This window comes from Holdemania sp. Marseille-P2844, from assembly GCF_900120005.1.
Lineage (GTDB): Bacteria > Bacillota_I > Bacilli_A > Erysipelotrichales > Erysipelotrichaceae > Holdemania.
Genome location: NZ_LT635451.1, coordinates 597519 through 655189, shown reverse-complemented (window position 1 = coordinate 655189; position 57671 = coordinate 597519). Strand labels below are relative to the sequence as shown.

Sequence of the window (57671 nt, the reverse complement as noted above, 5' to 3'; positions counted from 1 at the left end):
GGACGCCGGACGGAGGCGCTGCCGTTTGACGGCGCGATCTTCGGTTTTGATCTGCAGGGAGATACGGCCTATTTGATCGCGATGAAAGACATGAAGCTGCAGGAAATTTACGAAGCAAACTTAAAGACGGGGGAATGCGTGCAGCGCTCGCATTTTAACGACGCGGCGCTGGCTGAATGTTATGTAGCGATGCCGAAACGGCTCGACTATGCGCAGACGCCGAATCCGCTTTGGGGCTGGGTGCTGGAGCCGAAGGACTATGATCCCTCGAAAAAATATCCGGCGATTCTGGATATTCACGGCGGGCCGCGCGGCTCCTATGGACCGGTCTTCTATCATGAAATGCAGCTGTGGGCCAACGAGGGCTACTTCGTCTTCTTCTGCAACGTCCATGGCTCTGATGGCCGCGGCGACGCGTTCGCCGATCTGCGCGGAAAATTCGGAACGATCGATTTCGACGATTTTATGCAGTTTACCGATGCCGTGCTGAAAGCCTATCCGCAGATCGATCCGAAACGTTTAGGCGTGACCGGCGGAAGCTACGGCGGCTACATGACCAACTGGATCATCGGTCATACGAACCGATTTGCGTGCGCAGCTTCGCAGCGTTCGATTTCCAACTGGGTCTCGGAAAACATGGTGTCCGACATCGGCTTCTCCTTCGGCAACGATCAGATGGATGCCACGCCGTGGAGCGATGTGAATAAGATCTGGGACCAGTCGCCGTTGAAGGCCGCGGATCAATGCGTTACCCCGACGCTGTTTATCCATTCGTTTGAAGACTACCGCTGTCCGATTCAGGAGGGCATGCAGATGTACAACGCGATTGTCCATCATGGAGTGGAAGCCCGGATGTGCCTGTTCAAAGGCGAAAGCCATGGTCTCAGCCGCGGCGGCAAGCCGCTGCACCGGATCCGCCGGCTGCAGGAAATTACCGACTGGATGAACCGCTTCTGTAAGCAGGAGGAGAAATAATCCTATGAATAAAGTAACGATTGATTTTTTTGATCAGGCGCATTTCTTATCGAACCTGAAAGCAGCTCCTGATGGATGCCGCGCTGCCTTTCTTGAATGTCAGTGCCGCGATGAGGGCTATGCGAAAAGTCTGTATCTCTGCGATGGCCATCACACCGCACGGTTAACCAGCGAAGGCGTCTTGGATTATGTTTGGGAGGATGATCAGACGATTCTGTTTTCCGCCCGGCGCCGGATGGGGCAGAAGGACAGCTCGCCGTATGGCGAACAGACCGATCTGTACCGGATTGATATCCGGGGTGGGGAAGCCCGTCCGCTGATCAGTCTGCCGCTGGCGATTGAACAGATGGAGAAGCTGAACGAACAGGAGCTATTAGTGACGGCGGAGGTGCGCAAGGACTGCCCAGATTTTGCGTTATTGACAGAAAAAGAACGTCAGGACGTTATGGACCGGCGCAAGGCGGAGAAAGACTATCAGGTTGTCACGGAGTCACCGTTTGTGCTGGATGGCAGCGGCTTTATCGAGGGCACCCGCAGCCGCCTGTTTCGCGTTAATTTGTGTGATGGGAAAATAGAAGCTCTGAGCGAACCGCTCGAATCCGTCAGCCAGTTCACCGTTGCAGACGGCCGGGTTTTAATGAGCGTGAAAAAATTTGAGGTTGTGCGTGGGGAACAGGATGGCTTAGTCTGCCTGGATCTGGCCGCAAATCAGCGCCGATGCCTGATCGAGCAGGGGCGGATGCGGATTCGCCAGATCGGCTGGCGTCAGGGGCAAGCGGTTTTCTTCGCGTCCGAAAATAAAACGTTTGGAACGACGGAAAACCCGAAGCTCTATCAGCTGGATATTGAGACAGGTGAAATCCGTTGTCTGCTGGATACGGAAAACCACATCGGCTCCAGCGCGGTCATGACGGACGTCATTTATGGTTCCGGCCGGCAGGTACTGTTTTCCGACGAGAGCGTGCTGGCCGTGCACACGGACCGTTATGCGGACGAGGTTTTACGGATTGATAAACACGGCAGCGAAGCGGTACTAAGCTGGCCGGGAGCGATTCAGGCGATTGAAACGGTCAAGGGTCAGCTGTGGCTGATCGGCTTACAGGATCAGAAGCTGCAGGAGCTTTACAGCTGGGATCCGGAAACGAAAACGGCCCGGCAGCTCACGCATTTTCATGACGAACTGTTGACAGAAACCGAGATCGCCAAGCCGGAGCATTTTATGGTCAGCCGCGGCAGTTATGAGCTGGACGGCTGGATTCTGAAGCCGGCAGACTTTGATGAGAAACGCACCTACCCCGCGATTCTGGATATTCATGGCGGACCGAAAACGGCGTATGGCGAGGTGTTCTTCCATGAAATGCAGTTTTGGGTGGCACAGGGCTATATCGTCTTTTTCTGCAATCCCACTGGGTCTGATGGTAAGGGTGACCGGTTTGCCGATCTGCGCGGCCGCTATGGGCAGATCGACTATGAAGATCTGATGGCCTTTACCGACGCCGTGTTAGACCGTGTGCCGCAGATCGATACGCGGCGCTTGGGCGTGACCGGCGGCAGCTACGGCGGCTACATGACCAACTGGATCATCGGCCATACCGACCGCTTCGCGGCGGCGGCCAGTCAGCGCAGCATCGCCAACTGGGTGTCGATGATCGGCACGGACGACTGCGGCTTCACCTTCGATACCGATCAGATGGACGCCGATCCATGGAAGGGCATGTTAAAAATCTGGGATCAGTCGCCGCTGCAGTTTGCGGATAAAGTGAAAACGCCGACGGTCTTTATCCATTCCTTTGAAGATTACAGTTGTCCGATTCAGGAGGGCATGCAGATGTACAACGCGATCGTCCATCATGGGGTGGAAGCGCGGATGTGCCTGTTTAAAGGCGAAAGCCACGGCCTGAGCCGGATCGGCAAGCGCCATCACCGCGTGCGCCGGCTGCGCGAGATGACCGATTGGTTCGATCATTATTTAAAGGAGAACGCGCATGAATAAAATTACGATTGACCATTTTCAGCGCGTGCAGTTTCTTTCCGCACTGGCGCTGTCGCCGGCCGGTCAGCCGGCCTGGGTGCGGACGCGGATTGAAAATGATGCGTATACCGGCCAGCTGTTTGTGCTCGATCATGACCAGCCGAAACAGCTGACCTCCGGCAATGAGAGCCTGTTTGTCTGGGACGATGAAAAGACGCTTCTGTTTATTTCCAGCCGCGGTGAAAAGCCGCAGCCGGAAGCGGAGTCCACGTCGTTTTATCGGATCCGTATCGACGGCGGGGAGGCGGTCAAAGCCTTCACGCTGCCTCTGAAAGTCCGGCAGATCGTTCCGGTCAAAAAGGGACTTTATGTTTTGACTGCCCAGATTGATCTGACGGCGGCGGATTATTGGAAAATGAGCGAGGCGGATCGCGAAGCCGTGCATCAGCGGCGCAAAGCGGAAGCAGACTATCAGATCGTCAGCGAACAGCCGTACTATCAGGACGGCGCCGGTTATACCAACGGTCTGCGCAGCCGGCTGTTTCTCTATGACGAAGCTCAGGATGAATTAAAACCGCTGTGTGAGCCGCAGTTTCATGTTTCCCGCGCGGTTATCAGCCCGGATCATGGCCATTTAGTGATTTCCGGCGCGCCGTTTGTTAAAGTCCGGCAGCCGAAGGAAGGGCTGTACCGGATGGATTTGGACACGCTGGAATCTCATTGCCTGTTGGAGCCGGGACAGTTCAGCATTGCCGAGATTCAATGGCTGTCCGGTACGCAGATTCTGGCGGCGATGAGCGATCAGAAACGCTATGGGGCAGTTGAAAATCCGTTCTTCTACACGCTTGACGCCCACACCGGAAAACGGGAACTGTTGGCGGAAAATGAAGAAAGCTTGGGCAGCGCGCTGGGCAGTGATTGTCAATACGGTTCGGGAAAACAGACGCAGATGCGCCCGGACGGACTGTTCATGGTGCATACGCTTGGAGCCTTCGATGAAGTCCGCTGTCTGAAAGCGGATGGTACCTGGCGCACAATCATGCAGCTGGACGGCTCCATTCAGGCGCTGGCCGTGACTGACGAAAAGCTGTGGCTGATCGCGATGCTGGGGCAGAAGCTGCCGGAGCTGGTTTGTTTCGATCTGAAAACAAATGAGCTGCGTCTAATGAGCGCTTTTAACGAAGCGGTGCTGAAGGATTGTTACGTCGCAGAACCGGAGCCGCTGAGCATTCCGGCGGGTGAGTTCCAGGTTGACGGCTGGGTGCTGAAGCCGAAGGACTATGATCCCAATCAAAAATATCCGGCAATCCTCAATATCCACGGCGGACCAAAGGCTGCCTATGGCCCGGTATTTTTCCATGAGATGCAGTTCTGGGCCAGCGAGGGATATTTCGTGATGTTCTGCAATCCCCGCGGCTCCAACGGCAAGGGCAATGCGTTTGCCGAGCTGCGTGGGCTGTATGGAACGATCGATTACAACGATCTGATGAACTTTACCGACGCCGTTCTGGCGGCGTATCCGGCGATTGACGCTGAACGAATCGGCGTAACCGGCGGCAGCTACGGCGGCTACATGACCAACTGGATGATCGGCCATACGGACCGCTTTGCGGCCGCGGCCAGTCAGCGCAGTATCGCCAACTGGGTTTCCTTAATCTGTTATGCTGACATCGGTTTTACCTTTGACAATGATCAGATGGGGGCCGACCCGTGGAGCGACGTGCAGAAGGTCTGGGATCAGTCGCCGCTGCAGTTTGCGGATAAGGCCAAAACGCCGACGCTGTTCATCCATTCGTTTGAAGACTACCGCTGTCTGCTTCAGGAGGGCATGCAGATGTACAACGCGCTGGTGCATCACGGCGTTGAAGCCCGGATGTGCCTGTTTAAGGGAGAAAGCCACGGCCTGAGCCGGATCGGCAAGCCGTCCCACCGCGTACGTCGACTTTATGAGATTACCGCTTGGATGGATCGCTGGTGCAAGCCGGCAACAGAAAACAAATCATAGAAATCAGGCAGAAAACAAGCTGCCTTTTTTCATATTTTGGGCGCTTCTCCATACACTGTTAATGAGGTGTCGATATGAAAAAACTTGCCAGTATCGTAATTGCGCTGTCCTTATTTCTCGTTTCCGTCCATGCGACGACCTCGCAGGGCGTCGATTTAACGCCGTCGGCAAAAGCGGCGATCTTGATTGACTATGAAACTGGGCAGATTTTGTATGAAAAAAATTCGTCTGCGAAGCTGTATCCGGCGTCGATGACCAAAATGATGAGCTTGCTTCTGGTGGTGGAGGCGATCCATAACGGCAAGCTGAGCTGGGATACCGAAGTGACGGCTTCCGCGCATGCTTCCTCGATGGGTGGCTCGCAGATTTTCCTGGAAACCGGCGAGGTCATGACGGTGGAAGACCTGTATAAGGCTTCGACGGTCGCCAGCGCCAACGACGCGATCGTCGCGCTGGCGGAAAAGGTCGGCGGCAGCGAGGAGAACTTTGCCGCAATGATGAATGAAAAAGCGGAACAGCTGGGCTTGGAACAAACCCATTTCGTCAATGCCACCGGCCTGCACGACGATAACCATTACTCCTGCGCCAAGGATATGGCGGCGATCGGCCGGGCGCTGATTCAGGAAGGTCAGGACGATATCCTGCGCTTTACCTCGACGTATGACGACTATATCCGGGCCGATACGGAAAACAAATTCTGGCTGGTCAACACGAACAAGCTGATTCGCACCTATCAGGGGATGGACGGCCTGAAGACCGGCTACACGACTCAGTCGATGTACTGTATCACGGTGACGGCCAAACGCGACGGTCTGCGTCTGATCGGCGTCGCGATGGGCGAGCCGACGCGCGATGTCCGCAACAGCGAAGCTTCCGCGCTTTTGGATTATGGATTCAGCACCTACGGCTATCAGATCGAAATGGAAAAAGGCACGCCGGTAACAACGATCAAGGTCGATAACGGCAAGCCGGACGAGGTCCGTCTGGTCACCAAAGAGGCGATCGGCCACATCGTCGCCAAAGGCGCTCAGTCTGCCTTGATCAATACCGAGATTGTGCTGGACAAGAAAAAAGCACCGATTCAGGCTGGCGAAACCGTCGGCCGGGTAATCCTGCATTTTGAGGATGGGACGCAGATCGGTCAGGATCTGGTGGCGGAAGAGGCGATCATGCCGCTGGATTTCATTGATATTCTTTTGAAAACCTGGAAAAAACTGTTGTTCTGACAATTCGCGACACGACCCGTAGTCCGGGATAAACGCGCAAAAATGATGAACTATCCCGATGAAGCCGCTGCTTTCTCAGCGGCTTTTTTACGTTGGAAAACATTTACCTGTACCCCGGCGCACTATGAAAAGAATGTCGTAAAAACACTTGTTTTAGCGGATATTTCCACAACAAAAAGGGCTTCCATTACAATGAAGAGGAAAGGAGGATGCAGTATGAAGTGCATTCAACAGGACGATGCTTTGATCTTCGCCTTCTGCGGGGATCTGGACAATTTGTCGATTCTCAAGATCAAGGCCGACGTAATCCGTGAAATAGATCGGGTCCAGGCACCCGTGGTGAAATTTGATTTCAAGGACGTGACCTTTATCGACAGCACCGGTATCGGTTTTTTATTAGCCCGCTACAATCAGGTTCAAAGCTACCAGGGCGAGCTGATTTTAAAGAACATCTCACCCGCTATCCGCCGGCTGTTCGCTTTGTCGGGGATCTTTCAGATCATGCGGGTGGAAAAGGAGAACGATAGAAAAGAGGTACATGTATGAACCGGATGACATTGAGCTTTGACGCCAAGCTGGAAAACGAGGCGTTTGCCCGCACCAGCGCCGTGGCTTTTCTGATGCCGCTCAATCCGACTGTGGATGAGATCATGGAGATCAAAACCATCCTGGCCGAAGCGGTCGTCAACTGTATGATTCATGGTTATCAGGGTCGGGAGGAAGGTCAGGTCCAGGTCAGCGTATCGTATGATGAAACCCATCGGGTTACGATCGAAGTCCAGGATTCAGGCATCGGGATCGAAGACATTACGCTGGCCCGTCAGCCATTATACACGACGCGGGCGGATCTGGAACGATCCGGAATGGGGATGACAATTATGGAGAGCTTCTCCGACGAATTTGAAATCTGTTCTCATCCTGGCGAAGGCACAACCGTCCGGCTTGTCAAGCAGCTCCAATTTCATGAATGATCAGCAGGAATTCTTCGATCTTCTGCATCAGGCCCAGCAGGGCGACGAACAGGCCCGGGAACAGTGTGTGCTGCGCAACGTCGGACTGGTCTGGTCGATCGTCAACCGCTTCAAGACGCACTCCTCGGCCCAGGACTTGTTTCAAATCGGATGCCTGGGCTTAATGAAGGCGATCAACAACTTCGATACCAGCTATAATGTGATGTTCTCAACCTATGCCGTGCCGATTATTCTCGGCGAGATCAAGCGCTATTTCCGCGACGAAGGCCAGATGAAAATTTCCCGATCGCTGAAAGAACGTTACCTGCAGGTTCAGAAAAGCCGCGAACGGCTGGCGCAGAAGCTGCAGCGGGAACCGACATACCGGGAGATCGGCGAGGATTTAGACGTGGAGGAAAACGACGTCATGTTAGCGATGGAAGCGAATCAGTTTCTGGCTTCAATGGACGAGGCGTTTTATCAAAAAGACGGTTCGACGATTAAGCTGGAAGACAAGGTCGAAGACCGGCATGGCGAAGATGTGCCGATGAAGCTGGCGCTGAAAAAGGAGATCGGGCATCTGGAACAGCGCGAACAGTATCTGATATACCTGCGCTATGAATTGGAATATAATCAGGAAGCGATCGCTAAAAAAATGGGAATCTCGCAGGTTCAGGTGTCGCGGCTGGAAAAGAAAATTCTGAACAAGCTGAAATGTAAACTGACAGAGGACGCATGAGGAGCAGACGCTCCTTTTTTATTGGAGAAACTGCGGGCTTAATTGTGATGAAATGATGAAAAATGAAGAAATAGCGGGGCTTTTCGCAAAAAAGCGCAATAGGTATAAGGGAGGGATAAAACCTATGACTTTAATAAAAGCGAAAAAGCAACGTTCCAAGCCTCAGGCTCCATCCAACTACAAGCTGCGCTGTACGAATGACTTTGTGTTCAAATCCCTGATGACTTATGATCCGAAGATTGGGAAACGGCTGGTGAAGGATCTGACCGAAAGTATCCGGGATTATGTCGTGGACAAGGTCGATCTGACTTCCACAGAGCTGTTGACCGAAGGCTTCCAGGCCAAGGATATCCGTCTGGATATCTGCGCCCGCTTAACGCCGGATCGGCTGATCGATTTTGAGATGCAGTGCGGCTCCAATAAGATGGAGATTCCCAACCGCAGCGCTTATTACGCCGCGACGCTTGTCAACCGGCCGGACAACAAAGGCGTGGCGTATACTGCGCTGACGCCGGTGGATCAGCTGTTTCTGCTGGACTTCGACTTTCCGGCGAAGGCAGATCAGCCGGAGAAAGCGATACATGTCTATCAGTTAGCGGAGATCCTGGATCATGACATCTTGACAAATCTGATCTCGGTGGTTATCATAGAGATGAAGAAGATAATTCAGATGAATCACAGTTATGAAGAGCTGAGCCGGGCGGAAAAGTGGTGCTGGTTTCTTGAACGGTATGACGAGGAACACAGCGATTCGGTGGCAGCCCGGTTAGTGGAAGAAGATGAAATCTTTAAGGAGGCGGACAGCGTAATGAAGAGAATGAGCAGTGATCCGGCAATGCGGGATGCGGCGTTTGAGCATAACCGGCGGATGATGGACATGGCGCAGCTGCGCTATGAGGGTAAACGGGAAGGCTTGGCAGAAGGCATTGAGAAAGGCATCAAACAAGGTGTTGAGCAAGGCATCGAAAAGCAACGATTAGAAACCGCAAAGGAAATGCTAAGAAATCATTGTAATGATCAGCTCATCCAGCTCTGCACCAAGATCAGTCTTCAACAACTGGAACAGTTAAAAAAGGAAATCGTTTCCGGTTTCAGCCAGACTGAGGACTACTCAGAGCAATCGCACCTTGCAAGCGACTGATATCATCGAAAAGAAAATATGGCGGCGTTTGCCGCCTTTTCTATCTTTTCCTCGTTTTTAGCTGAATAAAGAAGTCTGTCGGGTTTTTGCGGTCTTGATGTTTGTTCGGGAAAATCCTGTCCATACTAGCGGATAGACAGGAGGAATCGTGATGAGTACACAAGGCTATAAAGAAGCGTCCAAGCGGACCGCGCCCAAAAAGGGAACGTTAGGCAAGGCGTTGTGGGCGTTTGTCAGCGGCGGGGTGATGGGAATCATCGGTCAGGGTCTTTTGACGATGTATCAACAGCTGCTGGGCTTAGACGCTAAGGCCGCAGCGGGTCCGATGGTCATCACCGTCGTGTTTGTCACGGCGCTGCTGACAGGACTGGGCATTTATGATAAGCTTGCGCAGAAATGCGGAGCCGGGCTGTTCATTCCAATTTCCGGCTTCGCCAACTCGCTGACAGCCTGCGCAATGGAAGGCCGCAGCGAAGGACCAATTTACGGAATCGGCAGCACAATGTTCAAGCTGGCGGGATCTGTTTTAACCTATGGCATCGCCGCGGCGTATACGCTGGGCCTGCTGCGATGGGTGGTGTCGCTGCTATGAAGACGCTGCATTTTCAATCCGTCTTTGTCGGCGGCTGCGGGACGGCGGCGGGTCCGATGGAAGCTCAGGGTCCGTTAAAGGATAAAATTGACAAGCTGTTCGACGACATTTATTGCGAAGAGAAAACCTATGAACAGGCAGAGCGGCGGCTGATGTCCGAAGCCTGCGATCATGCGCTGCGCGCGCAGGGATGCAAAACCAGCGATCTCGATCTGATCCTGGGCGGTGATCTGCTCAACCAGCTGGGGACCAGCCACTATTTCGCGCGCGATCTTGATATTCCGTTTATCGGTTTGTATGGCGCCTGTTCCAATTCCACGCTGATCGCCGCCAATGCTGCGATGTGGATCGACAGCGGTCACGCCGAACGGGTGCTGGGTCTAACCAGCTCGCACAACGCGACGGCGGAACGGCAGTTCCGCTATCCGAATGAATATGGCGTACAGAAGCCGGAAACAACGACCTACACGGTTACGGGGGCGGGCGCGATGATCTTCCAACATGAAAAGACGCCGATCCGTTTGACACAGGCCACGCTGGGCCGGATTCTCGACTGGCAGTTCACCAATCCCAATGACATGGGCAGCGCGATGGCTCCGGCGGCTTTCGATACGATTTGCCGGCATTTTGAGAACACCGGGACGAGTTTTGACGACTACGATCTGATCGTCACCGGGGATTTATCCAAAATCGGCCGAAGCATGCTGATCGATCTGTTCAAGCAAAAGGGCATGGATCCGCACGACAAGCTGATCGACTGCGGACTTCTGATCTATGACCGCGAACATCAGGAAGTGTTCGCCGGCGGCAGCGGCTGCGCCTGCAGCGCGGTGGTGACGATCGCGTATTTGTTCGATCTGTTAAGAACCAAAGCGCTGCATAAGATCATGGTCGTCGCGACCGGCGCGCTGCTTTCGACGGTGATCGTGCAGCAGAAGGAATCGATCCCGTGCATTGCGCATGCGGTTGTATATGAAGGGACGGTCGGTGAATGATGGAATATTTTGGCGCGTTTGTTGTGTGCGGCTTAATTTGTCTGGCCGGACAGCTGATTTATGATAATACCAATCTGACGCCCGGGCACATTACAAGCTTGTTCGTTGTGCTCGGTGCGTTCCTTGACTTTTTCAATCTCTATGACAAGCTGGTCGAATTCGGCCATGCCGGCGCGCTGCTGCCGATCACCAGCTTTGGCCATTCGCTGATGCATTCCGTTATGGACGGAGTGGCGCAGCAAGGCTTATTAGGGATTCCGCTGGGGATGCTGGATCTGACGGCAGCCGGGATTACCAGCGCGATCTACTTTGCGTTTTTAGCGGCGCTGATCTTTAAGCCGAAGCTATGACCGAGAAGACCCCGTTTTCAGCGGAAGCCTGGAAGAACGTTGACTGGCTGCGGCAGGCGACCGACTGCTTCGACCTGACGATCCGTTCAGTCAACGTCAACGACCGGCAATGCCTGCTGGTGTTTGTCGGCGGGGTTACCGGTACGACTTCAATCGAACCGATCGTTGAAAGTCTGGTCTTCGACAAAGGCAATCTGGCATTCTTTCCAGCCACGGTGACGCAGGCGGGCAGTCTGGAGGATGCGCTCGACAAGATCCTGCAAGGCCAGACTTTGGTCATTCTGGAAGGCAGTGCCTATGCGTTTATCGTCGATACCCGCTCCTACCCAACCCGCGGGCCGAGCGAGCCGACGGTCGAGAAAAGTATCCGCGGCGCGCGCGATGGCTTCATTGAACATATCATGCTGGATTTGGGCATGGTGCGCCGGCGGATCCGCGATCCCAAGCTGGTGACAAAGGCTTATCAGAAGGGCAGCCGGACGAAGACCGATATCTTTGTCTTATACATCAGCGATCTGATTCATCCCTCGATCCTGCACGATTTCCAGAATCGGATCGACCATCTGCCGACCAACGCGGAGGTGACCAGCGAACGCCAGCTGTGCGAGCTGATGTATGGCCAGACGTGGAATCCTTATCCGCACGTGCGCTATACCGAGCGTCCGGATATCGCGGCGATCCATCTGCTTCAGGGTTCGTTGATCGTGCTGGTCGATAACTGTCCTTCGGCGGTTATCATGCCGACGACCTTTTTTGAACAGACCAAGCAGATCGAGGAATACACCCAGACACCTGTGATCTCGCTGGTCATGCGGGCGATCCGGCTGGCCGGGGTGTTCTGTTCGATCTATCTGCTGCCGTTGTGGATGGTGCTGGTCATGCAGCACAATCCGACGCGCCTGAACCTGCCGCTGCCGGAAATCCCCGGACCGATTACGTTTGGCGTGCAGGTCTTGATCGCGGATCTTTTGATCGAGTGGATCCGGCTCTCCCTGATTCATTCGCCGTTGATGCTTTCCAGTCTTCTGGGCATCGTCGCGGTGTTTGTGCTGGGCGACGCGCCGATTGCGTATGGCGCCTATACGCAGGAGATCCTGATTATGACGGCAATCGTCAACATCGGTAATTTTGTGACCGCCGGCTATGAGCTGTCGATGGCGAATAAGATCGTGCGCCTGGCGCTGATCGTGCTGGTTGTGATCGGCGGTTATCCGGGTTTTCTAATCGGGATCCTGATTCATCTGATTCTGCTTTTACAAACCCAGGTCGGCCCGTTTCCTTATCTCTATCCGCTCATTCCGTTTAACGCCAGGGAATTCAAACGGCTGTTCTTCGGCAACTTCACGATGGATAAGAAATAAAATCTAGTGCTGAAAGCCACTTTTTGTTATAATGAGAAACAAGAGGTGGTTTTTTGTGTCGTTTACAGTCGCTGTGAATCAGTTTGAGGGACCGCTCGATCTGATGCTGCATCTGATCAAGGAGAAGGAGCTGGATCTGTTTGATCTGGATATCCATGTCCTGACGGAACAGTATCTTTTGTATCTGAATAAGATGGAAGAAATGCATTTGGAAGTGTGCAGCGAATATCTTGTCGAACTGGCGACGCTGATCGAATACAAAAGCAAGAAGCTTTTGCCGAAGCAGGAAGCGGAACTTAACGACGCCTATGAGGAAGATCCGAAGGACCGTCTGGTCCGCCGGTTATTGGAATATCAACAGTTTAAGGAAATCAGCGAGCAGCTGAAGCAGCTGTATCTGGACCGTCAGTGTCAGCTAAGCAAGCCGGTCTCGATCGAATCGGAGGAATGGATCAAAGCCAACGACAATCAACCGGTTCAAGGCAGTCCGTATGAGCTGGCAAAAGCGATGACGCGATGTCTACGGCGGATGCAGCTGTTAAGGCCGATTGAAACGAAATATACGGCGAAGGAAATTTCCGTTGAGGACCGGATCCTGCAGATCACGGCGCGGCTGGCGGATTTGCCGGAAACGTTCAGCTTTGAACGCTTGCTGGAAGACTGTCATGAAATTCATGAAACGATCGTCACATTTCTGGCGATTCTGGATATGGCGCATTCGCATCAGTTGTATTTTACAGTGGATGATGCGGATACGATCTGGTTTAGGAGGGGGGCTTAATCATGGAAAATCAGGCGATGACAATCGTCGAGGGCTTGTTGTTTATCGTTGGCGACGAAGGGCTGACGCTGCCGCAGTGCGCGGCGGTGCTGGATGTCAGCGAAAGCGAGGCGCGGCTGGTGCTGGAGGATTTGCAGCGGATGTATGCGGATGATCAGCGGGGGATTGAGGTTGTCGATTATGGCGGAGTGTTCAAATTTGTCTCCAAAGCTTCGATTCATCCCTATGCGCAGAAGCTGTTTGCGAATGCCAAGAGTACGGCCCTTTCTCAATCAGCGCTGGAAACCCTGGCAATCGTTGCCTACAAGCAGCCGATCACCCGCGTGGAAATTGAAGAAATCCGCGGCGTGGGCTGCGATATGATGCTGCGCAAGCTGCAGGCGCGGGGGCTGATTCGGGAAGCGGGACGTTCGGAAGCTCCGGGACGGCCGATTTTGTTTGAGGTAACGGAGGAATTTATGGACAGCTTCAAGCTGGTCAGTCTGAACGAGCTGCCGGAACTGCCGGATTATACGGAAAGCGAAAGCGAGGATCTGTTTGAATAGATCCTTTTTTCATCTTTAAACCTTTTTAGTTTAAACCGTGCCGTTTTCGCAGCTTGAAATTAAACTGCCGGAAAATCACCTCGGAAAATCTTTCCTTTTGGGAAAATCAGGCGAATTCAACATTCTTTCATGAAAGAGGAATTGCACTTCGGTCAAAAGGTTGTAAAATAAAGAAGGCAGGTGAATGCGATGAAAAAAAGCTTAGGTTTGCTCCTGTCGTTGTGTTTGGCCGGCTGCGCTGGGCAGCCGGTGGATTCTTCCGCCCTTATGAAGGAAAACACGACGCCGAAAGGGTGTCTTTGTTATAGAACCATCACGGATTTTGATTACAGCCAGCCACTGGCTGAAACCGCGCCGGTCTCGGACGACTTCTTTTCCGACACTGCGTTTTTAGGCGATTCGCGGGCTGTCGGCGTTTTTGACTACGAGGTTTTTCCGCAGTCGGACGTGCTGGCGTCGATCGGCTTGTCGATCAATCAGTGGCAGATCAAAAAGGTGATCGGGGAAGGAAAAGAGAAACAGACCGTATGGGAGGCTCTGGAGAATAAAACTTACCGGCGGTTGGTTCTGATCGTCGGCTACAATGAACTGGGGTGGGAATACAGCTCGGTTTTTAAACAGAAACTGGGCAGTTTGATCGACGGATTGCGCGAAGTCCAGCCGGACGCTACGCTGCTGCTTCAGAAAATTTATCCCTGCAGCGCCAAGGGCTATGCCCGGGAAAAAGACGTCGCGCCCGAAAGAATCGCCGAATATAACGCGATCTTCACTGAGCTGGCACAGGAAAAGCAGATCTATCTGCTTGATCCGGCCCCGCTGCTGATGGATGAAAACGGCGAGCTGCGGGAAGAACTGACGGCCGACGGCGTGCATTTGAACACCGAAGGGTTCGCCATCTATAAGGACTATATGAAAACGCATGTGGAGGAAGGAAAGAACAATGAAAAAATGGAGTGTATTGATCTTGACGGCGCTGATGATCACAGGCTGTCAAAGCCCGGCCAAGCCGAACGCGAAGAGCGTGGCGGAAGTGATGGAACAGCTGAGCCGGAAAGCGGATCCTGAACAAACGCTGGTCGACGTCGACGCCGATCAGATCGACGCGTTTTATTTCTTCGCTCCGGACGAAGTGCTCGATCAAAAGATGAAAATGGCGGCGGATACCCGCGCTGATCAGATCGCGGTGTTTGCGGTCGTCGTCGGCGAACAGGCTGATGCGGTGTGCAGCGCAGGTCTGGAATAAAGAAGGGAGGCGGAGCGATTGATTTGTTCGGCAGACAATCTGGTTAAAAATTACGGCGCGGATCCGGTTCTGGATCATGTCAGCCTGGTTATCAATGAAAAAGAAAAATGGGGCATCGTTGGTGTTAACGGGGCTGGGAAATCAACGCTGCTGCGTTTGATCGCCGGGCTGGAAGCGCCGGATGACGGAACGGTCACGCTGGTGCCGGGCAAAAGGATTTCCTGTCTGGTACAGCAGCCGCAGCTGGATCCGGAGAAAACCGTCTTGGAAACCGTGCTGGAGAGCGCGGAGAAAAAAGATGAGGTTCAGGAATATGAAGCCAAGTCGATCCTGACCCAGTTAAAAATGAACGACATGAGTCAGAAGGTGGGCACGTGTTCCGGCGGTCAGCGCCGCCGTGTGGCGCTGGCCTGCGCCTTGATCCGGCCGTGCGACCTGTTGATCCTGGACGAGCCGACCAACCATCTTGATCAACAGATGATTCTGTGGCTGGAAAAGCGGCTGATCAAGTCGAATAAAGCGATGCTGATGGTCACGCATGACCGTTATTTCCTCGACCGTGTCACCAATGCGATCTTGGAGGTGGAGGCTGGACATGTTTATGCCTATCAGACAAATTATTCCGGCTTTCTGCAGCTGAAAGCGCAGCGTGAGGAAATGGCCCGGGCCAGCGAGCGCAAGCGGCTGGCGTATCTGCGCAAAGAAGCCCAGTGGATTCAGCGCGGGGCGATGGCCCGTTCAACCAAAAGCCGGGAGCGTATCGAACGTTTTGAAAAGCTTAGCGCGATTGAACGGATTCAGGATCCTGATCAGCTCAAGCTCGGCTCGCTGAGTTCCCGATTGGGCAATACGACGATCGAGATCTGCAATCTGTCCAAGGCGATCAATGGTCAGCCGCTGATCACGGATTTCAGCTACATTGTCCGCCGGCATGAGCGCTTAGGCATTATCGGCCCTAACGGCTGCGGAAAAAGCACGCTGATGAAGCTGCTTGCAGGTCAGCTGCAGCCCGACGCCGGGAAAATCATCGTCGGCGAAACAGTGCGGATCGGCTATTTTTCCCAGGAGCTGGAGGAAATGGATCCCGATCAGCGGATCATTGATTATGTCCGTTCGATCGGCGAGGTGATCGACACGCCGGACGGGCAGGTGAGCGCTTCGCAGATGCTGCAGCGATTCTTATTTGATCCGAAGCAGCAATGGCAGCCGATCGGCAAATGCTCCGGCGGTCAGAAACGCCGGCTGGGCTTATTGGGGATTCTGATGAAAGCGCCGAACGTTCTGCTTTTGGACGAACCGACTAACGATCTGGATATTCCGACACTGATGCTTCTGGAAGAATATCTCGACGATTTCGGCGGGGCGGTGCTTTCCGTCAGTCATGATCGCTATTTCCTCGACCGCACCTGCGACCGGTTGTTGATCTACGAAGGCCAGGGACGGCTGAGCTTCAGCAACCTGAGCTATACCGATTATCTGGAGCAGCAGACGGAAGCGGAACAGGCTAAGCCGCGGGAAACGACGGTCCGCGTCAAGCCGAAAGTCAACCGGCTGACCTATATGGAAAAGAAAGAGCTGGAGGAAATTGAAGCCCGGCTGCCGGTGCTGGAACAGGAAATTCAGGCGCTGGACGTCAAGCTGGGGCAGACGGCAGACTATGCTCAGCTCAAGACGTTGGGCGAGCAGCGGGAGGCGGCGGAAAGCGAGCTGGAAAGCAAAACTGAGCGGTGGATGGAGCTGAGTGAAAAACTATCCTGAAATCCTTAAAAAAAAGCTTAAAAAATCATTGTCAAGCAAGGGGAAGAAGTGTATTATATACCTGTAAATCTGATAGCAGTCAGGTTTGCATTACTTGTATAGGTGTCAAATTTCGGCTGACACGTATCTACCCACTGGCCTATGTGTGGACTACAAGTAACCTTTTCCCCCATTTTTATAAATGAGCAGTCAAGGTGAATGCCGAGGTTGACCCTAAAGGAGGAACTCTTTATGAAGAAAGGACCGAATCAGGCGCAGACTTCATTTTAGGAGTTTTTCAGTGCATATTGTGGATACAATATGTTTTTTATTTTGGCGAGGGTAATTGAGAGAAAAGGAAGGATATTGCATGGAAAAGCAGGAAATGATGTACGAAGGCAAGGCCAAGCAGGTCTATGCTACCGATGATCCAGAGCGGGTGATCATCCATTACAAGGATGACGCGACAGCGTTTAACGGATTGAAGAAGGACAGCATCAGCAACAAAGGCGTGCTCAACAACAAAATCACGACGATCTTGTTTCGCGAACTGAATCACCGTGGAATTGCGACGCATTGGGTAGAAACGCTGAACGATCGGGATCAGCTGTGTAAGAAAGTCAGTATCGTTCCGCTGGAAGTCATCGTCCGCAACGTCGTTGCCGGAAGTATGGCAAAGAAATTTGGAATTGAAGAGGGGACTGTGCTGAAAACGCCGGTCTATGAAATCTGTTATAAAAACGACGAGCTGGGTGATCCGATGATCAACGATACCCATGCCGTCGGTCTGGGTTTTGCGACGCGCGGGGAGCTGGACCAGATCTATGCGATCACCGCGCAGGTCAACGAAGTTCTGAAAGAAATTTTCGATCAGATCAACGTCCGCTTGATCGACTTCAAACTGGAATTCGGCAAGGACAGCGAAGGACGGATATTGCTGGCGGATGAAATTTCGCCGGATACCTGCCGGTTCTGGGAAAAAGGCACGGACAGAAAACTGGATAAGGATCGTTTCAGAAGAGATATGGGCGACGTCATCGGCGCTTATGAGGAGATATACGGCCGTTTGAGCCAGTGGGTGAAGACAAAATGAAAATGGAAAACGAATATTTTTTAAACGGTAAGATCCATGAGGAATGCGGCGTGTTCGGCGTATATCATGTCAGCTCGGCCGCCTCGCTGTCCTACTTTGGCCTGCACGCGCTGCAGCATCGCGGTCAGGAAGCGGCCGGGATTGCGACCAGCGACGGACAGAACATCAAGTGCATCAAGGGCAAGGGCCTGATCACGGAAGTGTTCAACACTGAAACGATCAACAAGATGGACGGCATCCATGCGATCGGCCATGTCCGGTATTCGACCGACGGCGGCAATGAGATCGAAAACGTGCAGCCGATCATGGTCCGCGCACATACCGGGCATTTCGGGGCCGTGCATAACGGGCAGATTGTCAACGCCAGCGAATTGAAAGAAGAACTGGAAAATCTGGGCAGCATCTTCCAGGGCAGCAGCGACAGCGAGATCATGCTGCATCTGATCCAGCGGGAAGCGGGAACGTTCGTTGAGAAGATCATGGGCGCCTGCCGCAAGATGGAAGGGGCGTTCGCGTTCATCATCATGACCAAGGACTGCATGTATGCGGTCCGCGACAAGAACGGTCTGCGGCCGCTGTCGCTGGCATTCCTTGAGGATGGCTACTGCATCAGCTCGGAAACCTGCGCATTTGATATCGTCGGCGCGAAATTCATCCGCGATATCGAACCGGGCGAAGTCGTAAGAATCGCCAGCGACGGCGTTAAGAGCTTTCATTATACAGATCAAGTTCAGCACAAAATGTGCGCGATGGAATACATTTATTTCGCCCGTCCGGACAGCAGCATCGAGGGCATCAACGTCCATACCAGCCGCCGTCACGCGGGGATGCTTCTGGCCAAGAGCGATGACGTCGAAGCGGATATCGTCATCGGTGTGCCGGATTCCAGCCTCTCGGCCGCGATCGGCTACAGCGAAGCCAGCGGTCTGCCGTATGAAATCGGTTTGATCAAAAACCGGTATGTTGGCCGGACCTTCATTCAGCCGACCCAGAAACAGCGTGAACGCGGCGTGCGCATGAAGCTGAGTGCGATCAGCAGCATCGTCAGCGGCAAGCGTGTCGTCATGGTCGACGATTCGATCGTGCGCGGTACGACATCCCGCCGGATTGTCCAGCTGTTAAAGGATGCCGGGGCAACGGAAGTGCATGTGCGGATCGCCTCCGCGCCTTTCAGCAGTCCATGCTTCTACGGCGTCGACACTTCGACGTATGAAGAATTGATCAGCGCGCGGATGAATGTGGACGAGCTGTGTACTTACATCAATGCCGATTCGCTGAAATTCATGACGATTGAACAGATGCGCGAGGCCATCCCGACGCGGGATCTGTGCGTCTCATGCTTCAGCGGCCAGTATCCGACCGCGCTGTTCAGTTTCCAAAAAGTGATTAAGCAGAAATAAAAGGAGGAGTGTTATGTTAGACCGTTATTCCCGTCCTGAAATGCGGGCGATCTGGAATGAGGAGAGCAAGTTCGGCGCGTGGCTGAAAGTCGAGCTGCTGGCATGCGAGGCCTGGAGTCAGCTGGGTGAAATCCCGGCGGAGGACGTGGCGAAGCTGTGGCAGAACGCCTCGTTTGACATCGACCGGATCTATGAAATTGAAAGTGAAACCAAACATGACGTCGTGGCGTTTACTCGGGCGGTTTCCGAATCGCTGGGTGAGGAACGGAAGTGGGTACATTACGGGCTGACCTCCACCGACGTCGTCGACACCGCTTATGGCTATCTGTATAAACAGGCCAATGAAATTCTGCGGAAAGATCTGCATCGGTTTCAGGATGTTCTGAAGGAAAAAGCGCTGCGATATAAGGATACGATCATGATGGGCCGAACCCATGGCGTCCATGCGGAAATTACGACTTTCGGCTTGAAATTCGCGCTCTGGTTTGAAGAAATGAACCGCAACCTGCAGCGGTTTGAGGAAGCGGCGGCAATGGTGGAAACCGGGAAGATTTCCGGCGCCGTCGGTACGTTTGCCAACACCCCGCCGTTTGTTCAGGATTATGTCTGTGAAAAGCTGGGGATTCATTCGGCGAAAATTTCGACACAGGTGCTGCAGCGCGATCGGCATGCGCAGTATTTTGCGACGCTGGCTCTGATCGCAACCTCGATCGAGAAAATGGCGACGGAGATCCGGCATTTGCAGCGCACGGAAGTCCGTGAAGTGGAGGAATACTTCAACAAGGGACAGAAGGGCTCCAGTGCGATGCCGCATAAGCACAATCCGATCGGTTCGGAAAACATGTGCGGCTGTGCCCGGATTTTACGCGGTTACATGATCAGCAGCTACGAGGATGTCGCATTGTGGCATGAGCGGGATATCTCGCATTCCAGCGCCGAGCGGATCATCGCGCCGGATGCAACGGAACTGCTCGACTACATGCTCAACCGGTTTACGCGGATCATTGACACGCTGACGGTGTTTGAAGACAACATGCGCGAGAACATTTATAAGACCTACGGCGTGATCTTCTCACAGCGGTTTATGCTGACGTTGATTGAAAAGGGAATGTCGCGGGAGGAGGCTTATGACCTGGTCCAGCCGAACGCGAATAAATCCTGGAATGAGAAAATTGATTTTCGTTCGTTAATGGAAGCGGAACCGCGGGTAACGGCGTTGTTAAGCAAGGCTGAAATTGACGACTGCTTCAATCCGGCCTATCATCTGAAACATGTCGATGATATTTTCAAACGTGTCGGTCTGCTTTAAGCTTGTAGTGAAAATGAATTGAATTTGAAACCTGGATCTTGAAAACAGAGAATCCAGGTTTTTTTATACTCTGTCCCCTGCGCGCAGCTGCAGAGTTTAAAGTGTTGGTAAATCCTCTCCAATATAGAAAGGAGGCCCGACAGCCAGCGGCAATATAGAGAAAAAATTGTCAGATCAATGACGGAAGCCGTTTATTGTAGACAACATGGAAAAAGTAAATTCCATCCTTATCGTTTTAAAATATCAAGCAGATTTACCCGCAACAAACTGAAGGTGGATGCAGGAAAGCTTATAAGCATGTGGTTATGTCTGCGAAATAAACTGAATATTTTTCATAGGGAATGAACCTGCGTTTTTAGCCTAAATCGGCACACTGTTAGAAAAAAGATATCGAATTTCCAGCTTCGGCTGGGCCGGCGTCAAAGGAACGGGAAAGAATTGCCATAGTATGGGTTGAATGAGAACTCTCATTCTGAAAGCAGGTGAAGATGATGAACGATGATCGAAGACATTATGCCTCAAGCCCAATCGACTGGCAGGAGGAAGAAGATGCTCGTTCCTGCCGTCCGCCGCGTCCGGGGTGCTGCTGCACCGGCCCAACCGGTCCGCAAGGTCCGCGAGGCTGTCGTGGCGAACAGGGCCCGATGGGTCCGCGGGGCTGTCCGGGTCCCCAGGGTCCGCAGGGCCCTCGTGGCTGCCGGGGACCAGAAGGTCCGCAAGGTGAACCTGGGCCAATCGGTCCTCAAGGGGTAACCGGAGCCCGAGGTCCGATCGGTCCGCGGGGATATCCGGGTCCTCAGGGTCCGCAGGGAGAGCCGGGACCGATGGGACGCCCTGGCAATACAGGAGCAACCGGTCCTCAGGGTCCACGGGGATTCCAGGGAATTCCAGGCCCGACAGGATCGCGGGGATCGACAGGAGCTCAGGGCCCGATCGGCGCCCAAGGTCCGCAGGGAATTCCTGGGGATACGGGGGCAACTGGCCCCATGGGTCCTCAGGGTCCGCGAGGATTTACCGGGGCAACCGGTCCGACAGGGCCGCAAGGTCCAATGGGAAATCCGGGAATTCAGGGGCCTGTGGGTCCAACCGGTCCAACCGGAGCCGCCGGAGCCACGGGTCCGCAAGGCCCGCAGGGAATTCAAGGCCCGATGGGAAATACCGGAGCTCAAGGCCCGCAAGGACCACAAGGTCCTCAGGGTCTCGCAGGCGTTACCGGTGCGACAGGTCCAACCGGCCCAATCGGCCCGACGGGGGCAACCGGTCCGCAAGGTCCGCAAGGGTTTGCCGGCGTTACCGGTGCCACGGGTCCGCAAGGCGTCGCAGGTCCTGTTGGCGCCACCGGTCCGCAGGGACCACAAGGATTTATTGGCGTCACCGGTCCGATCGGTCCAATCGGCCCAACGGGTCCGACTGGCGCTACGGGAGCTACTGGCGTGACAGGTCCTTCTGGTATTCAAGGTATTACAGGGCCGACGGGACCAACCGGTCCAATCGGCCCAACGGGTCCGACCGGTGCTACGGGAGCCACAGGTGCTACGGGTCCTTCAGGTATTCAAGGCATCACCGGTCCGACGGGCCCAATCGGTCCAACTGGGGCCACTGGCAATATCGGAGCCGGCGGTGCGACAGGCGCTACGGGTCCAATCGGCCCTACAGGTCCAACCGGTGCGACGGGTCCAACGGGTCCGACTGGCGCTACGGGAGCTACAGGCGCAACTGGAGCTACCGGTGCAACTGGCGCTGATGGTGCTCAGGGATTAGCAGGAGAACCTGGTCCAATCGGTCCAACGGGCGCAGATGGGGCGATGGGTCCAACCGGTCCAACTGGGGCCGATGGGGAAATGGGTCCAACCGGTCCAACGGGTGCCACCGGTGCAGGCGGGGGCGGCGGTCTGCTTTATTATGGCGGACGCTATAACAAGACGGAACAGACATTATTCTTAAATCCGAATGTGCCTGAAAGAATTCCGCTCCCTCTGCTGATGCCGATCAATGGTGTGGGAACCGGAATGGCGGATAGCTTAACAATCGAACATTCAGGTATTTATGAGATCAACTATATGTTCAATGGCTCTTCTTCTTTAGGTACTGAAGTTTCGCTTGAAGTAAGACGAAATGGAGCTCCGATTGACAGTACGGAGGTAACGCATTTATTGGCTGTTGGGGTAGAATCCATTTATTCTGGCAGCGTCATTGAGCAACTGTTTGCCGGGGATGTCCTGGAACTGATCGTTTATGCGCCTTATGCTTTAAATTTGACGCTGGGCGTTGGCGTAGCGGCGACGTTAACCGTAAAGAAACTGGATTTGGACTTTGTAGAAGAAGAATAAATAATAAGTTTTGAGTATCGTTAAGCTTTTGCTTGAAGAATAAAACGGGAAGATAAATTTGATTTCAGGTGCTTTATAAACAACCGGTCTGTCAGCCTTCACTGACAGCCGGCTGTTTTTTTGAAAAAACAGATTTGTGTTAGGCTGACACAAAGCCGGTTCCGCATTAAAAACATAGAATGACGGTGATCGAAAGAAGGTGACGCAAATGAAAAACAGAGATTATGCTTCATCTCTGGATTGGGATAATCAGAATCATTCTTGCGAATGTTCCGGCTGCTGCCCGGGGCCTCGAGGACCTAGGGGGCCGCGGGGATGTCCGGGTCCCGTCGGTCCGCGCGGTGAACGTGGACCGCAGGGATATCCGGGAATGCCGGGACCGGAAGGAGAAAGAGGTCCAGCCGGTCCGCAGGGAGAACAAGGTATTCCGGGAAGACCGGGACCTGCAGGTCCTCAAGGCCCTCTTGGCCCACAGGGTATTCCCGGCCCGACAGGCCCTCAGGGGATACAAGGGCTTATCGGGGCAACAGGACCGACTGGCAATCCCGGACCGCAGGGAATTCCTGGCCCGACAGGCCCTCAAGGGATACAAGGACTTACCGGGGCAACAGGACCAACAGGGAATCCCGGACCGCAGGGAATTCCTGGCCAAGCCGGTGCAATGGGAAATACAGGCCCGACGGGTCCTCAAGGCAATCCAGGGCCTGTCGGTCTACCCAGCCCAACGGGTCCTCAGGGGATACAAGGACTTACCGGGGCAACAGGACCAACAGGGAATCCCGGACCGCAGGGAATTCCTGGCCCAGCCGGTGCAATGGGAAATACAGGCCCGACGGGTCCTCAAGGCAATCCAGGGCCTGTCGGTCTACCCGGCCCAACGGGTCCTGCCGGTCCTCAGGGTATTCAGGGACCGATGGGCAATCCTGGAATAACGGGTCCGCAAGGTCTCTCCGGAGTAACGGGAGCGACGGGGCCGACAGGTCCTCAGGGAATACCAGGTCCCACAGGACCAACAGGGGCTCCCGGCGAAACTGGCGCAACCGGAAATCCCGGCCCTACTGGTCCGGCAGGGCCTATTCCCGATGATATTTTTGCTTCGTTTGTAAACTTCGGTGCGCAGTTTGCTAACGGTGCGCTGATTCCAATGAGTCAGTCGATCGCGGATCCGACCGGCAACATTACGTTGAGCGAACCGACACGGGTGACGCTGGCCGCCGGTTTTTATAAAATTGATTATCAAGTTTCAGCGTTGACGATGGCGCCGACTTTTATCCAGGTAACTCCGTTTTATAACAATGCGGCACACATTGAATTCGGTATTTATTTTATGACGGCCCTCGAACGATCCAGTGCTTTCGGCGCGGTATCCATGATCATCGACGTCCCGGCCTCAACTTCATTTACGCTGACGTTCAACGCTGCCCAAACCGTCACGGAATGCACGCTGACAATGACCATTGTAAAATTACGCAGAACTCAAAGCTGACGCACAAAGGCCGACACCCCTTGTCCGTTGCGTTCATGTTGAACCACAACGCGCTGCGAATGACATGGGGTAGGAGAGTGAGGATAGAAAAGGAGATCAGGTATGATTACAATCAGTTTGTGTATGATCGTTAAAAATGAAGAAGACGTTTTGGATCGCTGTTTAAGCAGCGTTGCAAAAGCCGTGGATGAAATGATTATTGTGGATACAGGCTCGACCGATCAAACCCGTGCGATTGCCGCTCGTCATCAGGCAGAAATTTATGATTTTCCCTGGATAGATGATTTTGCGGCAGCCCGGAATTATTCCTTTGATCAGGCCAGTCAGGATTTTATTCTCTGGCTGGATGCGGATGACATCGTGCCTGCGGATCAGCTTGAAAAACTGCTTGCGCTGAAACAAACGCTAGACGAGCGCTGCGATATGGTCGTCATGCAGTATCGGACAGCCTTTGACAGCGAAGGCCGGCCCACGTTCAGCTTTCCTCGGGAACGCCTGATCCGGCGCGGTGCACATCTGCGTTGGCAAGGCGCGGTGCATGAAACAATCCCCTTTGTTCCTCGTCGTTATGTCAGTGATATCGCCATCGAACATCATAAGGTGCATTGTGCAGATCCGCAGCGTAATCTGCGGATTTTGGAAAAATTAAAACAGGCGGGCACGTTGGATATCCGCCAGCGGTACTATTACGCGCGGGAACTGGCTGATCATCAGCGCTATGAAGAAGCTTTGGCAGAATACGAAATGTTCCTGAACGATCCTGCCGGCTGGTCAGAAAATAAGATTGACGCCTGTTTGAGCATGGCCCGCTGCTGGCACGCCTTAAAGCAAAGGCAAAAAGAATTTTCAAGTCTGATCCAGGCCCTGCGTTATGCACCTCCGCGCGGAGAAATCTGCTGCGGACTGGGACGTTATTTCTATCTGGAAAAAAATTGGGAATGTGCTGTTTTCTGGTACAAGCTGGCAACAACACTACCTTTGCCCTTGGATCGGGGTGGTTTTGTGAATCTCGACTGCTATGGCTATATTCCCTGGATCTGGCTGTGCTGCTGCTATGATCAGATGCAGAAATGGGATGAAGCCTGGCAGGCTAACGAGAAGGCGGGCGCCCTGAAGCCAGCCGACGCTTCTTATCTGCATAATCGCGCCTACCTGAATCATAAGCGGGGAATGGGCCAATCCTGAAAGTCAGCGGGAAATCAATTTTAGATCAACCTCGGTTCTTTTGTGAACGGAGGTTTTTCTTGCGAAACACAAAAAATCTCTTCGGTGCAGTCGTTTTATTATTCCACAGCTTTCAACTTGTGAAAGTCTGCGCTATATCTGCGCAAGGTAAGTAAAAGTTACCGAAATTGTTCGGAAGATTAAGAAAAGAGAGTAGAAATTGAACGCGTAAATGACTATAATAAACCTTGGCTGTTTTAAATATAAGGATGACAGGAGGGGCGAATCAATGGCAGAAGTTATCCGGCAGGAGAAAAAATATCTGATCACGCAGAGTCAGCGGATCCAACTGCAGCATCAGTTCAGCGCGATGATCAAACCCGATCCGCATAACGGGACAGAAGGCTACCGGGTGCGTTCGCTGTATTTTGACACGCTTAACGACCGTGATTTTCAGGAAAAAGAGGATGGCGTGGAACGGCGGCGGAAGCTGCGCTTACGTGTTTACGATCCTCAAGGAGATTTTGCATTGCTGGAAATCAAGCAGAAGGAAGGCGCTTACCAACGCAAACGCTCGATGAAGCTGACGCGAAGCCAGGCCGAAGCTTTGATCCAGGGGTATCCGGAAGCGTTGTTGGCATGTTCCGATCCTTTTGCCGCGGAGTGCTATGGAATGATCCGGGTTCAGCTTTATCGGCCGAAGACGATCGTTGAATATCAGCGGCTGGCGTTGATTGGTTCGGAGAACAATATCCGGATTACTTTTGACCATCAGATTCGGGCAACGGAAGGATGTTTCCATCTGTTTGATCCAAAGCTGAGCCTGGTTCCGGTTTTTCCGATGGCGCAGGCGGTGCTGGAGGTGAAATTTAATCACTTTCTTCCCTCCTATATTCAACGGGTGATCCAGGTCTGCGATCGCAGCGAACTGGCCGTCAGCAAGTATGCGCTGGCCCGGCGAATCAGCCATTCCGTCGTTTTTTAGTCAACAAAAGAAAAGGGGAGAGTTTATGAATCAGTTTTTGTACGACCTGATTTCACAGGTGGATCAGATCAGTCTGTTTGCGTTGTTTCTACATATTGCGATGAGCGCGCTGATCGGCCTGGTGATCTATCTGTCCTACTGGCTGTCGCACACAGGAACGATTTACAGTAAAAAATTCAACGTTTCGTTAGTAACGCTGACAATCCTGACGGCGACCGTCATGGCGATCATTGGCAACAACATCGCGTTGTCGTTAGGGATGGTCGGTGCATTGTCAATCGTGCGTTTCAGAACTGCGATCAAGGACAGCCGCGATACGGTCTACATTTTCTGGACGATTGTCGCAGGATTGGGCTGCGGCGTGGGCGATTATGTAACCAGTGCGATCGGCAGCGCGATTGTTTTCATCGTGCTTTTAGCGCTGGGCCGGATTAAAAATGACAACCGGATGCTTTTGATCATCCGCGGTGCGCGTTCAACAGAACGGCAGATCGAAGGCGTGGTTTTTAACTACTTTAATCAGAAAGCAATTCTGCGGGTTAAAAACACAACACCGGATACGCTGGAATTGATCTATGAACTGCCGCGCAGCAGTTACCGGCAATCGTTGAAAAAAGAGATCAGTGTGACTGACGCTCTGTATCAGGTTGAACACATTGAATATGTGAACGTCGTCGCTCAGGATGACGATATCAGCAGTTAGCCGAGGCCTCAGCGATGAAGCGGAAATTATTCCTGCTGGGATTGTGTTTTCTGATCGTCGCGGTTGCCTTAACGGTGCAGACGCTGACGCCGGAAAATAAGGTCCGAATTATACAGCACCGCCAGTCTGCGGCTTCCTCCCAGGTGTGCGAAGGAACCGCATCCACGGAGTTTTGTACGCATTTGCCAATACTGAAGTTAAGCACGCGGGCGCAGGCGGTTCCAGGGGAAGATCACAGTCATGAACGGATTCTGGCGGAACTGACAGTCTGGGATGGAAGCGACGGTAACCGGCTGAGCGACGAGCCGACGTTGTCAACCCTGGCAGCGATTCGTTACCGCGGCAATTCCAGTTTGCATTTTGATAAAAAGTCTTATTCCATCGTCACCATGAACGACGATAGCAAAAAGAAGAAACGTTCGCTCTTAGGCATGGCGGCGGACCAGGAATGGGTGCTGAACGGTCCGTTTCTGGACAAGACGCTGATGCGCAATTATATTGCGATGAACATTGCCGGACAGATTATGGACTATGCGCCTAACGTCCGTTATTGCGAGTTGTTCGTTGACGATGAGTATCAGGGCGTCTATCTCTTGATGGAACAAATCAGCCGCTCGAAAGATCGGATTAATGTGACAGAAATCAATGAAAAATTGCAGAAAACAGGGTATATCGTGCGGCTGGACCGTGAAAATGCGGATCCGAAGCAGCTTGACGTGTTTACTGATTATACCTATATTCTGGACATCAGCCAGGCGATGGACGTGAAATATCCCGGTATCGGAAAACTGACAGAACCGTTGAGAGCTTATATTGAGCGGGATCTCGGGGAAGTCGAAAAAGCGTTGTATTCGTTTGATTACGATTCCCGGGAATTTGGCTATCGGCAATTATTGGACGTAGATTCATTTGTCGATTATTTCATCATCAACGAATTTTTCCGCAATATCGACGCCGGCAGTTATTCGACGTATTTGTATCGCAGTCTGGGCGGCAAGGTAGGAATCTGCGTCTGGGATTTCAACAACATGCTGGATAATTATCAGGATATCGAATTGCCTGTCGACGGTTTTTCCATGCCGGATAAGACCTGGTTTTTTATGCTGTGCAAGGATGAGGATTTTATTGAGCGTGTGATTCAGCGGTATAAACTGCTGCGGCAGTCGGTGTTAAGTGAAGAATCGTTATTGACGTTCATCGACGAAACGCAGCAATATCTGGGCCCGGCGATTGATCGAAATTTTGAAGTCTGGGGTTATACGTTTGACCGTCCGCATCAGTTGGAAGCGGATCAAAATTGGCAGACCGGCGATCAGGCAGGCGCGATTCTGAATGAGATCGACCGCAATTATCTGCGTCCGTTGTTACGGAATCCACATGACTACGAAGAAGCTGTCGCGCATATGAAAGCTTATTTAATCGCAAGAGGAACATGGCTGGACGAACATATCGACAGTCTGCGTCATTATGCGCATGAATCCGTCAATAAAAAATACAACCATTAAAAAGGAGGCTGTCCGATGAAAAAGTTTATTATTACCGTCAGCGTCCTGCTTTGTCTGTTTCTGGCTTTCCAATGGTTCGATTACCGTTACGGGTTGAACTGGCAAACCTCAGAGCGGCCGGCTGAGATTATAGCGAAGACGGCGGGGCGGCAGATTTTAATCCGGGAATCGGAAGGATATGAGCCATTTGAGATTCGCGGCGTTGACCTGGGTGCGGGAATTCCCGGTTATTTTGCAACGGATTACAAGGTAGATAAGGAAACCTATCTGCGCTGGTTTGATTTAATTCAGCAGATGGGCGCCAATACGATCCGGGTTTATACAATCCTGAATTCCGATTTCTACAACGCGTTCTATGAATACAATCAGGGGCGGGAAGAACCGTTATATCTGATTCACGGACTGTGGGTCAATGATTATGTGCAATTTTCTCACCGGGATGCTTATGATCAGGCTTTTTTAGGAACCTTTTTAGAAGATGCCCGAACTTTGATCAATATCCTGCATGGCAGGCAGATGTTCTCTCTGGGATATGGCACGGGTTCCGGTTCTTATCATCATGATGTTTCGCCCTGGGTGATCGGCTATATCCTCGGGGTGGAATGGGAGCCTACAACCGTGGCGTTTACAAACCAGCGGTATCCGGATATGGCTTATCATGGAGAATATTTCAGCACAACGCCTGAAGCAAACGCGTTTGAAGCAATGCTGGCGCAGGTCGGCGATACGCTGGCCCGCTATGAGGATCAGCGCTTCCATTGTCAGAAGATGATCGCGTTTTCCAACTGGCCGACGACCGATCCCTTTGACTATCCGGATCTGATGAAGAAAATGTTTGAGAAATTTGCTTCGGTCAACGTCGAACACATTGCGGTCCAGCCTGCCTTTCAGGCCGGACAATTCGCTTCCTATCATGTCTATCCCTACTTTCCGGATTACCTGGGCGTGATGAACCGCTATGAAATCGGCGACGCCATGGATATCACGGACCAAAGGGGTGAACAAAATTCTTATTATGCTTATTTAAAACAGCTGGCGGACTTATCATACGATGCCGGTGGTCATTGCCGAGTTCGGCGTTCCCAGCTCGCGGGGGCAGGCAAAAAAAGAAAGCCGGGGCCGCAGTCAGGGCGGACTGAATGAAACAGAACAGGCGGAAGCTCTGGTTTCATGCTATGAAGATATCATGGCTTCCGGCTGTGCCGGCTCGATTGTATTCAGCTGGCAGGATGAATGGTTCAAGCGGACCTGGAACACCATGGCGCATGTCGATCTGACAAAAACGCCATTCTGGAGCGATGTTCAGACGAACGAACAGTTTTTCGGCCTGTTGGCGTTTGATCCGGGGAAGGAGCGCAGCGTCAGTTATCCGGATGGCGATCTGGAAGAATGGCAGGACATGGAGCCTGTTTTGGAAGCAGATGCGCTGCGGCTGTACGCGCAATATGATGAAAAGTATTTGTATCTGATGATCGAAGGTGAAAATTATAACCCCGTCGCAGACCGGTTATCGCTGGGATTGGATATTACGCCGAAATCCGGCAGTTCCACTGTGCTTGGCACAGCGCTGAACTTTGATCAGCCGGTTGATTTTTATCTGATGATCCGGGGAGATCAGGCCGAGATTCAGGTTCAGGAACGCTATGAAGTCCTCAACGCTGTTTCTGGATCCCTGGTTTATGGGGAAGATCCGTTTCTGGACCCGCCGGCTAAGGACAGTCCGGTTTTTAAGCCGATCCAACTTATTCTGCAGGATGTATCCCGCTATCAACTTGGCTTAAGCAAGGTCCGGGAAATGCCGGCAACCGATCCAACGGGAATTTTGAAGCGCGGCAACGGCAATCCGGAAGCTGCGGATTTTAATTCCCTGACAGATTATTGCTTTGCGGAACACGCGGTGGAACTGCGGCTTCCGTGGGAGCTGTTGAATTTTTCCAATCCGAGCGAAATGCAGATTCACGATGATTACTACGAAAAATACGGCGTCGAAAATCTGACGATTTCCTCAATCCAGATCGGTGCGACGACAAAATATCAGGGAGAAGTTGCAATGGGCAGAATCCCGTTAAAAGGATGGGGCCGCAAGGTGACCTGTCACGAACGATTAAAAGAAGCATACTGGCGGATGCAGCAGGTCTGGGCGCCGAAGTAAGGAGCGGATACCATGAGAATTCATATTCGGGCAGAAGCGCTGGTCTTTGTTTATATGGTCATCTGCTTCAGCATATTGCTCTTCAATTTATTCGCGATCGGCAAGAATCATGTGCGGGAGCGATTCATTGAAAAGCGCCGCCGGCAATGGCTGACACGCATTGAACAACAGCTGGCCTGTCAGGATTGTTCCCGGGACAAAAAGGAACAGCATCGCCGGCTGTTGAACCGGAAGCTGCGTTATCTGGTCGAGCTGATCGCCTATCAACAAGCAGCCGCCGAGCTGCAAGTCCATCAGCCGGAGGAACTTTACGCGTATTTAAAACAATATCGCGATTGTTTTGTCCAAGTCGCGTTTCAGTTAACCCGCAAAGACCTGGTAACGCAAGCTTATGTGGTATATGTGATCGGACAGTTTCGTTTGCTTAACGCCGGCTTTGAAGACGAGCTGACGCGGCTGGTTTTACAAATTCTGCTGCACAATTCAGTGTATTGCCGGGAGAATGCCTTTCAGGCATTGGTGGCTTCGGGCAATCCGCAATCGGTAACGCAGGCTGTACTTTTGCTTTCGCGCAATGAAATCCAGCACAGCCAGAAGTTGATCAGCGATGATCTGCTGCGGTTTCCAGGCGACCAGAACGCGCTTGCTCAGCAGCTTTGGCAGCGCATGGATGAGCTGACGCCGGTCTATCAATGCGCGCTGATCAATTATTTTCGAATGGTCGGTCCGCAATTTGCCGAGCTCTTGTTCGCCCGGCTGAACGATCCGCGTCAAGATCCGGAAATTCATTTCGCCGTACTGCGTTATCTGCGCCGCTGGCCGGATCCCCAGGCGTATCCGCTGCTCCTGGAATTGCTGCAGGATGAAAGCCGGAGTTGGGAATACGCAGCTCTGGCCGCCTCGGCGCTGGACAGCTATCCCGGCTCACAGACGATCGAATGTTTAAAGCAGGGGCTGCATTCACGTTTCTGGCATGTCCGGTATAACAGCGCTCAGGCCCTGCTGAATCTGCATGTGCCGTTAGCGCAGATGCAGGATATCCTGACGGGCCCGGATCGGTATGCGCGTGAGATTCTCGAATACAAGCTGAAAGAAAATGAAGGAAGGGAGGGCACTGCCGGATGATGGATCTGATTAAAGATTTTCTTGCGAACGTCGAATTCTTCTTCGTGTTCTATCTGATCGGCTACAGCACCTTCCTGTTTATCTCCGTAGTCGTTGGCGCCAGCGTGCTTTACCGCAACCGCTATCTAGAAAAAATGAAAAACGAGCTGAAGCACGATTATTATGTGCCGGTATCCGTAATCGTTCCGGCGCACAACGAGGAAGTCACAGTCGTCGATACGGTGTGTTCCCTGCTGCAGCTGGATTATAAGTTATATGAAGTTTTAGTCGTTGACGACGGGTCGACCGACCAGACAAGCCAGCGGCTGATTGAAGCCTTTAATTTAATCGAAACCCAACGCCCAATCCGTCGTCAGGTGCCTTGCAAGAAACAGAAAGCAATCTACGAACGGGAAATCCACGGCATTCGCGTGACTCTGATCGTCAAGGAAAACGGCGGCAAGGCTGATGCGCTGAACATGGGCATCAACGCCTCCCGTTTCCCGTATTTTGTCTGTATGGACGCCGATTCGATGCTTCAGCGAGATTCCCTGGAATATGCGGTGCGGCCGTTGCTGGAAAGCGACGAGGTGATCGCCGTCGGCGGACTGGTGCGTATTTCCAACGGCGTAACGCTGGAAAATGGCAAGGTAAAACATTATCACCTGCCGTCCAATCCGCTGATATGCATGCAAATTCTGGAGTATGACCGGTCATTTCTGACTTCCCGGATCCTGATGGATCAATACAACGGAAATTTGATCATCTCCGGTGCGTTTGGTTTATTTAAGAAAGATCTGGTCATCACGGTCGGCGGCTATGACCGGAATACGATGGGGGAGGATATGGAATTGGTGACCAAGCTGCATGTGTTCTGCCGGGCACATGATATTCCCTACGCAATTCGCTATGCGCCGGATGCGATCTGCTGGAGCCAGGCGCCTTCGACCCTGCTCGATCTGACGAAGCAGCGCCGCCGCTGGCATATTGGTCTGTTCCAGAGCCTGACAAAATATCGCCGGCTGTTCCTGAATGTCAAATATGGTTTTGTCAGCTTGATTTCCTATTTCTACTATCTGCTTTACGAATTGTTTTCACCTTATATCGAGCTGTTCGGTTTGTTGACGATCGCTTTGGCATGGGTCACCAATCTGATCAATTATCCCTTTGTCGTTTATTTTTATCTCGTCTACGCCTGCTTCAGCGGCGTCTTGACGCTGGTGGCATTTTTCAGTCGGATTCATACGCAAAATTTAACAATTTCGCTTTTGGACGTGATCAAAGCGATCGGCTTATGCTTGTTTGAAATCATTTTCTTACGCCTGTATTTGTCAACTGTGCGGATGCTGGCCTTATTCAGCTACCGCAAGCGAAAGAATCATTGGGAAGCAATTACCCGGACTGCGAATAATCCGGCCGTCACCGTCAAGGAAGGCAGCGAAAAATAATGAAACGGAAAACAGGAATATTGTTAGTTGCAGGACTGGCGCTTACTCTGGCGGCCTTGGGACTGCAATCATCGCATACTCGCCCCAAGGCCGGCAGCTTATTCTCCTGGAACCGCACGGCTGTGAGTGCAGAAGGAATCGAGGCGGTGCTGACGGTTAACGAGCAGCTTCCGCTGACTCAGCTGTTTCAGGAATTTCCGTTGGAAATGCTGCGTGAGAAAACCGAAGTCCAGCGCTTTGTCAGCCAGCTGCACACCCAGGGGATCGACTGTTACGCATTGATGGGGGATGCCACATGGGCACTGCACGAACAGGCAGAGGAGGTGTTGTCACGGCTTACCTTAGTCGCTGATTACAATGAAACAAGTTCCGCATCTCAGCGGCTGCGCGGCGTGGTGCTGGATATTGAGCCCTATCTTCTGCCGCAATGGGACACGGAAGACCGGCTGACTTTATTGCAGGACTATGCCGATCAGATGGTGATTTATTACAAGCAGGCGAAGGCGCTGAATCTGGAGGTTGTGATCTGCCTGCCATACTGGTATGATCAAGACTATGCCGAACCGCTTGAACAGTTGATCAGCGAGGCCTGCGACCAGGCGGCAATCATGAATTACAACCGCCATGACGAAGCCGGCCAGCTGGCCAGGGAAGTGGAATATACCCAACACAGCCACAAAACGTTGATTGCCATTTATGAATTTATCGCTCCGGGTAAGCATGGTCTGGAATCCAACAACACCTATCATGATGCGTCGCTGGATGAGCTTCGTCAAGCCTGGGCCGGACTGCAGGAACAATTTCCTCAGGGAAAGATTTATCCAGGCTATCATTACCTTGAAGAAGTTCAGGCTTTTTTACAACGTCAGTAATTCAATCACAATGCCCAGACGGCATTGTTTTTCTGTTTGCGCGCAAGTCTGGTTCTGTTATAATCAGAACAGAGACTTCAGATTTGCAGGAAAGCGAGGATTCGATAATGCAGATGAACCGATGCTTTGAAATTGTTTACCTGCTTTTAGAACGCAGGAAAATCACGGCTCAGGAACTGGCGGACCGTTTCGAGGTGTCCGTACGGACGATCTATCGGGATCTTGATTTTCTCTCCCGGGCGGGAATTCCGATTTATGCCCGCAGGGGAAAGGACGGCGGGATCGAACTGTGGGATACGTTTGTCTTGAATAAGACCGTTTTCTCAGAAGCGGAAAAGCAGGAGCTGACGGCGTTGCTGGAAGGTTTGCGGTCCACCGGCGTGCAGGAAGAAACACAGGTCTTGCAAAAAGTATCTGCCTTGCTGGGACAACCGCGGCAGGCCTGGATCGAAGCGGATTTTTCACTGTGGTCCAAGACGGCTGAGCAGCCGGATTTATTCAGTCTTCTGCGCCATGCGATTTTAAACCGCAAACGTATCCAATTTGATTATTACGGACTGAACCGGGAGGCGACGCATCGTATCGTTGAACCGCTGCGGCTGGTGTTTAAAGCGCAGGCGTGGTATTGTTATGGCTGGTGCGCGCTGCGGGAAGAAGAACGCTTTTTTAAAATCGTGCGGATGCGCGAAGTGACGGAACTGGACGAGAGCTTTGAGCCGCGCCCGCTGCCGGAAAAGATCCTGATGCCGCTGCCGGTCAGCGAGAGATGCGTGACGATTACGATGAAGGTCCAGCCGCAGGGGATCGCGCGGCTGATGGATGATTTTCAGCAGATAGAATTGAAGCAGACGCCGGAAATGACGACGGTCCAGTTTACCTGCCCCGATGGTGAATGGCTGCTGAGTTATCTGTTGTCGATGGCCGATTGCACTGAGGTGCTGGCGCCTGCCGACCTGCGGGAGAAAATGCGGCAGCGGATCAATGTTTTGGCTGAGCTATACAATAACAGAGAAACAAATACGCAGAACCTGACATCCTGTTGTCAGGTAATCCCTGGTAAAATAACAGCGGATCAATAAAAAATCCAAACCCGTCATTGTGGTAATTTGATGGATAAAGGATGGAGGCAAAAGGGTGGAAAAGCAAGATAAACAAGCAGAAAGCAGGGAGCAGTCGATGAGCATTGTACCTGAAATCAGCGCCAGGACGCTGTTAACCCCGATGAAAAACGCCCAATGGTGGTTTGGCGGAGATTACAATATGAATTTATATCGTGGTTGTTGCCATGGCTGCATTTACTGTGATTCGCGCAGCGAATGCTATGGCAATGACCAGTTTGACACGGTGATGGTGAAAAAAGACGTGCTGATGCTGCTAGAAAAAGAATTAAAAAGCAAACGACGCACCGGCGTCGTCATGAACGGCGCGATGACCGATCCGTACAATCCCTTTGAAAAACAGCTGGAAGTGACGCGTGGATCGTTAGCCTTACTGGATCGGTATGGCTTCGGCGTCGGGTTTGCGACCAAGGGAATTCTGGCGGTAAGAGATATCGACCTGTTATGCCGGATTCATCAGCATTCGCCAGTGTTGTGCAAGTTTACGATCACGGCGGCGGACGATGCGCTGGCAAGAAAAATTGAACCTCATGCTCCGTCGAGTACCCGGCGATTTGAAGCGATGGCAAAGCTGTCGAAGGCGGGGTTGTTTACCGGTGTTCTGTTAATGCCGGTTTTGCCGGGAATCACGGACGATCGGGAAAACATCCGTCAGATTTTGATCCGCGCGAAGGAAGCTGGGGCACAGTTTGTTTACTGCAGCTATGGCATGACGATGCGGGATCGCCAGCGGGAGTATTACTATCAATGCCTGGACGAACAGTTTCCGGGATTAAAAGAAAAGTATGTTCGTCGTTATGGCAACCGATACAGCTGTGCCTGCCGCAAACCGGTTGAGCTGAAGGCGATGATCGAAACGGAATGCCGGCAGCTGGGACTTTTAACCCAGATGAAAGCGATCATTGAGGCTTATCGCTTCAGCCGTGGGCCGCAGCAGATTTCATTATTCTGACGATCCTCATCTCTTACAAATTCATGACATTCTTGACGCGGTGTTGGTTTTTCAGCCCCGCTTCTTTTATAATAGAAATAAGCATAGCGCTGGGGCTTTTCTGGCAGCGCAGGGGAAATAATTAAAAAAGGGGATGAAACGATGAAACGCGGATTTGCAGTACTGATCATTCTGGGCGTGCTGCTGACATGCAGCGTAAGTCAAAGCCGTACAAAAGGAGAAACAGTTTCAGTTAATCCGATGAATTTGACGGAAGAACAAAATCAGTATGTTAAAGAACACCAGCTCCACTATCTGACCAGCGGTTCAGATCGCACAAAAGATCATTTCGCGATTGCCCGGCTGTTTAAAAATCCGCAGGGGAAACTGACGCTTTTCGTTAACTATGTTCAGCAGGATGCGGTAGCTGCTGTCAGCCGGAGGTTGTATCTGTTTGATGAGGACAGCGCAAAAAAGAAGCCTTCTCCAACTTACGCGATGCAGCTGGTGGAACAGAAGCATTTTTATCAGACTAAAAACGCCTCAGCCTATTCACTGGATCCTCTGAATACCACTTATCCAGGCAATTCTCAGCTGGATACGACGAGTATGTGGAGCAACTGCCAGCGCGTGCAGCTGCCTTTGGCGCAATATTGGAGCCGGAAGACCCTATTTGGTTATTACATTGTGGAAATGGAGGCTCCGGCGGATGATGCGTATCATTTCCTGATCCGGATGATTCTGGAAAAACCTGCGGTCTAGCTGAAGCTGGGGTTTGCAGAGCTGACGCCGCGGTCATTTGAAAATTATGCTTATCTGCTGCGGCTGGATTTGTGGGATGAATAAAGGAGGAAATCAAGGATGCAAGAGGCTATGGTCTGGTTTCGGGCTGGTTTGGGGATGCAGGTTTTATTGGCAGGCCTGGTGATTGTGCTGGCTGTGATTTATTATCGTAAAGATAGCCGCGGACGAATGCTGCTCTTGGCACGGTTATTGAGCTGGGGAATGGCTGCGGTGATCGCCGTTAACGTCGTTATGATCGCCGGCCTGTTGTTTACGATGCAGCAGTTTGGGTTAAGCCATTCCCGGCTGTTCGTGGTAAATTTGGTTGTTATCGGCCTAATGAGCGTCTTGGAAATGGCTTTGTTATTGGGTTTCGGTTTTTGTTACCGACAACTGCTGGGGTTGGCAGTCCGCGGAGATCGATCGCCGGACCTCGTTAAACAATGCTGTCGGGGGAATCGGCTGTTGGCCGGTTTCTGCGCTGTGCGGCTGATCGAACCGTTGATTCAGGCGGCGGCGATCCAGTTCTTTCCAATTACGGAAATTGACGCGCTGGCCTTCTCGTCAATCAATCTGAAGTTTGAATTTCCTTCGCTGCCGCTGCTCGACTGGGGTCTGCTGCTGATCGTGGCGCTGATTCTGGAAGCTTTCCTCAAGCGTTATATTCCGATGCCTTCCGAACGCTTAAACCGTGAAGAGGAGGGAGAAGAAAGCCAGGGGGATAAAACACAGAGCTTCGAGGGAGAGTCAGGAAAATCGTGACAATTTCCCAATGCCGCAAGAATGGTGATAAAACTGAAATCAGATTCGGGTATGCTTGAACCAGGAGGCGAAAGCATGAATGACAATCGAGAACAAATTAGCCGTGCTGTCGATTACATTGAGGCGCATCTGCAGGATGAAACCCTGGATCTCAACGCGGTGACCGCTGCCGTCGGCTATTCCAAATATCACTGGCACCGGTTGTTTACCGCATTGACCGGCGTGCCGGTGCATCGTTATATTCAGCGCCGGCGGATGAGTGAAGCGGCGCGGCGGCTTGTGTTTACTGCTGATCCGATCCTGAGGATCGCATTGGATTCGGGTTATCAGACGCAGCGTTCATTTTCCCGCCAGTTTCAGGCGGTTTATCACTGCAGCCCAAAAACGTATTGGCGCAGAAAGCTGTACCTGCCGCTGCAGCCCCGATTGGAATTGCAGAATAGTCAACCGGATGCGCTGCGCAATTTCAAAATTCAAATTCGGGATGAAGGCGCGATAGCGCTTGTCGGTTACTGTGCCGAACTCCGGCATGGATTTGGGGTGATCGGTCGGACCTGGCGGAAACTGCATCAAAATAAATCTTCAATCCCCGGACGCTGCGATCCGGATTTCCTGATCGGCGTTCATGATTATACGGAGTTCTCAAATTCCCAAAAGGGGCCGATGTTTACCTATTGGGCTGGGGCTCAGGTGGAACTTCTGGCTGATCAAGCTCAGTCTGTCCCCAAGGGCATGCGCCGGCTAACGCTGCCGGCCAGCCGCTACGTGGTATTTGAATATCAAGGCCGATGCCAGGATTCTCTGGAGCCGGTAATCGAGTTGATCTATAATCAATGGTTTCCCTCAGCTTCGTGTCAGCTGAATGAAAATGCGCGGTATGATCTTGTCCGATATGGCGAATCTACCAACGATCAAGGACTAAGCGATATCCAGATAGGAATTCCAATTCTTTAACCGCCAATAGTTTCTCAACAGGAGTAAGGAAAGGACGGTCAACAAAAACAAACGGCATCGGGAATAAGCGAAGGTCGGAAACAGAATAAAAAAGGCTCAGCCTGCTTGATGCGGACTGAGCTTATTTGTTGTATCGAATTTTGTTATTTTGTCAGATCGTGGATAATGATGTTATTTTCACGATCCGGTCCGACGGAAACCAGCGAGATCCGGGTACCGGTGATTTCTTCGATCAGGGCGAGATACTTGCGGCAGTTCTCCGGCAGTTCTTCAAACTGGCGGATGCCGGTGATATCTTCTTCCCAGCCATCCATCATGCGGTAGACCGGTTTGGCTTTTGCGTATTCTTCCAGCGATGCCGGAATGGAAGTGGTAACCTTGCCATCCAGCTCATAGCCGACACAGACTGGCAGCGTTTTAAATTGGGACAGCACGTCAATTTTTGTGATAACGAGATCCGTTAATCCATTGATCCGGGCCGCCTGTTTGACGACGCACAGATCGAGCCAGCCGCAGCGGCGCGGACGCCCCGTTGTCGCGCCGTATTCGTTGCCGGCCTGACGCAGTTCTTCGCCGACTTCATCGAGCAGCTCGGTGACAAACGGGCCTTCGCCTACGCGGGTCGAGTACGCTTTGACAACACCGATGACATGATCCAGCTTGAACGGGCTGACGCCGGCGCCTTCACAAACACCCGCGGCTGTCGGGCTGGAGGAAGTGACATACGGGTAGGTACCGTAGTTGATATCGAGCATGTTCGCCTGAGCGCCTTCAAACAGAACATTCTGGTTCTGATCCAAAGCGTCGTTGACCGTGGTGACCGCGTCGATGATCCGCGGAAGCAGGCGTTCCCGAACTTCCCGGAACTGTTCAACCAGCGCGTCGTAATCAAACGGTTCTTCCTCGTACAGCTTGACGATCTGTTCGTTTTTGATCGAAAGGGTCGTAGCCAGCTTGGATTTGAAGTTATCGAAATCAACGAGATCGCAGGCACGTAAGCCGATGCGGGTGTATTTGTCCGCGTAGCAAGGACCGATGCCGCGCTTGGTCGTGCCGATTTTGTTGCCGGCCAGCCGCGTTTCCTGCAGCTCGTCCAGCTTGACGTGATACGGCATGATCAGATGCGCGCGGCCGCTGATCTTCACGTGCTCCGTGTTTACGCCGCGGGACTCCAGTTCGTCGATCTCTTTCAGCAGTACAAACGGATCGACAACGACGCCCGGGCCGATGACGCACAGCGCGTCCTGATGCAGAACGCCCGAGGGCAGTAAGTGCAGAACCGTTTTCTCGCCTTCGACGACCACGGTGTGTCCGGCATTGTTGCCGCCCTGGAAGCGGACGACCATGTCCATTTTATCTCCCAAAACGTCAACGATTTTTCCTTTTCCTTCATCACCCCATTGGGATCCGACGACGACATATCCAGCCATAATTGTATTCCAACCTTTCTTTACTATGGGATTTGGTTATGATGCGGCAGGGGAGAGACAAACAAGGCTTATGCCTGTTCGCTCAGTTTGGCAATGCCGGTGTCAATCCGGCGCAGTGTTTCCGCCTGGCCCAGAATGTGAGCAATTTCAATCGCCCCGCCCGGGGTGAACTGCTTGCCGCTGACGGCCGTGCGAACCGGCCACAGCATCTGACCATTCTTAATGCCCAATTCCTGAATCAGATTCATCAGGGAATCGTGAATTGCTTCTTCGCTCCACTGCGGCAGCGCTGCCAGCACTTCGCGGGCCTGCTTCAGGGAAGTCAGAGCAATTTCAGCATTGGTCTTCATCTTTTTGTGCGTGTACATCGCGATGTCATATTCCGGCAGAACGTTGAAGAAATCGACCATTTCGTCAATCTCATTGAGCGTGGACACCCGCGGCTGCAGGATCTTGCTGATCTCTACGAGGTCAAAGTCGCCCTTGACGGCGTTCTTCAGATGCGGCAGCGCCAGCTGATGGAACTGCTCCAGCGTCAGATTGCGGATGTACATGCCGTTCATCCACGTCAGCTTTTCAATATCGAAGATCGCCGGCGATTTGCTGATGCGCTCGACGGAGAACGCTTTTTTCAATTCATCCAGGGTGTAGATTTCCTGTTCCGTTTCCGGCGACCAGCCCAACAGCGCGATGTAGTTGAGGATCGCGGCCGGCAGATAGCCTTTGGCTACCAGATCCTGAAACGACGCGTCGCCGTTGCGCTTGCTTAATTTGTGATGCTCATCTTTCATGACCGGCGGCAGGTGGATGTATTTCGGGATGTTCCAGCCAAACGCCTGGTAGACCAGATTGTACTTCGGCGTCGACGACAGATACTCATTGCCGCGCACGACGTGGGTGATGTTCATCATGTGATCGTCGATGATGTTGGCGAAGTTGTACGTTGGGAATCCGTCGGATTTTAACAGGATGCTTTCATCCAGAATGCTGTTTTCAACTTCGATGTGACCGTAAACTTCATCGTCAAACGAAGTGGTGCCGGTCAGCGGGATGTTCTGCCGGACAACGTATTTCTCGCCATTGGCAATCCGCTGCCGCGCTTCTTCCAGCGTCATATTGTGGCAGGGATCATTGTACTTGAAGGAGACGCCTTTGGCTTCGGCTTCTTCCTTCTGACGATGAATATCGTCCTCGCTGCAGAAGCAGTAATGCGCGCCGCCCAGTTCGATCAGCTTTTCCGCATATTCTTTATAAATACCGGAAGCCATGCGTTCCGACTGGACATACGAGCCATAATCGCCGCCGACGTCCGGTCCTTCGTCATGGTCCAGACCACATTCCTTTAATGTCGTGTAAATCAGATCGACAGCACCTTCGACAAGACGTTCCTGGTCGGTGTCTTCAATCCGCAGGATGAAGGTTCCGTCATCCTTTTTTGCGACCAGATATTCGTAAAGAGCTGTGCGAAGATTTCCGATATGCATGTAGCCGGTTGGGCTGGGTGCAAATCTAGTTCTAACTTTTTCCATTTTCACGCTTCCTTTTCTAAAACCTTTCTTATTGTACCTTAAGTTAACCCTAAGTGCAATTTTATCTTTCCAGAAAACGGCGTTTTTTAGCACACTTTTCAGTCGAATTTTCTGCGTTGGACACGCTTCGGGGATTATGGGAGGAACGAAACTGAAAAATGAACCTTTTTTCAATTTCCAAACAGGATTCCTTACGCAGAATCCGCTGGCAGCAGTTCTGAATAAACATCATCCCGGTTTGGATTTGATCCAGAATTTCCGTACAAAAAGTAAAGCAGGGATTTTTGCCAGTGAGGCTTAGTCAGATAAAATGAGGAACAGCACGTGCGATCATTCAATGGGATCATTCAATCTGAATCCGAACAAAATAAGAAAAGAAGCGACAAAGCGGAACGCACATAAAATGAAGGATCAAAAGGGAGAACTTCGTGATCGCTGGGGAAGGAAATCTGATAAAATTTTGAAAATTCTGGTTGACTTTTTTATGAAAAAGCGTAGAATATAAGAGCAAGCCAAATTGGGATGTAGCCAAGCGGTAAGGCTGTGGACTCTGAATCCACCATGCAAAGGTTCGAATCCTTTCATCCCAGCCATAAAACAAACTTCTCATCTGTAAAAGATGAGTTTTTTTATGTCTTGTTATAGTAAAACGAGGAGGGCTGGAGATGAAGGGGCATTCAAGATGAACCGCTTGGCTAAAGCAAATCGATTCCTTTCAAAATCAACAATAAAATAATAAGCCAAAACAACACGACGCCTAAAGCATAGCGCCCGTCTTTGGGCGGCAGAGCCTGGGCCTGCGCCTGACATTTCTGCCAGACCTCGGCAGGAATACATTTGACTGCCAGCGTGATGAGCGGCAGCAGCAGAAACAGATCGTCCAACGCGCCCAAAACGGGAATAAAATCGGGGATCAGATCAAGGGGAGACAAGGCATAGCCGACGGCCAGAGCGCAAAGCCACCGCGCCCGCTTCGGTGTGTTCGGATCTTTGAGTGCCTGAGCCAGCACGGGAAGGGCTGATTTGCAGGAACGGATTCGATCTTTCATGCGGCGTTGGCGTTCTTCTTTATTCATCAGTTCATCCTCCCGGTCTTTTCGCATTCTTTTTAACCCCTGAAGAAGAGAGGCAGGGATTGCTTCTGTTTTATCGGATTCATCATTTTTTCTTCTGTTTATTTATCGTTTGGTTATTTATCTTCTGTTTATTTATTATAAAGAGAAGCCAAACTGCGGGTCAATCCTTTCCTCAGTCAGCTTTTCCATCAGCGACAAAAAAACCATCCGGCTGGATGGTTTCTATTTTTTATGGCTGGGATGAAAGGATTCGAACCTTTGCATGGTGGATTCAGAGTCCACAGCCTTACCGCTTGGCTACATCCCAATGACTTGGTGCTTTTATATTCTACCCTTTTTTCAAAGAAAGTCAACCCTGAAAATTTTTCTTTTTCTGGAAAGTTTTAGAATCCCTGATTGACAAAAAATTCGCTTCCTGATTACAATGGATAAAGAAGTGAGGGGATTTTATGAATACAGAACAACGGCTGACGATGATCCGGCGGCTCAGCGACGCTTACGGCGTGTCCGGCTTTGAGGATCTGGCGGCGGCGGAAGCCCGGCGCTGGATCGACGAAACACGCTATGCGGTATGCGAGGATCACATGCGCAATTTGATCATCCAGCCCAAGGCGGCGGATGGGGAAGTCCGGATCCTGCTGGACGCTCACAGCGACGAGCTGGGGTTTATGGTCCAGGCGATCAAACCGAATGGCACGCTGACGTTTCTGCCCTTAGGCGGCTGGGCGGCGAATACCGTGCCGGCGCATAAGGTTAAGGTCAGAAACCGCAGGGGAGAGTATATCAGCGGCGTGGTCGCGGCCAAGCCGGTGCATTTTATGAGCGAGAGCGAGCGGCGGGCGCCGTCTGAGATCAGTGCGATGGTGATCGACGTCGGATCGCATTCGCTGGAAGAAACCCGCGATGTATTTCAAATTGATATCGGTGCGCCGGTCGTGCCGGATGTGACATGCGAAATCCAGAGGGAGAAGGGCTTGATTATCGGCAAGGCGCTGGACTGCCGGATCGGCGTGGCGGCGCTATTGGAAACGCTGGATCAAATCGATCCAGCCGTTCACCGCAATCATGTCGCAGCCTGTCTGTCTAGTCAGGAGGAAGTCGGCGACCGCGGTATCCAGACGGCGCTGCATCAGCTGGAGGCGGACGTAGCGATCGTGTTCGAGGGCTGTCCGGCGGACGATACGTTTACGGAAGACTGGCTCTGCCAGACGGCGATGGGAAAAGGGCCGATGCTGCGGCACATGGATCGCTCGATCATTGCCAATCCCCGCTGGATGCGCCAGGTTTTGAACTTGGCTCATGACCGCGGTATTCCGGTTCAGGAATCGGTACGCAGCGGCGGCGGAAATAACGGCGCGATGATTCAGTTAAGTCAGCGCGGCATTCCGACGGTCGTCTTGGGGATTCCGGTCCGCTACATTCATTCACATCACGGCATCGCCTGTCTGGCGGATGTGGAAGCCGCAGTGGCGTTAGCGAAAGCCGTTGTCGATACCGTAAGCGCGGCTGACGTGGACGGTTTGTAATGGAATCCCCATGGAGAACGCTGGGACCGGTCGACGCGGTCTTTAAGCGCAATCATCTGCGGATGCTTCTGGGCGCGGTTCTGCTTGCGGGCGCGGTGCTTTATCCGATCCTCATCAATACGATATTTAAGCCCTCCGGGCCGAAGCCGTTAACGGAAACGTCGCTGATCAACGAACAGGCGAAATATGAGATCCAGCTGTGCACCGAGGAGTTTGCCAGCAGCAGCGACGGCTACAAGACCAATCATTATTATTTAGCGTCCGACGGGTTATCCTGGCGGATTGTGATGCTGAGCGAAGCGACGGCGAAGCGCTGCGGGCCGATCATCGATTACAGCTACGGTGATACGGACATTGCGCCGCTGCCGTTAGTGGTCGAAGGCTTAAGCGCGGCGATTCCCGAACAGCTGCAGGAATATGCGCTGGAAGTCGTGCAGATACTGATCGACGAGAACGCTGATCCGACGACGCTGCAGGATGAAATCGGTTCGCTGATGTTAGTCGAGGGTGCGCAGCATTCCTTTCCCTTAGCTAACGTTCTGATCTTGATCGGTCTGGGCGGGGCCGGCGTGCTGCTGATCTTAAGCGGCCGCTATAACAAGAAAACCGCTCGTCAGCAGCTGGAAGAAGCCGAAGAAAAAGGCCTGTACGATCGCCTGGCGGACGACTTTGAACAGGCGGCTTATTATCCTTCGTTCAAGCTGATCGTCCATCACGGCGTGCTGCTGGAGACCGGGAAAACGCTCCATTTCCAGACGTTGGCGCCGATCCTGCGGCTGCGCTGCCGGCGTCGGTTTGAGAGTTTCCAGATGCCGATGATGCTGCTGCAGGCGCAGCGCAGTGACGAACCGGACCGCTGGGTCACGTTGGTTTCCGCGCACAACAGCGGCCGCAGCGTCGACGAGATGAACCGGCTGATCGATCAGATACTGAGCGAAAACCCGGCGATTCAATGGATTGAAGAAGAACTGAACGCTTGAAATTGCACTTTCCTTAGGCTTGGGCATAAGGAAAGTTTTTTTTCTGTCGAAACCGGTTTGCGGCGGGATCCGGGGATAGAAAAGCGAGGGGATTTCTGCTAGAATAGCAAAGGTGATAAAACATGAAAGTTGTGCTAACCACGCTCAACGCCAAATATATCCATAAAAATCTGGCGCTGCGCTGGCTGTATGTCAGCCGGATTCCGGAGGCGGATGTCGAGCTGATGGAGTTTGTGATCAAGGATGATTTGGAACGGATCAGCGATCTGATCGCTTCGCGGCAGCCGGAGGTGATCGGAATTTCGGTCTATATCTGGAATGCGGATTTGACCCGGAAATGGATTGCGATTCTCAAGCGCAAGCTGCCCCATGTCCGAATTCTGATCGGCGGGCCGGAGGTTTCCTATCAATGCGAAGACTGGCTGGACACCGGGATTGAAGCGGTGCTGCGGGGCGAGGGCGAGAAGACGTTCTGGCAGGCGGTGCGCCGGGAAGCGGATATCGACGGGTTAGTCAGCCGCGATTACGTCAGTCCGGTTGCTTACGCACGAGTGGACCTGAACTGGCTGGAAACGTTGGAAAGTCCTTACTGGCTGGCGATGGACGAGGAAGCAATGGCGCATCGCTACCTCTATCTTGAAACCTCGCGGGGTTGTCCGTATCATTGTGCGTACTGCCTGTCCTCGGCGGACAACCGTGTGCGGATGTTTTCGGAAGCGTATGTCCTGCGGCAGCTGGCGCCGCTGGCAGAGCGGACGGTCAAGCAGGTGAAGTTTTTAGACCGGACGTACAACGTGATGCCCGAGCGGGCGCTGCGGATCGCACGGTTTATTGAAACGCTGCCGCCTTCGATCAACTTCCAGTTTGAGGTTGTCGCCGATACGATCAGCGAAGCGATGCTGGATTTCTTTGAACAGGAAGCCGATCCGGCCCGCTACCGTTTTGAAATCGGCGTGCAGTCGCTGAATTCCAAAACCCTGGAAGCGGTGGACCGGCGGCAGGACAACCAGCGTCTGCTTGAGGTCACAAGCCGGCTGTTAAAGCGCGGCTACATCTGTCATCTGGATCTGATCGCGGGGCTGCCATATGAGGATCGGGCCAGTTTTGAACAATCCTACAACGGGTTGTTCGCCGTGTGTCCCAGCGAGCTGCAGGTCGGCATCCTGAAATTATTGAAGGGGACCGCGATGATCGCACGCGCACCGGGCTGGGGTATGGAATTTGAAGCGCAGACGCCGTATACCGTGACGAAGACAGCGTGGCTGAGCGAAGCGGATCTGGCGGAAGTAGAGTGCGTGCATCTGGCGACGGAAAAGCTGCTCAACAGCGGCCGCTGCCGGGCTTGTTTACAGAGCGTCTTTGCGGAGCATCCCCAGTTGAGCGCTTATGCCCTGATGGCGCAGGCCGGGGCGCGGCTGCAAGCGCTGCCCCATCCGTATCAGCTGAAAGATCTCTATGAGCTGCTGATCGAGGTGTTAACGCCGCTGCTGGGAGAATCGGAAGCGCAGGCGCGGGTCAATACCGATTATCTGATGCAGTCTGCCCATCGCCAGAAGCCGCTGGCGATCCGGCATCTCAGCGCCGAGGAGCGCAAGGAAATCCGCAGGAATTTAGTTCAGCGGATGGATTTTGACGAGCAGCAGGTTTATAATTATACCCAAATTGACGTCGGCTGGCAGGCCGGCGGGATTCAGATTCAGATCGTGCTGGCCGTTCCCGGACAGCCGGTGCGGCGGATCTGGCTCAGTGAGGAGGAACAACAAGAATGGATAAAATCGTAATTGCGTCGGGCAATCAACATAAGATTGAGGAATTCCGCACGCTGTTTGCGCCGCTGGGGATCACCGTGATCGGCATGAAGGAATGCGGCACGTTTGCCGAGCCGGAGGAAACCGGAACGACATTTGCGGCCAACGCCGTAATCAAAGCCGAAGCGCTGTGCGCGCAGCTGGGCTGCACTGTGATTTCCGATGATTCCGGATTGGAAATCGACGCGTTAAACAAGGAACCCGGCGTGTATTCAGCCCGATATTTGGGCCATGATACAAGCTATGAAATCAAGAACCGGAATCTGATCGAGCGCGTCAGCGGCCAGGCGGACCGCACCTGCCGGTTTGTCTGCGCGATCGCCTTGGCGCGCCCGGACAGGCCGACCGAGGTGTTTGAGGGGACGGTCGAAGGAACGGTTGCGTTCCAGCCCGCCGGGGGTAAGGGCTTTGGCTACGATCCGATTTTCTATTATCCGCCGCTGTGCAAAACACTTGCTGAGGCAAGTGAGGAAGAAAAGAATCAGGTCAGTCACCGCGGCAAGGCGATGCGCTTGTTAATGGAGTATTTACATCATGAAGAAAACTGATTCGTTTCTCGTCAAGGCGCTGCAGGCGGTCTGGTCGGTGGCACTCATCGCCGTGCTGATTTTGACGTCGGTTGATCTCAACTGCTTCAGCCGGCCGTTTTACGCCGATCAATACCGCCAGCTGAACACCGCGCAGACGATCGGCATGAGCGAGGAAGATCTAGATTTAACGACCGACGTGCTGTTGGACTACACCCAGGGCAAGCGTGAAAATCTCGACGTACAGGCTGTCATCAACGGTCAGGTGCAGGAGGTTTTCAATCAGCGGGAAAAAGACCACATGGTCGACGTTCAGGCACTCTATCTCAACGCGATGAGCGTGCGGAACTTGGCGGCGGCGATCGTGATCGTGGGATTGGGTCTGTTGGTGATGAAAAAGGATAAGGCGCTGCGGCGGCAGACGGCGAAGATGTTTTTAAAAACCTCGGCGGTGCTGATGGGCCTGGCGGGGGCGCTGGCGTTTTACGCGTTTCTCGATTTCAATGAATTCTGGACGATGTTCCATCATATCTTTTTCCGCAATGACCTGTGGCTGCTCGATCCCAATACCGACGTCTTGATCATGATGGTTCCGGAAACCTTTTTCTTCAATCTGGTATTCCGGATTCTCGGCGGGTTCGGGCTGGGCTATCTGGTCTGCCTGGGCTTGGCCTGGTTTGAAAGCAAAGGAGGTGTTCAAGCGTGATTCACGTTGTTTTATATGAGCCGGAGATTCCGCAGAATACCGGCAATATCATGCGGACCTGCGTCGCGGCGAACTGCCGGCTGCATTTAATCGAGCCGCTGGGTTTTTCGTTAGACGAACAGAAGATCCGCCGTTCCGGGATGGATTACCGGGAAAAGCTGCAGATGAGCGTCTATCCGGATTGGGCGGCGTTCTGCGCGCAAAATCCGGACGGGGAGTTTTACTTCTTAACCCGCTATGGCAAGCAGCCGCCGGCCAGTTTCGACTATACCCGGACGGAAAAGGATATTTATCTGGTGTTCGGCCGCGAAAGCACAGGTATTCCCAAGGCGATCCTGCGCGATCATCTCGACCGCTGCGCGCGGCTGCCGATGGTTGCCGACGCCCGCAGCCTGAACTTAAGCAACTGCGTCGCGATCTGCGTTTATGAAGTGCTGCGCCAGCTCGATTATCCGGGCTTAAGCAAAACGGAGCACATCAAGGGAGAGGATTGGCTGTTGGTATGATCACGTTGTTCAACCGTCTGCTTCAAACCGAAAAACGCCGGATCTGTATTTTGTTCTGCACCGGCTGTGCGTGCGCGGCTGTGTTTGCCTTCGCCAACGCCCGGATGGGGTATTTGTTAGTCCAGCTGCGCAGCATTGAGGATGTGCTGGCGCTGACGCACCATCCCTGGGTAGAGGGAACGTGGCTGGGGCGGACGATCCTGAATCTGTTGGCGACGCCGCTGGCCTTTTCCGACTGGCTGAGCAGTGCGGTAACGGCGCTGGCCTGGCCGCAGATCGGCTTTCTCCTGGTCGCCGCGATGTTTTTCACCCAGCGCGGCAAGGATAAGAATCTCCGACGTAAACGTAGGGGCTTAGGCTGCTTGATCGGATGCGAGCTGGTCATGGTGATCGCCGGCGGTTTTTTTGTAACGCGCAGCTATTTTTCCCTCACTACGCTCAAAGCGATCCAGCAGTTTGCCTATGCCGGAATCGCCGTGGGGTCGTTGGCAACGCTGCAGCTGATGCTGGCGCTGATTCAGATTCCCTTAGCGCTCTACCGCGATTTTCTGGCGCCGGAGAATGTGAAGTCATAGTGAGTTCCAGCGAAAAACAATTCGCATAGATCATAAGAAATTCAAGAAGTCCTTAAGCCGGTTCGCTGCTTTGCTTTCGGGCTTTTTTTTATTCTTTATCCTACAATCTCCGTATCCGGCAATCGTTGAGCAGGGCGGGGGAAACTGGGGCGGGATTCTAACGATGAAGAATTTCGTAAATCGGACGATCTCTTACTGCGTTCTTCCTCATCTATGGTAAAATTAAAGCATCACAAAGTCAGGAGGAACGGTATGGAGATCAAAGAAAGCTGGATCGCGGAACAGGCTGTCAACGCGAACGCACTGAAGAATGCGAAAGCGCTTGTTCAGAGCGGCAAATTTGTCAGGCTGGTTCGCAGCGAGGACGATACTTTTTATAGGGGAGAATGCCAGGGCAGCGGCAGCTCTAATTATACGACGTCCGCCGATTTTCTGGACCCGGCGCATCCGGTATTCCGGTGCAGCTGTCCGAGCCGGCAGTTTCCGTGCAAGCACAGCCTCGGCTTGTTGTACGCGATAGCCCAGAAAGCGGCGTTTGAAACGTGCGCGATTCCGGAGGATATCCTCAGAAAGCGCGAGCGGCTGGCGAAGCGGAGCACCCAGCCGGAAACGGATGCCGAGCCGCCGCAGGCAAAGCCGAAGAAAACGAAGAAGACGGCGAATAAAAAACGCTGGCTGAAGCAGATGGAGGGACTGGACGTCTGCGACAGAATGCTGCGGGATCTCGTGCGCAGCGGCGTAAGCGCGTTTGTCAACAATTCGCTTAAGGATTACGAAGCGCTGGCGAAGCAGATGAACGATTATTATCTGCCCGGCATTCAGCGCCAGCTTGTGACGCTGATCGCGGCAGCGCGCACCGCTCAGACTTCAGAGGGAACTTACGACGCGGTGTTTACCGAACTTTTGCGGCTGAATCAGACGGTAAAGCAGGGCCGGCAGTATCTGAACAAGAAGCTTCAGGATCAGCCGGTGACTCCCGAAGAAAAGGGAATAGAAGAGGGACTCGGCACGATTTGGAATCTCAGCGACTTGAAGGAACAAGGCTTTGAGATTGGGGAACAGTCTCTGATTCAGCTCGGCTTCCGCGTGCGTTATGATTCAGCGCATCTGGAAACCGTGGAGGAAGGGTTCTGGTTTGTCCATCCGCTCAATGAAATTCATAAAACAATTCATATCCGGCCGAAAAAGGCGGAGAAATACATCCGGGAAGAAGACAGCGTATTGATGAAAATCAAGGCGCCCACGGTCTACCTGTACCCCGGCGCCGGCAACCGCCGGCTGCGCTATGAAGAAACAAGGACAACCGAGCCGCTGAACGGGGACGATTATGCCCGGATCCGGCAAGCCGCCGGCGAAACGCTGGAAACGGTGATCAAGGACGTTAAAAACAAGCTGAAAAACCCCTTCGTTAAAAATGAAGTCGCGGCGCTTGTCGCGTATGCCGAGATCCGCCGCCAGGACGAGGAGTTTGTGATGTTGGACCGGCAGGGCGAGGCGCTTGCGCTTTCGCCGCTGGAGGGAATGTCGTTGATGGCGCTGACGGCACTGCCTGAACAGAAATTGTTGGCAGACCAATGCGCGCTTCTCTTGTTTTCCTACGAAGCCCAAACCCACCGGCTCATCGCGAAGCCGATGAGTTTAATCAGCGCCGAACACATCGTCCGGCTGTTGTACTAGGAGGTGGCGGAAATGATTCTGCAACTTTTATTTGATCTGCAAACCCGGCTGCGGACGGGACTGGCGGCGGGCGGCATGATTCTGCTCAGCGACCCGCGGCTGCCAGAATTACAGAAAAAGGTCGGCGTGCTCGCCGCGAAATCCCCAGTGTTCCAGCGGCTTTACAATTTGCTTCAAAGTCTGGCGGACGATCCCGAGTTGTTCGCGGACCGGCTGTTGGAAACGTTGTCGCTGTTGGAAGCGCTGCTGATCACCCAGGCGGATTGGAAAACGGAAGCCGCCGGTGAAGCGATCGTTCTGCCGGCAGAAAAAGCCTATACCGACATCCGCTATTCCCAGCTGAAACCGTTGATTCAGGCTTTGACGACAACCGGAAGCGGACGCTACGAAATTATTGAAAAAACGTATCAGCATCATCCTGAACGGTTCGCGGACTACCGCGTGCTGCCGGCGCTGATCGCGGACCTGGACGACGCGTATGGCGAACTGGCTGAACTTAACGAACAGATTCTGCGTTCTTGCGGGGCGGGGATCGTTCCGTTTTTAAAGGAAGGCTTCGATCCCGCCGGCAAGAAGGCGATGCTGCGGCGGATCCGGCTGATCGTCGATCTGGCGGGAAACCGGGAAAATGCATTCTACCGGACGATGGTTCCGCTGGCCCAGCCGGCGATTTTGAAGGAAATCATCCGGGGACTGGCCTGCGATCCGGACAACTGTGATCTGTTGATGCAGATTGCCAATAACGAAAAGGGGAAGCTGAAAGAAACTGCGCTGTACGCCCTGACACGCATCCGCGATCCGAAGGTCGACGCGTTTTTGTTGGAAAAGATCCGTAAAAACAGCCGTTTTCTGCACTATGCCGGCTATACCAACGATCCTGAGATCACCGCGCTGGTCTGCGCCAGCGTGAAGGAACAGCTGCAGTCTGTGCTGGAAGCTCAGGCGCTGCCTACGCTCGATGCGGAAAAGGCGCTGATCGAATCCTTGAAGCTTCTCGCCTATAAAACCGATCCGGCCATCACGGAGCTGGTGAGCTGGATTCTCGATCAGGACGCTGCGTTCAGCGCGGTCCGCGATCATCAAAAAAAGCCATTCCGCACGCATATCCGCTTTGCGCGGGTCAAGCCGTTAGCCTATCTGGTCGCCGGCAGCTGCGAGCGGACGTTGAGTGAAACCGTTTTGGAAATCGTGTTCACCAGCTGGCTGGCGGATCAAAACGACGCGGCCGAAGCATTGATCAAGACGCTTGTTCAGCGCTGGCCGGACAAAACCGCCGCGCTGTACGCCCGGATGCGTCTGATTCAGAACTTTGAGCAGGCATACGAGGAATTGACGGAAGCGTTTGCCGGTCAGCCGCGTTCCTTTTTCAATCAGCTCTGGGCCTGTGTGGAATACGATGAGGCTTTAAAGCAATACGTTTACCGCAGCGCCTTGATCGCCAATCCACTTCAGGAAGACACGGCAGTTATTCCGTTAGGGAAGACATTCGATCTGCGCTGGATCGACCTGTTAACGGGACAGCGGAACGTGGAGAAGGGACTGTTCAAGAAAACCATGGCCACGGTTTACGGGGCGGAGGATCCGTTAGGCAGCAGTGTGCTGGTGCATCTGGCCGATCCGGAAAATGCCCTCCTGAAGCAGAAGCTTTTCGATTATTTTGATCAACGCCGCCAGACGGCAGGGCACTTGTATTTTAAACAAGTTTACGGACTGCCGCTGCAGGAAGAGCTGCTTGCCTATTTAAAACACAGCGCTTTCGGCCCGGGACAGATGGCGATGATGACGCGTGCTTTCTGCCGCCCGCGCGAAGCAATTCCGGTCTTAAACGAGCTGCAGGACTATTGGAAGAAGAAACGGCCGAACGCCCAGTTGTGGGAGTTCTACGTGCTGGAAAGTGCGATCACGCAATGTGAAGAAAGCGAGGATGAATAATGGAAAATCAGAAATTTCAACGGCTGCCGGCCGAGATCTTGTATCAAACGGAACTGGATACGTTAATCGCCAACGAACAATACCCGGTTCCGCCCGGCTGGAACATGTCGCCCCGTTCCGTCTTCACCTATATCTGCGGCGGGCGCAGCGGCAAGCTCGAGATCACGCCGAAATATATCGGCAATCCGCGCTTAGTCGAAATCGCGATTGCGACGCTGGTCACCGACCGGGCGCTGCTTTTGATCGGCGAGCCGGGCACGGCGAAGTCGTGGTTAAGCGAGCATCTGTGCGCGGCGATCAACGGCGATTCGACAAAGGTGATCCAGGGCACCGCCGGCACCAGCGAGGAAGCAATCCGCTATTCGTGGAACTACGCGATGCTGATCGCCAAGGGTCCCAGCGAGGAAGCCCTGGTCAAAAGTCCACTGCTGCACGCGATGGAAAGCGGCAGTCTTGTGCGCTTTGAGGAAATCAGCCGCTGCGCCAGCGAGGTCCAGGATGCGCTGATCTCGATCCTGTCGGAAAAACGGGTGTCGGTGCCGGAGCTGAATCTGGAAATTCCGGCGCAGAAAGGGTTCTCTTTGATCGCCACCGCGAATACCCGCGATAAGGGCGTCAACGAGATGTCAGCGGCTTTAAAACGGCGGTTTAACATCGTTGTGCTGCCGGCGCCGGGCGATTTGAAGACGGAGATGGACATCGTCACCCAGCGGGTTGGCCAGCTGTCGGGATCGCTGGGCCTGCAGGCGAAAATGCCGGATCAGGACATTGTCGAACAGGTCGTCACGATCTTCCGCGAGCTGCGGGGCGGGGCGACGCTGGATGGTAAGCTGAAGGTGAAAACGACCTCCGGTGTCTTGTCCTCTGCCGAGGCGATTTCGCTCTTGGCGAACAGTATGGCGCTGGCGGCGAGCTTTGGGGATGGAAAAATCCGCGCCGCGGATGTGGCCGCGGGCTTGCAGGGAGCGATCGTCAAGGATGAAGCGAAAGACGGCGTGGCGTGGAAGGACTATCTGGAAAATATTCTGAAGAAGAAAGGCCTGGCCTATTATGAGCTCTATCACGCATGCATGGAGCTGAATAAATAATGGCTGCGGTTTTCGGCGTCCGTCATCTCTCGCCGGCCTGTTCGCTCCATCTCAGCGCGTTTCTTGATCAGCTTCAGCCCCAGGTCGTCCTGATCGAAGGTCCGAGTGACTGCAGCGATTTCATCGAAGCGATCGTCAGCGCCGAACTGACGCCGCCGTTTGCGATCATGGCGTATACCGACTCAACGCCGGTCCGCTCGGTTTTATATCCGTTTGCGTGCTATTCGCCAGAGTATGTCGCGATGCAATGGGCGCATGCCCATCAGGTACCGTGCGCATTTATGGATCTGCCTGCCGCGGCGTTTCTGGAGAATGATACGCCGGACAAACCGCAGGAAAACGATCAGGCGCAGGATCAGGCCATGGATTTGAAGCTGGATGAAGAGGATCGTTGGGAACGGATGTTTGAGCATGAAACGGACGGGGCGAAGTTTGCCGAAGCGCTGGCGCTGTTCGCGCATCATCTGCGCCAGCTTCAGCCGCCGGTTGCGCTGACGCTGCGCCGTGAGGCGTTTATGCGCGGGGTCATTGATCATTATATTGAAAGCGGAATCGACGAAGAACGAATTGCGGTGATCTGCGGCGCGTACCATGGCGAAGGTCTTGAAACACCGGCGGCCTCAGAACAAGCAGAAAAGCTTCCAGCGCTGTCCGTCCGGCGAACGCTCATGCCGTATTCCTATTTCCGGCTGGCCTCGCTCTCAGGGTATGGCGCCGGCAACAAAGCGCCGGCCTACTATGAACAACTCTGGCAGTATGGACGCAAGGGGCACCCTGATCAGGCGGCCGCGGCTTACTTGTCGCAATTATCGTTTTATCAACGTAAACATGGCTATCCTTGTTCCACCGCCCAGGTCATCGAAGCGCTGCAGCTGGCCCAGAGTCTGGCCGCGCTGCGGCAGGAAGCGACGCCTTCTTTGCAGGATTTAAAGGATGCCGCGATGGCCTGTATGGGTGAGGGCCGGCCGGCGGTTTTAATGGAAGCGTTTGTCGATACGGAGATCGGCACAGCGATCGGAAGTCTGCCTCAGGGTCTGTCGCAGACGGCGATTCAGAATGATTTTTATCATGCGCTGCGGACGTTGAAGCTGCAGCGCTACAACACGCTGACGGCGAATTTACTGGAGCTGGATCTGCGGGAGAAGACCACGGTGAAGACGGAAGCGTCCGCGTTTCTCGATCTGCGCCGGTCGATGTTTCTGCATCGGCTGCGGATACTCGGCGTTCCGTTTGGCACGCTGCGGCCGGGAACTCAGGCCCGCGGCGATTGGAAGGAAAGCTGGGATTTGAAGTGGAGCAGCACGGCGGAGATCACGTTGATTGAAGCATCGCTTTCCGGCGACAGCGTCGCCTCCGCCGCTCAGTTTGTGCTGCGCCGGCAATTGACTCAGGCGCAGCAGCTCAGCGAATGCGCGGCGGTCATGGAAGAAGCGTTTCTCTGCGGCTTGCAGGAAAGTCTTGACGATGCGTTAAAAGCGGTGCAGGCGCTGGCGATCGATTCCTCAGCGCTGGAGGAAATCGTCAGGACGGCGCGCCGGCTGAGCACGCTGCTGCGGTTTGGTTCGCTGCGGCGGATGGACAGTACGGCGATTGAGCCGTTGTTTCACCAGCTGTTTTACCGCGCGCTGCTGCTCTGTCCGGGCAGCTGCCAGTGCGATGGCAAAGCCGCCCGCGGCGTAATGGAAGCGCTGGGTTCCATCAATGAGCTGTCGATCCTGCACGACCATTACATGGAGGAAACCTGGCTGGACGTCTTAACGGAATTGTCCGGCCGCGACGACGTCCATCCGCTGTTAGGCGGCTATGCGGCGGCGATCCGGCTGGAACGGGGACTGTTAGCGGAAGCGGAGTTGGAGCAGTGGATAAGCTACCGGCTGTCGCCGGGGGTGCCCGCGGAAATCGCGGCGGCCAGCTTTGAGGGCCTGATGCTGCGCAATCACTACGCCCTGATCGCCCGCGCGTATCTGTGGCGGCAGCTCGACGAATACATCGCCAGTCTGCCCGATCCCGATTTCCAGCGTATTCTGCTGGTTTTGCGGCGGGCGTTCGGCACATACAGCGCCGCGGAAAAGCAAGCGGTCGCGCAGAATCTGGGCAGTCTGTGGCAGCTGGATGAAGACAGCGTTGCGGAAGTGCTCAACGACGAGTTAAAACAAGAGGAACAAGATCTTCTGAGCGAACTGGAAGATTTTGATTTTGGTGAATTCTGATGGATACTCAACAAAAACTAACGCGCTGGCGGTTAATCCTCGGCGCTCAAACAGAGTCTGAATTTCAGAAGCTGGATCCCGATTTTAAGCTGGACCGCCGCGGTCTGGCGCTGGATGCCGCGCTGGCGGCGGTGTATGGCGGAATCGGGGAAGCTGCGGGCGGCGGAGCCGGCCTGGGCCCCAGCCATCCGCAGATTACAAAGTGGCTCAAAGACATCCGCTCGCTGTTTGATCCGGATCTGGTCAAAGTCATTCAGCAGGATGCGATCGAACGGAAAGGCTGGAAGCAGCTGTTGATGGAGCCGGAGCTGCTGGAACAGCTGGAACCGGATTTGGAAATGGCCAGCGTATTGCTTACGTTAAAAGATCTGATCCCGGCGAAGTCGAAGGATCAGGCGCGCGCCTACATCCGTAAAATTGTCGAGCTGATCAACCGTCAGCTGGCCTCACAGCTGCAGCGGTGCGTGCATGCCGCCCTGGCGAAGCAGGAGCATTCCCCGCTGCCCAGCGCCGCGGCGATTGATTTTCCTTATACCGTGCGCAAAAATCTGAAGCACTATTCGCCTGCGCTGCAGACGATCGTACCGGAACGCGTCTATTTTTTTGACCGCAAGCAGAAAAGCAACCGCTGGCATGTGATTCTGGATATTGATCAGAGCGGTTCCATGTCCAGCTCGATCCTCTATTCCTCCGTCACAGCCTGCATCTTGGCGAGTATGAACGCAGTGCGCACGCACGTCGTGGCATTCGATACGACGATTGTGGATCTCAGCGAGCTGTGCAGCGATCCGGTCGAGCTGCTTTACGGTTTCCAGCTGGGCGGGGGAACCGATATCCATAAATCGGTAAAATATTGTGAACAGCTGATTGAGGAGCCGAACAAAACAATTTTTTTCTTGATTTCCGATCTGGATGAAGGCGGCAATCACGCCGGACTGCTTCACCGGCTGCAGGCGATGAAGGAAAGCGGTGTGACCGTGATCTGCCTGTTGGCGATTCAGGATGGCGGCAAGCCGTATTACAGCCAGGATATGGCGCAGCGCGTGGCCAATCTCGCGATTCCCTGTTTTGCCTGCACGCCCCAGCGGCTGCCGGAGCTGCTTCAGGCGGTTTTCCAGAAACAGGATCTGGCCCGGTTCGGCTGATTCACTTAAAAAGCGGCAAGGTTGGCGACGATCCTTTCCGCGGCATTGGTGATTAATTTTGTTCTGCGTGGAAAAATAGAAAAAAGCAGGGATTTTTCCCTGCTTTTTTCAGTACCGGAGAGAATCCGGCAGTCCTGATTTAGAGTTAAGGAGGAAAACTTAGAACTCTTTCAGGTTAGAGAACTTCGTGTTCGGATCGCCATCGTTCTTAGAACGGATGTGCTGCTTTCCGTCACGGCCTGTAA

At 53.3% G+C, this 57671-nt stretch carries 54 protein-coding genes, 2 tRNA genes and 1 riboswitch (2 of these 57 cut by a window edge); of the genes, 51 read left to right on the top strand and 5 right to left on the bottom strand.

Going from position 1 to position 57671, the window contains the following annotated elements; genetic code table 11:
• The 37 genes from BQ7364_RS09765 to BQ7364_RS09585 form a co-directional block, all read left to right on the top strand.
• Window positions 1-975, top strand: partial view of an alpha/beta hydrolase family protein gene (locus BQ7364_RS09765; protein ID WP_072684518.1) — the end only. Its footprint begins 1023 nt before the window's first position; the window shows 975 of its 1998 coding nt (coding positions 1024-1998); the start codon falls outside the window, past its left edge; the stop codon is at window positions 973-975.
• Between the two features lie 4 nt (window positions 976-979).
• Window positions 980-2968, top strand: a complete 1989-nt coding sequence (locus BQ7364_RS09760) for an alpha/beta hydrolase family protein (protein WP_072684517.1) — start codon at window positions 980-982, stop codon at window positions 2966-2968.
• The gene (locus tag BQ7364_RS09755) at window positions 2961-4952 is read left to right on the top strand and encodes an alpha/beta hydrolase family protein (RefSeq protein ID WP_072684516.1); all 1992 of its coding nucleotides are present in this window, start codon (window positions 2961-2963) and stop codon (window positions 4950-4952) included. The genes BQ7364_RS09760 and BQ7364_RS09755 overlap by 8 nt, the downstream gene beginning before the upstream one ends.
• 74 nt (window positions 4953-5026) lie before the next feature.
• Window positions 5027-6178, top strand: coding sequence for a D-alanyl-D-alanine carboxypeptidase family protein (locus tag BQ7364_RS09750; protein ID WP_006060607.1), 1152 nt, complete (start codon window positions 5027-5029; stop codon window positions 6176-6178).
• Between the two features lie 216 nt (window positions 6179-6394).
• Complete coding sequence (locus BQ7364_RS09745) at window positions 6395-6724, top strand: STAS domain-containing protein (RefSeq protein WP_072684515.1); 330 nt, start codon at window positions 6395-6397, stop codon at window positions 6722-6724.
• On the top strand, window positions 6721-7149 hold the full coding sequence (spoIIAB, locus tag BQ7364_RS09740) for an anti-sigma F factor (protein WP_072684514.1): 429 nt from the start codon (window positions 6721-6723) through the stop codon (window positions 7147-7149). Before BQ7364_RS09745 ends, spoIIAB begins: the two co-directional genes overlap by 4 nt.
• Entirely contained in the window at window positions 7142-7867 is a 726-nt protein-coding gene (locus BQ7364_RS09735; protein ID WP_072684513.1) for a SigB/SigF/SigG family RNA polymerase sigma factor, read from the top strand. The genes spoIIAB and BQ7364_RS09735 overlap by 8 nt, the downstream gene beginning before the upstream one ends.
• A 124-nt stretch (window positions 7868-7991) precedes the next feature.
• Complete coding sequence (locus tag BQ7364_RS09730) at window positions 7992-9008, top strand: Rpn family recombination-promoting nuclease/putative transposase (RefSeq protein ID WP_072684512.1); 1017 nt, start codon at window positions 7992-7994, stop codon at window positions 9006-9008.
• A 151-nt stretch (window positions 9009-9159) separates the two neighbouring features.
• Entirely contained in the window at window positions 9160-9600 is a 441-nt protein-coding gene (locus BQ7364_RS09725; protein WP_072684511.1) for a SpoVA/SpoVAEb family sporulation membrane protein, read from the top strand.
• Window positions 9597-10595, top strand: a complete 999-nt coding sequence (gene spoVAD, locus BQ7364_RS09720) for a stage V sporulation protein AD (RefSeq protein ID WP_072684510.1) — start codon at window positions 9597-9599, stop codon at window positions 10593-10595. The genes BQ7364_RS09725 and spoVAD overlap by 4 nt, the downstream gene beginning before the upstream one ends.
• A complete protein-coding gene (gene spoVAE, locus BQ7364_RS09715; RefSeq protein WP_039865245.1) occupies window positions 10595-10945 on the top strand; it encodes a stage V sporulation protein AE in 351 nt (116 codons plus the stop codon). Before spoVAD ends, spoVAE begins: the two co-directional genes overlap by 1 nt.
• Window positions 10942-12306 carry a spore germination protein gene (locus tag BQ7364_RS09710; protein WP_072684509.1) on the top strand — a complete coding sequence of 455 codons (1365 nt, stop codon included), beginning with the start codon at window positions 10942-10944 and terminating at the stop codon, window positions 12304-12306. The genes spoVAE and BQ7364_RS09710 overlap by 4 nt, the downstream gene beginning before the upstream one ends.
• 55 nt (window positions 12307-12361) lie before the next feature.
• Complete coding sequence (locus BQ7364_RS09705; RefSeq protein WP_072684508.1) at window positions 12362-13087, top strand: segregation and condensation protein A; 726 nt, start codon at window positions 12362-12364, stop codon at window positions 13085-13087.
• A gap of 2 nt (window positions 13088-13089) precedes the next feature.
• Entirely contained in the window at window positions 13090-13632 is a 543-nt protein-coding gene (scpB, locus tag BQ7364_RS09700) for an SMC-Scp complex subunit ScpB (RefSeq protein ID WP_072684507.1), read from the top strand.
• Between the two features lie 189 nt (window positions 13633-13821).
• The gene (locus BQ7364_RS09695) at window positions 13822-14697 is read left to right on the top strand and encodes a GDSL-type esterase/lipase family protein (RefSeq protein WP_072684506.1); all 876 of its coding nucleotides are present in this window, start codon (window positions 13822-13824) and stop codon (window positions 14695-14697) included.
• Entirely contained in the window at window positions 14666-14875 is a 210-nt protein-coding gene (locus BQ7364_RS18010; RefSeq protein ID WP_072684505.1) for a hypothetical protein, read from the top strand. The genes BQ7364_RS09695 and BQ7364_RS18010 overlap by 32 nt, the downstream gene beginning before the upstream one ends.
• An 18-nt stretch (window positions 14876-14893) precedes the next feature.
• On the top strand, window positions 14894-16633 hold the full coding sequence (locus tag BQ7364_RS09685; RefSeq protein ID WP_072684504.1) for an ABC-F family ATP-binding cassette domain-containing protein: 1740 nt from the start codon (window positions 14894-14896) through the stop codon (window positions 16631-16633).
• Window positions 16634-16707: 74 nt separating this feature from the next.
• Window positions 16708-16806, top strand: a riboswitch (purine riboswitch).
• Window positions 16807-16982: 176 nt separating this feature from the next.
• On the top strand, window positions 16983-17705 hold the full coding sequence (gene purC, locus BQ7364_RS09680) for a phosphoribosylaminoimidazolesuccinocarboxamide synthase (RefSeq protein ID WP_072684503.1): 723 nt from the start codon (window positions 16983-16985) through the stop codon (window positions 17703-17705).
• On the top strand, window positions 17702-19105 hold the full coding sequence (gene purF, locus BQ7364_RS09675; RefSeq protein ID WP_083538524.1) for an amidophosphoribosyltransferase: 1404 nt from the start codon (window positions 17702-17704) through the stop codon (window positions 19103-19105). Before purC ends, purF begins: the two co-directional genes overlap by 4 nt.
• Window positions 19106-19118: 13 nt before the next feature.
• Window positions 19119-20414, top strand: coding sequence for an adenylosuccinate lyase (purB, locus tag BQ7364_RS09670; protein ID WP_072684502.1), 1296 nt, complete (start codon window positions 19119-19121; stop codon window positions 20412-20414).
• A gap of 986 nt (window positions 20415-21400) precedes the next feature.
• The gene (locus tag BQ7364_RS17540; protein WP_369802555.1) at window positions 21401-22744 is read left to right on the top strand and encodes a BclA C-terminal domain-containing protein; all 1344 of its coding nucleotides are present in this window, start codon (window positions 21401-21403) and stop codon (window positions 22742-22744) included.
• Window positions 22745-22968: 224 nt separating this feature from the next.
• A complete protein-coding gene (locus BQ7364_RS18370) occupies window positions 22969-23676 on the top strand; it encodes a hypothetical protein (RefSeq protein ID WP_304441005.1) in 708 nt (235 codons plus the stop codon).
• Between the two features lie 212 nt (window positions 23677-23888).
• Window positions 23889-24230 (top strand): hypothetical protein, encoded by a 342-nt coding sequence (locus BQ7364_RS18365; RefSeq protein WP_229056866.1) that lies wholly within the window; start codon window positions 23889-23891, stop codon window positions 24228-24230.
• Between the two features lie 102 nt (window positions 24231-24332).
• Window positions 24333-25415, top strand: a complete 1083-nt coding sequence (locus BQ7364_RS09645) for a glycosyltransferase family 2 protein (protein ID WP_072684500.1) — start codon at window positions 24333-24335, stop codon at window positions 25413-25415.
• 268 nt (window positions 25416-25683) lie between these two features.
• Window positions 25684-26379 carry a polyphosphate polymerase domain-containing protein gene (locus BQ7364_RS09640; RefSeq protein ID WP_083538522.1) on the top strand — a complete coding sequence of 232 codons (696 nt, stop codon included), beginning with the start codon at window positions 25684-25686 and terminating at the stop codon, window positions 26377-26379.
• Between the two features lie 25 nt (window positions 26380-26404).
• Window positions 26405-27082 carry a DUF4956 domain-containing protein gene (locus BQ7364_RS09635; protein ID WP_072684498.1) on the top strand — a complete coding sequence of 226 codons (678 nt, stop codon included), beginning with the start codon at window positions 26405-26407 and terminating at the stop codon, window positions 27080-27082.
• 14 nt (window positions 27083-27096) lie between these two features.
• A complete protein-coding gene (locus BQ7364_RS09630) occupies window positions 27097-28587 on the top strand; it encodes a CotH kinase family protein (protein WP_072684497.1) in 1491 nt (496 codons plus the stop codon).
• Between the two features lie 15 nt (window positions 28588-28602).
• Window positions 28603-29730, top strand: coding sequence for a hypothetical protein (locus BQ7364_RS18175; RefSeq protein WP_200798790.1), 1128 nt, complete (start codon window positions 28603-28605; stop codon window positions 29728-29730).
• Window positions 29639-30739 (top strand): hypothetical protein, encoded by a 1101-nt coding sequence (locus tag BQ7364_RS18170; RefSeq protein WP_200798789.1) that lies wholly within the window; start codon window positions 29639-29641, stop codon window positions 30737-30739. Before BQ7364_RS18175 ends, BQ7364_RS18170 begins: the two co-directional genes overlap by 92 nt.
• Before the next feature lie 12 nt (window positions 30740-30751).
• On the top strand, window positions 30752-31864 hold the full coding sequence (locus tag BQ7364_RS09620; RefSeq protein ID WP_072684496.1) for a HEAT repeat domain-containing protein: 1113 nt from the start codon (window positions 30752-30754) through the stop codon (window positions 31862-31864).
• The gene (locus BQ7364_RS09615; protein ID WP_083538521.1) at window positions 31861-33291 is read left to right on the top strand and encodes a glycosyltransferase family 2 protein; all 1431 of its coding nucleotides are present in this window, start codon (window positions 31861-31863) and stop codon (window positions 33289-33291) included. The genes BQ7364_RS09620 and BQ7364_RS09615 overlap by 4 nt, the downstream gene beginning before the upstream one ends.
• Window positions 33291-34163 (top strand): hypothetical protein, encoded by an 873-nt coding sequence (locus tag BQ7364_RS09610; RefSeq protein WP_072684495.1) that lies wholly within the window; start codon window positions 33291-33293, stop codon window positions 34161-34163. Before BQ7364_RS09615 ends, BQ7364_RS09610 begins: the two co-directional genes overlap by 1 nt.
• 107 nt (window positions 34164-34270) lie before the next feature.
• Window positions 34271-35242, top strand: a complete 972-nt coding sequence (locus tag BQ7364_RS09605; protein WP_072684494.1) for a helix-turn-helix transcriptional regulator — start codon at window positions 34271-34273, stop codon at window positions 35240-35242.
• Window positions 35243-35297: 55 nt separating this feature from the next.
• Window positions 35298-36233: an SPL family radical SAM protein gene (locus BQ7364_RS09600; RefSeq protein WP_234973171.1), complete on the top strand. Its 936-nt coding sequence runs from the start codon at window positions 35298-35300 to the stop codon at window positions 36231-36233.
• Between the two features lie 141 nt (window positions 36234-36374).
• The gene (locus BQ7364_RS09595; protein ID WP_072684493.1) at window positions 36375-36974 is read left to right on the top strand and encodes a hypothetical protein; all 600 of its coding nucleotides are present in this window, start codon (window positions 36375-36377) and stop codon (window positions 36972-36974) included.
• A 99-nt stretch (window positions 36975-37073) separates the two neighbouring features.
• On the top strand, window positions 37074-37757 hold the full coding sequence (locus tag BQ7364_RS09590; protein ID WP_072684492.1) for a hypothetical protein: 684 nt from the start codon (window positions 37074-37076) through the stop codon (window positions 37755-37757).
• Window positions 37758-37832: 75 nt separating this feature from the next.
• Window positions 37833-38711, top strand: coding sequence for an AraC family transcriptional regulator (locus BQ7364_RS09585; RefSeq protein ID WP_072684491.1), 879 nt, complete (start codon window positions 37833-37835; stop codon window positions 38709-38711).
• Between the two features lie 143 nt (window positions 38712-38854).
• On the opposite strand, the gene BQ7364_RS09580 is transcribed toward BQ7364_RS09585, so the two are convergent.
• Both BQ7364_RS09580 and gltX read right to left on the bottom strand, forming a co-directional pair.
• On the bottom strand, window positions 38855-40141 hold the full coding sequence (locus tag BQ7364_RS09580) for an adenylosuccinate synthase (RefSeq protein ID WP_072684490.1): 1287 nt from the start codon (window positions 40139-40141) through the stop codon (window positions 38855-38857).
• Between the two features lie 68 nt (window positions 40142-40209).
• A complete protein-coding gene (gene gltX / locus BQ7364_RS09575; RefSeq protein WP_072684489.1) occupies window positions 40210-41670 on the bottom strand; it encodes a glutamate--tRNA ligase in 1461 nt (486 codons plus the stop codon).
• A 136-nt stretch (window positions 41671-41806) separates the two neighbouring features.
• Between gltX and BQ7364_RS18005 the strand changes: the two genes are divergently transcribed.
• Window positions 41807-41971, top strand: a complete 165-nt coding sequence (locus tag BQ7364_RS18005; protein WP_159432787.1) for a hypothetical protein — start codon at window positions 41807-41809, stop codon at window positions 41969-41971.
• 217 nt (window positions 41972-42188) lie between these two features.
• Window positions 42189-42263: transfer RNA gene (locus BQ7364_RS09570), tRNA-Gln, on the top strand.
• A gap of 102 nt (window positions 42264-42365) precedes the next feature.
• Here the strand turns inward: BQ7364_RS09570 and BQ7364_RS09565 are convergent.
• Both BQ7364_RS09565 and BQ7364_RS09560 read right to left on the bottom strand, forming a co-directional pair.
• Window positions 42366-42746 (bottom strand): YkvA family protein, encoded by a 381-nt coding sequence (locus BQ7364_RS09565; protein ID WP_072684572.1) that lies wholly within the window; start codon window positions 42744-42746, stop codon window positions 42366-42368.
• Between the two features lie 232 nt (window positions 42747-42978).
• Window positions 42979-43053, bottom strand: a tRNA-Gln gene (locus tag BQ7364_RS09560).
• A gap of 142 nt (window positions 43054-43195) precedes the next feature.
• Here BQ7364_RS09560 and BQ7364_RS09555 point away from each other — a divergent pair.
• From BQ7364_RS09555 to BQ7364_RS09500, 12 genes are all read left to right on the top strand, one after another.
• Entirely contained in the window at window positions 43196-44272 is a 1077-nt protein-coding gene (locus BQ7364_RS09555; protein ID WP_072684488.1) for a M42 family metallopeptidase, read from the top strand.
• Entirely contained in the window at window positions 44272-45252 is a 981-nt protein-coding gene (locus BQ7364_RS09550; RefSeq protein WP_072684487.1) for a hypothetical protein, read from the top strand. The genes BQ7364_RS09555 and BQ7364_RS09550 overlap by 1 nt, the downstream gene beginning before the upstream one ends.
• A gap of 122 nt (window positions 45253-45374) precedes the next feature.
• Window positions 45375-47033, top strand: a complete 1659-nt coding sequence (locus tag BQ7364_RS09545; protein WP_072684486.1) for a B12-binding domain-containing radical SAM protein — start codon at window positions 45375-45377, stop codon at window positions 47031-47033.
• On the top strand, window positions 47018-47608 hold the full coding sequence (locus tag BQ7364_RS09540) for an XTP/dITP diphosphatase (RefSeq protein WP_072684485.1): 591 nt from the start codon (window positions 47018-47020) through the stop codon (window positions 47606-47608). The genes BQ7364_RS09545 and BQ7364_RS09540 overlap by 16 nt, the downstream gene beginning before the upstream one ends.
• On the top strand, window positions 47595-48293 hold the full coding sequence (locus BQ7364_RS09535; RefSeq protein ID WP_072684484.1) for a TIGR01906 family membrane protein: 699 nt from the start codon (window positions 47595-47597) through the stop codon (window positions 48291-48293). Before BQ7364_RS09540 ends, BQ7364_RS09535 begins: the two co-directional genes overlap by 14 nt.
• The gene (locus BQ7364_RS09530) at window positions 48290-48799 is read left to right on the top strand and encodes a tRNA (cytidine(34)-2'-O)-methyltransferase (RefSeq protein WP_006060655.1); all 510 of its coding nucleotides are present in this window, start codon (window positions 48290-48292) and stop codon (window positions 48797-48799) included. Before BQ7364_RS09535 ends, BQ7364_RS09530 begins: the two co-directional genes overlap by 4 nt.
• A complete protein-coding gene (locus tag BQ7364_RS09525) occupies window positions 48796-49374 on the top strand; it encodes a hypothetical protein (RefSeq protein WP_072684483.1) in 579 nt (192 codons plus the stop codon). The genes BQ7364_RS09530 and BQ7364_RS09525 overlap by 4 nt, the downstream gene beginning before the upstream one ends.
• 252 nt (window positions 49375-49626) lie before the next feature.
• Window positions 49627-51051: an SWIM zinc finger family protein gene (locus tag BQ7364_RS09520; protein ID WP_072684482.1), complete on the top strand. Its 1425-nt coding sequence runs from the start codon at window positions 49627-49629 to the stop codon at window positions 51049-51051.
• Between the two features lie 12 nt (window positions 51052-51063).
• Window positions 51064-52983, top strand: coding sequence for a hypothetical protein (locus tag BQ7364_RS09515; protein WP_072684481.1), 1920 nt, complete (start codon window positions 51064-51066; stop codon window positions 52981-52983).
• A complete protein-coding gene (locus BQ7364_RS09510; protein ID WP_195547935.1) occupies window positions 52983-54071 on the top strand; it encodes an ATP-binding protein in 1089 nt (362 codons plus the stop codon). Before BQ7364_RS09515 ends, BQ7364_RS09510 begins: the two co-directional genes overlap by 1 nt.
• A complete protein-coding gene (locus tag BQ7364_RS09505; protein ID WP_072684479.1) occupies window positions 54071-56281 on the top strand; it encodes a DUF5682 family protein in 2211 nt (736 codons plus the stop codon). The genes BQ7364_RS09510 and BQ7364_RS09505 overlap by 1 nt, the downstream gene beginning before the upstream one ends.
• Window positions 56281-57426 (top strand): VWA domain-containing protein, encoded by a 1146-nt coding sequence (locus tag BQ7364_RS09500; RefSeq protein ID WP_072684478.1) that lies wholly within the window; start codon window positions 56281-56283, stop codon window positions 57424-57426. Before BQ7364_RS09505 ends, BQ7364_RS09500 begins: the two co-directional genes overlap by 1 nt.
• A 159-nt stretch (window positions 57427-57585) precedes the next feature.
• Here BQ7364_RS09500 and BQ7364_RS09495 read toward each other — a convergent pair whose 3' ends face one another.
• A protein-coding gene (locus BQ7364_RS09495) for a DUF3892 domain-containing protein (protein ID WP_020223481.1) crosses the window boundary here: on the bottom strand, window positions 57586-57671 show its final stretch. 169 nt of this gene lie beyond the right edge of the window; only the last 86 of its 255 coding nucleotides appear in the window; its start codon lies off the right edge, out of view; it ends in the stop codon at window positions 57586-57588.

Coding starts and splice junctions, on each gene's coding strand:
- BQ7364_RS18365 (WP_229056866.1), top strand. CDS start 23,889: ATGAGTCAGTCGATCGCGGATCCGACCGGCAACATTACGTTGAGCGAA.
- scpB (WP_072684507.1), top strand. CDS start 13,090: ATGGAAAATCAGGCGATGACAATCGTCGAGGGCTTGTTGTTTATCGTT.
- BQ7364_RS09750 (WP_006060607.1), top strand. CDS start 5,027: ATGAAAAAACTTGCCAGTATCGTAATTGCGCTGTCCTTATTTCTCGTT.
- spoVAD (WP_072684510.1), top strand. CDS start 9,597: ATGAAGACGCTGCATTTTCAATCCGTCTTTGTCGGCGGCTGCGGGACG.
- BQ7364_RS09550 (WP_072684487.1), top strand. CDS start 44,272: ATGGAATCCCCATGGAGAACGCTGGGACCGGTCGACGCGGTCTTTAAG.
- BQ7364_RS09545 (WP_072684486.1), top strand. CDS start 45,375: ATGAAAGTTGTGCTAACCACGCTCAACGCCAAATATATCCATAAAAAT.
- BQ7364_RS09580 (WP_072684490.1), bottom strand. CDS start 40,141: ATGGCTGGATATGTCGTCGTCGGATCCCAATGGGGTGATGAAGGAAAA.
- BQ7364_RS09620 (WP_072684496.1), top strand. CDS start 30,752: ATGAGAATTCATATTCGGGCAGAAGCGCTGGTCTTTGTTTATATGGTC.
- BQ7364_RS09755 (WP_072684516.1), top strand. CDS start 2,961: ATGAATAAAATTACGATTGACCATTTTCAGCGCGTGCAGTTTCTTTCC.
- BQ7364_RS09585 (WP_072684491.1), top strand. CDS start 37,833: ATGAATGACAATCGAGAACAAATTAGCCGTGCTGTCGATTACATTGAG.
- spoVAE (WP_039865245.1), top strand. CDS start 10,595: ATGGAATATTTTGGCGCGTTTGTTGTGTGCGGCTTAATTTGTCTGGCC.
- BQ7364_RS18005 (WP_159432787.1), top strand. CDS start 41,807: ATGGGAGGAACGAAACTGAAAAATGAACCTTTTTTCAATTTCCAAACA.
- BQ7364_RS09535 (WP_072684484.1), top strand. CDS start 47,595: ATGAAGAAAACTGATTCGTTTCTCGTCAAGGCGCTGCAGGCGGTCTGG.
- BQ7364_RS09515 (WP_072684481.1), top strand. CDS start 51,064: ATGATTCTGCAACTTTTATTTGATCTGCAAACCCGGCTGCGGACGGGA.
- BQ7364_RS09735 (WP_072684513.1), top strand. CDS start 7,142: ATGAATGATCAGCAGGAATTCTTCGATCTTCTGCATCAGGCCCAGCAG.
- BQ7364_RS09525 (WP_072684483.1), top strand. CDS start 48,796: ATGATCACGTTGTTCAACCGTCTGCTTCAAACCGAAAAACGCCGGATC.
- BQ7364_RS18370 (WP_304441005.1), top strand. CDS start 22,969: ATGCTTCATCTCTGGATTGGGATAATCAGAATCATTCTTGCGAATGTT.
- BQ7364_RS09725 (WP_072684511.1), top strand. CDS start 9,160: ATGAGTACACAAGGCTATAAAGAAGCGTCCAAGCGGACCGCGCCCAAA.
- BQ7364_RS09605 (WP_072684494.1), top strand. CDS start 34,271: ATGCAGATGAACCGATGCTTTGAAATTGTTTACCTGCTTTTAGAACGC.
- BQ7364_RS09615 (WP_083538521.1), top strand. CDS start 31,861: ATGATGGATCTGATTAAAGATTTTCTTGCGAACGTCGAATTCTTCTTC.
- BQ7364_RS09610 (WP_072684495.1), top strand. CDS start 33,291: ATGAAACGGAAAACAGGAATATTGTTAGTTGCAGGACTGGCGCTTACT.
- BQ7364_RS09630 (WP_072684497.1), top strand. CDS start 27,097: ATGAAGCGGAAATTATTCCTGCTGGGATTGTGTTTTCTGATCGTCGCG.
- BQ7364_RS18010 (WP_072684505.1), top strand. CDS start 14,666: ATGGAACAGCTGAGCCGGAAAGCGGATCCTGAACAAACGCTGGTCGAC.
- BQ7364_RS17540 (WP_369802555.1), top strand. CDS start 21,401: ATGGGTCCTCAGGGTCCGCGAGGATTTACCGGGGCAACCGGTCCGACA.
- BQ7364_RS09745 (WP_072684515.1), top strand. CDS start 6,395: ATGAAGTGCATTCAACAGGACGATGCTTTGATCTTCGCCTTCTGCGGG.
- BQ7364_RS09565 (WP_072684572.1), bottom strand. CDS start 42,746: ATGAATAAAGAAGAACGCCAACGCCGCATGAAAGATCGAATCCGTTCC.
- BQ7364_RS09595 (WP_072684493.1), top strand. CDS start 36,375: ATGAAACGCGGATTTGCAGTACTGATCATTCTGGGCGTGCTGCTGACA.
- BQ7364_RS09590 (WP_072684492.1), top strand. CDS start 37,074: ATGCAAGAGGCTATGGTCTGGTTTCGGGCTGGTTTGGGGATGCAGGTT.
- BQ7364_RS09730 (WP_072684512.1), top strand. CDS start 7,992: ATGACTTTAATAAAAGCGAAAAAGCAACGTTCCAAGCCTCAGGCTCCA.
- BQ7364_RS09635 (WP_072684498.1), top strand. CDS start 26,405: ATGAATCAGTTTTTGTACGACCTGATTTCACAGGTGGATCAGATCAGT.
- BQ7364_RS09505 (WP_072684479.1), top strand. CDS start 54,071: ATGGCTGCGGTTTTCGGCGTCCGTCATCTCTCGCCGGCCTGTTCGCTC.
- BQ7364_RS09760 (WP_072684517.1), top strand. CDS start 980: ATGAATAAAGTAACGATTGATTTTTTTGATCAGGCGCATTTCTTATCG.
- BQ7364_RS09640 (WP_083538522.1), top strand. CDS start 25,684: ATGGCAGAAGTTATCCGGCAGGAGAAAAAATATCTGATCACGCAGAGT.
- BQ7364_RS09500 (WP_072684478.1), top strand. CDS start 56,281: ATGGATACTCAACAAAAACTAACGCGCTGGCGGTTAATCCTCGGCGCT.
- BQ7364_RS09540 (WP_072684485.1), top strand. CDS start 47,018: ATGGATAAAATCGTAATTGCGTCGGGCAATCAACATAAGATTGAGGAA.
- purB (WP_072684502.1), top strand. CDS start 19,119: ATGTTAGACCGTTATTCCCGTCCTGAAATGCGGGCGATCTGGAATGAG.
- spoIIAB (WP_072684514.1), top strand. CDS start 6,721: ATGAACCGGATGACATTGAGCTTTGACGCCAAGCTGGAAAACGAGGCG.
- BQ7364_RS09520 (WP_072684482.1), top strand. CDS start 49,627: ATGGAGATCAAAGAAAGCTGGATCGCGGAACAGGCTGTCAACGCGAAC.
- BQ7364_RS18175 (WP_200798790.1), top strand. CDS start 28,603: ATGAAAAAGTTTATTATTACCGTCAGCGTCCTGCTTTGTCTGTTTCTG.
- BQ7364_RS09710 (WP_072684509.1), top strand. CDS start 10,942: ATGACCGAGAAGACCCCGTTTTCAGCGGAAGCCTGGAAGAACGTTGAC.
- BQ7364_RS09695 (WP_072684506.1), top strand. CDS start 13,822: ATGAAAAAAAGCTTAGGTTTGCTCCTGTCGTTGTGTTTGGCCGGCTGC.
- BQ7364_RS09555 (WP_072684488.1), top strand. CDS start 43,196: ATGAATACAGAACAACGGCTGACGATGATCCGGCGGCTCAGCGACGCT.
- BQ7364_RS09510 (WP_195547935.1), top strand. CDS start 52,983: ATGGAAAATCAGAAATTTCAACGGCTGCCGGCCGAGATCTTGTATCAA.
- gltX (WP_072684489.1), bottom strand. CDS start 41,670: ATGGAAAAAGTTAGAACTAGATTTGCACCCAGCCCAACCGGCTACATG.
- BQ7364_RS18170 (WP_200798789.1), top strand. CDS start 29,639: ATGCCGGTGGTCATTGCCGAGTTCGGCGTTCCCAGCTCGCGGGGGCAG.
- purF (WP_083538524.1), top strand. CDS start 17,702: ATGAAAATGGAAAACGAATATTTTTTAAACGGTAAGATCCATGAGGAA.
- BQ7364_RS09645 (WP_072684500.1), top strand. CDS start 24,333: ATGATTACAATCAGTTTGTGTATGATCGTTAAAAATGAAGAAGACGTT.
- purC (WP_072684503.1), top strand. CDS start 16,983: ATGGAAAAGCAGGAAATGATGTACGAAGGCAAGGCCAAGCAGGTCTAT.